This is a genomic window from Plantactinospora sp. B5E13, from assembly GCF_039871775.1.
Taxonomy (GTDB): domain Bacteria; phylum Actinomycetota; class Actinomycetes; order Mycobacteriales; family Micromonosporaceae; genus Plantactinospora.
The window spans coordinates 1-57,671 of sequence record NZ_JBDPLT010000027.1 but is presented as its reverse complement, the minus strand read 5'-3'; the positions used below and the strand labels follow the sequence as shown (position 1 = coordinate 57,671).

At 71.5% G+C, this 57,671-nt stretch carries 44 protein-coding genes and 1 pseudogene (1 of these 45 running past the window's edge); 25 read left to right on the top strand and 20 right to left on the bottom strand.

What is annotated here, in order from left to right:
• On the top strand, positions 1 to 2,069 hold the 3' portion of the coding sequence (locus ABGB05_RS23140; RefSeq protein WP_347655562.1) for an AAA family ATPase. 757 nt of this gene lie to the left of the window's left edge; the window shows 2,069 of its 2,826 coding nt (coding positions 758–2,826); its start codon lies beyond the left edge, outside the window; the stop codon is at positions 2,067 to 2,069.
• Between the two features lie 30 nt (positions 2,070 to 2,099).
• On the opposite strand, the gene ABGB05_RS23135 is transcribed toward ABGB05_RS23140, so the two are convergent.
• Positions 2,100 to 2,615 carry a cupin domain-containing protein gene (locus ABGB05_RS23135; protein ID WP_347655561.1) on the bottom strand — a complete coding sequence of 172 codons (516 nt, stop codon included), beginning with the start codon at positions 2,613 to 2,615 and terminating at the stop codon, positions 2,100 to 2,102.
• A 266-nt stretch (positions 2,616 to 2,881) separates the two neighbouring features.
• On the opposite strand from ABGB05_RS23135, the gene ABGB05_RS23130 reads away from it, so the two are divergent.
• The 4 genes from ABGB05_RS23130 (at position 2,882) to ABGB05_RS23115 (ending at position 7,370) form a co-directional block, all read left to right on the top strand.
• Positions 2,882 to 4,372: an MFS transporter gene (locus ABGB05_RS23130; protein ID WP_347655560.1), complete on the top strand. Its 1,491-nt coding sequence runs from the start codon at positions 2,882 to 2,884 to the stop codon at positions 4,370 to 4,372.
• Between the two features lie 57 nt (positions 4,373 to 4,429).
• A complete protein-coding gene (locus ABGB05_RS23125) occupies positions 4,430 to 5,032 on the top strand; it encodes a malonic semialdehyde reductase (RefSeq protein WP_347655559.1) in 603 nt (200 codons plus the stop codon).
• A gap of 372 nt (positions 5,033 to 5,404) precedes the next feature.
• Positions 5,405 to 6,169: a glucose 1-dehydrogenase gene (locus ABGB05_RS23120; RefSeq protein ID WP_347655558.1), complete on the top strand. Its 765-nt coding sequence runs from the start codon at positions 5,405 to 5,407 to the stop codon at positions 6,167 to 6,169.
• 55 nt (positions 6,170 to 6,224) lie between these two features.
• Positions 6,225 to 7,370 (top strand): methyltransferase, encoded by a 1,146-nt coding sequence (locus tag ABGB05_RS23115; protein ID WP_347655557.1) that lies wholly within the window; start codon positions 6,225 to 6,227, stop codon positions 7,368 to 7,370.
• 16 nt (positions 7,371 to 7,386) lie between these two features.
• On the opposite strand, the pseudogene ABGB05_RS23110 reads toward ABGB05_RS23115, so the two are convergent.
• The 4 genes and pseudogenes from ABGB05_RS23110 to ABGB05_RS23095 form a co-directional block, all read right to left on the bottom strand.
• Positions 7,387 to 7,827, bottom strand: a pseudogene (locus ABGB05_RS23110) (isochorismatase family protein); the annotation flags it as partial.
• Between the two features lie 124 nt (positions 7,828 to 7,951).
• On the bottom strand, positions 7,952 to 9,169 hold the full coding sequence (locus ABGB05_RS23105) for a 3-deoxy-7-phosphoheptulonate synthase (protein WP_347655556.1): 1,218 nt from the start codon (positions 9,167 to 9,169) through the stop codon (positions 7,952 to 7,954).
• A 127-nt stretch (positions 9,170 to 9,296) separates the two neighbouring features.
• Positions 9,297 to 11,255: an anthranilate synthase family protein gene (locus ABGB05_RS23100; RefSeq protein WP_347655555.1), complete on the bottom strand. Its 1,959-nt coding sequence runs from the start codon at positions 11,253 to 11,255 to the stop codon at positions 9,297 to 9,299.
• Between the two features lie 181 nt (positions 11,256 to 11,436).
• Positions 11,437 to 13,026, bottom strand: a complete 1,590-nt coding sequence (locus ABGB05_RS23095; protein WP_347655554.1) for an FAD-dependent monooxygenase — start codon at positions 13,024 to 13,026, stop codon at positions 11,437 to 11,439.
• Positions 13,027 to 13,203: 177 nt separating this feature from the next.
• Here ABGB05_RS23095 and ABGB05_RS23090 point away from each other — a divergent pair, with 177 nt between their 5' ends.
• Genes ABGB05_RS23090 through ABGB05_RS23060 form a run of 7 tightly spaced genes read left to right on the top strand, consistent with a single transcriptional unit; the run spans position 13,204 to position 20,510 of the window.
• Entirely contained in the window at positions 13,204 to 14,442 is a 1,239-nt protein-coding gene (locus ABGB05_RS23090; protein ID WP_347655553.1) for an aspartate kinase, read from the top strand.
• Between the two features lie 14 nt (positions 14,443 to 14,456).
• Entirely contained in the window at positions 14,457 to 15,284 is an 828-nt protein-coding gene (locus tag ABGB05_RS23085; protein WP_347655552.1) for a 2-amino-3,7-dideoxy-D-threo-hept-6-ulosonate synthase, read from the top strand.
• Positions 15,285 to 15,320: 36 nt separating this feature from the next.
• Entirely contained in the window at positions 15,321 to 16,424 is a 1,104-nt protein-coding gene (locus ABGB05_RS23080) for a 3-dehydroquinate synthase II (protein ID WP_347655551.1), read from the top strand.
• Positions 16,425 to 16,428: 4 nt separating this feature from the next.
• Entirely contained in the window at positions 16,429 to 17,202 is a 774-nt protein-coding gene (locus ABGB05_RS23075; protein ID WP_347655550.1) for an amidohydrolase family protein, read from the top strand.
• Positions 17,199 to 18,512: an AMP-binding protein gene (locus ABGB05_RS23070; RefSeq protein WP_347655549.1), complete on the top strand. Its 1,314-nt coding sequence runs from the start codon at positions 17,199 to 17,201 to the stop codon at positions 18,510 to 18,512. Before ABGB05_RS23075 ends, ABGB05_RS23070 begins: the two co-directional genes overlap by 4 nt.
• A gap of 11 nt (positions 18,513 to 18,523) precedes the next feature.
• Positions 18,524 to 19,705, top strand: coding sequence for an FAD-dependent monooxygenase (locus ABGB05_RS23065; protein WP_347655548.1), 1,182 nt, complete (start codon positions 18,524 to 18,526; stop codon positions 19,703 to 19,705).
• 28 nt (positions 19,706 to 19,733) lie between these two features.
• Positions 19,734 to 20,510: a 2,3-dihydro-2,3-dihydroxybenzoate dehydrogenase gene (locus tag ABGB05_RS23060; RefSeq protein WP_347655547.1), complete on the top strand. Its 777-nt coding sequence runs from the start codon at positions 19,734 to 19,736 to the stop codon at positions 20,508 to 20,510.
• A 174-nt stretch (positions 20,511 to 20,684) separates the two neighbouring features.
• Here ABGB05_RS23060 and ABGB05_RS23055 read toward each other — a convergent pair whose 3' ends face one another.
• On the bottom strand, positions 20,685 to 21,893 hold the full coding sequence (locus tag ABGB05_RS23055) for a LuxR C-terminal-related transcriptional regulator (protein WP_347655546.1): 1,209 nt from the start codon (positions 21,891 to 21,893) through the stop codon (positions 20,685 to 20,687).
• Positions 21,894 to 22,749: 856 nt separating this feature from the next.
• Between ABGB05_RS23055 and ABGB05_RS23050 the strand changes: the two genes are divergently transcribed.
• Positions 22,750 to 22,977 carry a TM2 domain-containing protein gene (locus ABGB05_RS23050; protein WP_347655545.1) on the top strand — a complete coding sequence of 76 codons (228 nt, stop codon included), beginning with the start codon at positions 22,750 to 22,752 and terminating at the stop codon, positions 22,975 to 22,977.
• Between the two features lie 72 nt (positions 22,978 to 23,049).
• On the opposite strand, the gene ABGB05_RS23045 is transcribed toward ABGB05_RS23050, so the two are convergent.
• Complete coding sequence (locus ABGB05_RS23045) at positions 23,050 to 25,020, bottom strand: penicillin-binding transpeptidase domain-containing protein (RefSeq protein WP_347655544.1); 1,971 nt, start codon at positions 25,018 to 25,020, stop codon at positions 23,050 to 23,052.
• 308 nt (positions 25,021 to 25,328) lie between these two features.
• On the opposite strand from ABGB05_RS23045, the gene ABGB05_RS23040 reads away from it, so the two are divergent.
• Entirely contained in the window at positions 25,329 to 30,401 is a 5,073-nt protein-coding gene (locus ABGB05_RS23040) for an NAD-glutamate dehydrogenase (protein WP_347655543.1), read from the top strand.
• Between the two features lie 90 nt (positions 30,402 to 30,491).
• Here the strand turns inward: ABGB05_RS23040 and ABGB05_RS23035 are convergent, their stop codons facing one another.
• The 4 genes from ABGB05_RS23035 to ABGB05_RS23020 form a co-directional block, all read right to left on the bottom strand.
• Complete coding sequence (locus ABGB05_RS23035; protein WP_347655542.1) at positions 30,492 to 31,298, bottom strand: class F sortase; 807 nt, start codon at positions 31,296 to 31,298, stop codon at positions 30,492 to 30,494.
• Positions 31,282 to 32,022: a hypothetical protein gene (locus ABGB05_RS23030; RefSeq protein ID WP_347655541.1), complete on the bottom strand. Its 741-nt coding sequence runs from the start codon at positions 32,020 to 32,022 to the stop codon at positions 31,282 to 31,284. Before ABGB05_RS23030 ends, ABGB05_RS23035 begins: the two co-directional genes overlap by 17 nt.
• 285 nt (positions 32,023 to 32,307) lie before the next feature.
• Entirely contained in the window at positions 32,308 to 33,021 is a 714-nt protein-coding gene (locus tag ABGB05_RS23025) for a class F sortase (protein WP_347655540.1), read from the bottom strand.
• Positions 33,022 to 33,025: 4 nt separating this feature from the next.
• Positions 33,026 to 34,228, bottom strand: coding sequence for a hypothetical protein (locus ABGB05_RS23020; protein ID WP_347655539.1), 1,203 nt, complete (start codon positions 34,226 to 34,228; stop codon positions 33,026 to 33,028).
• Between the two features lie 643 nt (positions 34,229 to 34,871).
• Between ABGB05_RS23020 and ABGB05_RS23015 the strand changes: the two genes are divergently transcribed.
• The gene (locus ABGB05_RS23015; RefSeq protein ID WP_347655538.1) at positions 34,872 to 36,629 is read left to right on the top strand and encodes a glycoside hydrolase family 6 protein; all 1,758 of its coding nucleotides are present in this window, start codon (positions 34,872 to 34,874) and stop codon (positions 36,627 to 36,629) included.
• A 120-nt stretch (positions 36,630 to 36,749) separates the two neighbouring features.
• Here the strand turns inward: ABGB05_RS23015 and ABGB05_RS23010 are convergent, their stop codons facing one another.
• The 4 genes from ABGB05_RS23010 to ABGB05_RS22995 form a co-directional block, all read right to left on the bottom strand.
• Positions 36,750 to 37,118 (bottom strand): hypothetical protein, encoded by a 369-nt coding sequence (locus ABGB05_RS23010; protein WP_347655537.1) that lies wholly within the window; start codon positions 37,116 to 37,118, stop codon positions 36,750 to 36,752.
• A gap of 269 nt (positions 37,119 to 37,387) precedes the next feature.
• Positions 37,388 to 37,789: a hypothetical protein gene (locus tag ABGB05_RS23005; RefSeq protein ID WP_347655536.1), complete on the bottom strand. Its 402-nt coding sequence runs from the start codon at positions 37,787 to 37,789 to the stop codon at positions 37,388 to 37,390.
• Between the two features lie 199 nt (positions 37,790 to 37,988).
• Positions 37,989 to 38,117: a hypothetical protein gene (locus ABGB05_RS23000; RefSeq protein WP_347655535.1), complete on the bottom strand. Its 129-nt coding sequence runs from the start codon at positions 38,115 to 38,117 to the stop codon at positions 37,989 to 37,991.
• Positions 38,118 to 38,128: 11 nt separating this feature from the next.
• Positions 38,129 to 38,824, bottom strand: coding sequence for a hypothetical protein (locus ABGB05_RS22995; protein ID WP_347655534.1), 696 nt, complete (start codon positions 38,822 to 38,824; stop codon positions 38,129 to 38,131).
• A gap of 282 nt (positions 38,825 to 39,106) precedes the next feature.
• On the opposite strand from ABGB05_RS22995, the gene ABGB05_RS22990 reads away from it, so the two are divergent.
• The 5 genes from ABGB05_RS22990 (at position 39,107) to ABGB05_RS22970 (ending at position 44,814) form a co-directional block, all read left to right on the top strand.
• Positions 39,107 to 40,414: an MFS transporter gene (locus ABGB05_RS22990; RefSeq protein WP_347655533.1), complete on the top strand. Its 1,308-nt coding sequence runs from the start codon at positions 39,107 to 39,109 to the stop codon at positions 40,412 to 40,414.
• A gap of 186 nt (positions 40,415 to 40,600) precedes the next feature.
• Positions 40,601 to 43,441 carry a nitrate- and nitrite sensing domain-containing protein gene (locus tag ABGB05_RS22985; protein ID WP_347655532.1) on the top strand — a complete coding sequence of 947 codons (2,841 nt, stop codon included), beginning with the start codon at positions 40,601 to 40,603 and terminating at the stop codon, positions 43,439 to 43,441.
• Positions 43,442 to 43,855 (top strand): roadblock/LC7 domain-containing protein, encoded by a 414-nt coding sequence (locus ABGB05_RS22980; protein WP_347655531.1) that lies wholly within the window; start codon positions 43,442 to 43,444, stop codon positions 43,853 to 43,855.
• Complete coding sequence (locus ABGB05_RS22975; protein ID WP_347655530.1) at positions 43,845 to 44,231, top strand: DUF742 domain-containing protein; 387 nt, start codon at positions 43,845 to 43,847, stop codon at positions 44,229 to 44,231. The genes ABGB05_RS22980 and ABGB05_RS22975 overlap by 11 nt, the downstream gene beginning before the upstream one ends.
• Positions 44,212 to 44,814: an ATP/GTP-binding protein gene (locus tag ABGB05_RS22970; protein ID WP_347655529.1), complete on the top strand. Its 603-nt coding sequence runs from the start codon at positions 44,212 to 44,214 to the stop codon at positions 44,812 to 44,814. The genes ABGB05_RS22975 and ABGB05_RS22970 overlap by 20 nt, the downstream gene beginning before the upstream one ends.
• 73 nt (positions 44,815 to 44,887) lie before the next feature.
• Here the strand turns inward: ABGB05_RS22970 and ABGB05_RS22965 are convergent, their stop codons facing one another.
• The 3 genes from ABGB05_RS22965 to ABGB05_RS22955 form a co-directional block, all read right to left on the bottom strand.
• On the bottom strand, positions 44,888 to 45,577 hold the full coding sequence (locus ABGB05_RS22965; RefSeq protein ID WP_347655528.1) for an LUD domain-containing protein: 690 nt from the start codon (positions 45,575 to 45,577) through the stop codon (positions 44,888 to 44,890).
• A complete protein-coding gene (locus ABGB05_RS22960) occupies positions 45,574 to 47,070 on the bottom strand; it encodes a LutB/LldF family L-lactate oxidation iron-sulfur protein (protein WP_347655594.1) in 1,497 nt (498 codons plus the stop codon). Before ABGB05_RS22960 ends, ABGB05_RS22965 begins: the two co-directional genes overlap by 4 nt.
• 86 nt (positions 47,071 to 47,156) lie before the next feature.
• Positions 47,157 to 47,906 carry a (Fe-S)-binding protein gene (locus tag ABGB05_RS22955; protein WP_347655527.1) on the bottom strand — a complete coding sequence of 250 codons (750 nt, stop codon included), beginning with the start codon at positions 47,904 to 47,906 and terminating at the stop codon, positions 47,157 to 47,159.
• Between the two features lie 180 nt (positions 47,907 to 48,086).
• Between ABGB05_RS22955 and ABGB05_RS22950 the strand changes: the two genes are divergently transcribed.
• The 3 genes from ABGB05_RS22950 to ABGB05_RS22940 all read left to right on the top strand — a co-directional run bounded on the left by ABGB05_RS22950 (position 48,087) and on the right by ABGB05_RS22940 (position 52,850).
• Positions 48,087 to 49,124, top strand: a complete 1,038-nt coding sequence (locus tag ABGB05_RS22950) for a lactonase family protein (RefSeq protein WP_347655526.1) — start codon at positions 48,087 to 48,089, stop codon at positions 49,122 to 49,124.
• A gap of 314 nt (positions 49,125 to 49,438) precedes the next feature.
• The gene (locus ABGB05_RS22945) at positions 49,439 to 51,160 is read left to right on the top strand and encodes a VWA domain-containing protein (RefSeq protein ID WP_347655525.1); all 1,722 of its coding nucleotides are present in this window, start codon (positions 49,439 to 49,441) and stop codon (positions 51,158 to 51,160) included.
• A 238-nt stretch (positions 51,161 to 51,398) separates the two neighbouring features.
• On the top strand, positions 51,399 to 52,850 hold the full coding sequence (locus ABGB05_RS22940) for a sugar transferase (protein WP_347655593.1): 1,452 nt from the start codon (positions 51,399 to 51,401) through the stop codon (positions 52,848 to 52,850).
• A gap of 58 nt (positions 52,851 to 52,908) precedes the next feature.
• Here the strand turns inward: ABGB05_RS22940 and ABGB05_RS22935 are convergent, their stop codons facing one another.
• Positions 52,909 to 54,036, bottom strand: a complete 1,128-nt coding sequence (locus tag ABGB05_RS22935) for a PP2C family protein-serine/threonine phosphatase (protein ID WP_347655524.1) — start codon at positions 54,034 to 54,036, stop codon at positions 52,909 to 52,911.
• Positions 54,037 to 54,155: 119 nt separating this feature from the next.
• On the opposite strand from ABGB05_RS22935, the gene ABGB05_RS22930 reads away from it, so the two are divergent.
• A complete protein-coding gene (locus ABGB05_RS22930; RefSeq protein WP_347655523.1) occupies positions 54,156 to 54,632 on the top strand; it encodes a MarR family winged helix-turn-helix transcriptional regulator in 477 nt (158 codons plus the stop codon).
• A gap of 358 nt (positions 54,633 to 54,990) precedes the next feature.
• Here ABGB05_RS22930 and ABGB05_RS22925 read toward each other — a convergent pair whose 3' ends face one another.
• Positions 54,991 to 56,220, bottom strand: coding sequence for an ROK family protein (locus ABGB05_RS22925; protein ID WP_347655522.1), 1,230 nt, complete (start codon positions 56,218 to 56,220; stop codon positions 54,991 to 54,993).
• A gap of 117 nt (positions 56,221 to 56,337) precedes the next feature.
• Between ABGB05_RS22925 and xylA the strand changes: the two genes are divergently transcribed.
• Positions 56,338 to 57,525 carry a xylose isomerase gene (xylA, locus tag ABGB05_RS22920; protein ID WP_347655521.1) on the top strand — a complete coding sequence of 396 codons (1,188 nt, stop codon included), beginning with the start codon at positions 56,338 to 56,340 and terminating at the stop codon, positions 57,523 to 57,525.
• Positions 57,526 to 57,671 lie beyond the last annotated feature (146 nt).

The window sequence follows — 57,671 nt, the reverse complement described above, 5'->3', positions numbered from 1 at the left end:
GCAACGAACTTCCCGTCGGCTTCCTCACCGCGGTCGACCAGCGCCTCGGCGACCTCCCGGACGGCGTACGGCGGTTGCTGGAGGCGGCGTCGGTGCTGGGCCGCCCGTTCACGCTGCACGAGGTCGCGGGCGTACTCGACGAACCGGCGGTCCGCCTGCTCGACCCGGCGAAGGAGGCGGTCGACGCCGGAATGCTGCTCGACGGCCCCACCGCCTTCACCTTCCGGCACGACCTGATCCGGGAGGCCATCTACGGTCGGCTCTCCGGCCCGGCCCGGCAGGCGCTGCACCGGGTGGCGGCAGGCGTGCTCCAGACGGAGGGACGCCCGGCGGGCGAGATCGCGCAGCACCTGATCAGGGGAGCGCTGCCCGACGACCCTCGGACCCTGGCCGTGGTGCGGGAAGCGGTCGCCCAGGTCGCTCCGACCGCCCCCGGCACCGCCGCCGACCTGATCCTCGGCGTGCTCGGGACGTTCACCGGCCGTGATCCGGAACGCGTCGGACTGGTCGCCGGGGCGGTACGACTGCTGGCGTCCGCCGGGCGTCTCGCCCAGGCCCGCGAACTCGGTGAGGTGTACCTCCGCCGGGGCCTCGCCGCGCCGACCGAGGCGGCCATCCTGCTCGGCCTCGCCGAAGCGCTCAAGCACGCCGGCCAGGACCGGGCGGCGATCGAGTACGCCGACCGCGCGCTCGCGCTGCCGGACGTGCCGACCGGGGAACGGGCCCACCTGCTCGCCATCCAGGCCCACGCGCTGCTGCAGATCGACGACATCGTGGCGGCGGACCGTTCCGCCCGGCTCGCCGCCGAGCTGGGCGGCCCGGTGGGAGAGCACTCCGCCGTCGTCTTCGCGCTCGAGGCGCGTTGCGTGGCGGCGTACGCACGAGGCGCCCTGACCACCGCCGCCGAGTACGCCGAAGCGGCGGTGCGACTGGCGGACGAGGTCGGCGGCGAGGCACGGCAACGCCATCCGGCGCTGTGGCGGGGCATGGTGCTGGCCGCGATGGACCAGCTCGACGAGGCCGCCGCCGCGTACGCCGCCGACAAGGTGGCGACGGACGAGCTCGGCACGGCCTGGTCCCGGCCGCTCTGGCACCACCTGCACGCCGACCTGTGCCTGGCCGCCGGCCGGCTCGACGACGCCGAGGCGGTGGCCGAGGCGGGACTGCGGGTCGCCGAACAGCTGGGGGCGAGCGCGGTGGTGCCGTCGCTGCTGGCGACGCTCGGGCAGATCGCCCTGCACCGCGACGACCTGCCGCGCGCGCTGGACTACCTGCGCCGAGCCCAGCACCACGTACACAGCGGCATCGGCGTCATCGCCGAGGAACTCGCCTGGGAGCAGGCGCTCTACGCGGACGCGACGGGCCGGCCGGAAGGCGTGCTCGACGCACTGGCCCGGCTGTACGACGCCCTTCCGGAGCGGCTGTACCTGATCGTGCACAACCCCTTCGCCGGACCGCACCTGGTCCGGATGGCGTTGAACGCCGGAGACCCGGAGCGGGCGGCGGCGGCGGTCCGCGCCACCCGCGCGGCGGCCGAACTGAACCCGGGCAGCGCCTCGCTGGCCGGGGCCAGCCGGCACGCGGAAGGGCTACTGCACGGCAACCTCGACGCCCTGCGGGACGCGGTGGTCGCGCTGGCGGACAGCCCGCGCCCGTACGGCCGTGCCTCGGCGACCGAGGACGCCGGTGTCGCCGAGTACGCGGCAGGCAACTCGAGCGCCGCGATCTCCCTGCTGAAGTCGGCGTTGAACGAGTACGCCGCGGCGGGTGCCAAGCGGGACGCCACCCGGATCCGGCACCGGCTACGCGCACTCGGGGTGCGCACCGCGCGGGCGCAGGGGGAGCGTCGCCCCCGTACCGGCTGGGGGAGCCTGACCGAGTCGGAGCTGCGGGTGGCGCGGTTGGTCGCCGACGGACACACCAACCGGCAGATCGCCGACCGTCTCTTCCTGTCGCCGCACACGGTCGACAGTCACATCCGGCACGCCTTCGCCAAGCTCGGTGTCTCGAGTCGGGTCGATCTGACCCGGCTGGTGCTCACCAACGACCAGCCGGGCCGGGAACCCTGACCGCTGAGGAGCGCCGTCCAGCCGAGCCGGTCAGGTGGCGGTGTCGCCGGGGCCGGGCAGGGGGCCGAAGTGGCGTCGGGAGACGGCTTCGGCACGTCGCACGTCGGAGTGGGTGAGCCGCTCGTCCTTCTCGCCAGGCCGGACCGGCCGGCCGATGTCCCGGAAGAACTGCTCCATGTCGCTGGGCGTGTAGAGCAGGAGCATCCGGCCGGCTCGCCCGGTCGTGTTACGCCAGCTGTGCATGGTCCCCCGGGGGATGAACGCGTAGTCGCCGGCGGCGATGACAAATTCCCGGTCGCCGGCGCGGACCTCGAACGTGCCCTCCAGGACAAAGAAGGACTCGTCGGAGCCGGCGTGCAGGTGCGGAGGCGGACCGTTGCCGGGCGGGACGGCGATGCTCACCCCGGTCAGCGCGCCGCCGGTCGTCTCGGCCGACGCCAACAACGTGTACCGGGACAGCAGCGGCCCCTCGCCCTCGGCGAACGGACCGGGCAACGCCTCCGGCACCCACAGCGGGACCCCGCCGTCGGCGGGTACGTGTGCCACCACGGGTCCGTTCCGTCCGTCAACCTCTGACAAGGCAGCCCCCTCCGCATCGTCACCGATCGCGTCAAGCGTGCCGCGCCGGAACCGCCGGGGGCATCACGGATCTTCGGGAGATGGCCGGACGGGCAGTCCGACCGACGTCGATCGCCAATGGCGTGAACACGTGATGCCTGGTCACGTCCGGGCAGGCGAGGCTTCGAGGCGAAGGGCACACGGGTGTTCCGCCGGGACCAGGTGCGCCGTACGTCGACTGCCGAGGAATCAGCATGAGCGGTACCAGCACACGTCGGCACAACCCGTGGGCGGCGTTCAGCATTCTCGCGGTCACCCAGTTCATGGTCGTGCTGGACGCCAGCATCGTGTACGTCGCGCTCCCCTCCATCCAGCGCGACCTCGGGTTCGCCGCCGCGGACCTGGCCTGGGTGATGGACGCCTACATCCTGACCTTCGGCGGGATCATGATGCTCGGCGGCCGGGCCGGCGACCTGCTCGGTCGGCGCCGGGTGCTCCTGCTCGGACTGATCTGGTTCGGCGTCGCCTCGTTGGCCTGCGGGCTCGCCACCGAGGCGTGGCACATCGTGGTCGCCCGGGGCGCGCAGGGGCTGGGGGCGGCGTTCATCGCCCCGGCCGCCCTGGCCCTGGTCACCGACACGTTCCCGGAGGGCCCGAGCCGGTTCCGGGCGCTCGGGATCTTCGCCAGCATCGGGGGTTTCGGCGGTGCCGCCGGCACCCTGCTCGGTGGACTGCTGACCGCCGTCGCCTGGCAGTGGGCCTTCCTGATCAACATTCCCATCGTCATCGTCGTGCTGGTCCTCGGCGTACGGCTGCTGGCGGCACAGCCGCCGGCCGGTACCGGCGGCGTGGACCTGATCGGCGTGCTGACCAGCACCGGCGGGCTCTGTCTGCTGCTGCTCGGACTCCTGCGTGGCGGGGTGCAGGGCTGGAGCGAACCGGCGGTCCTGCTCGCCTTCCTCGGCGCTGCGGTCCTGCTCGTCGCCTTTGTCCTCCGGCAGGCGACGGCCGCGCAGCCGCTGGTTCCGCGGTTGCTGTTCCGGATGCGGGGGGTGGTGCTGGGCAACGGTGCGAACATCGTGGCCGGCGCGATGCTCTTCGGCGTCTTCCTGGTACTGACCCTGCACCTGCAACTGGCCAGGGGTCACACCCCGCTGCAGGCCGCGCTCTGGACCATGCCGATCAGCGTCTGCCTCTTCCTCGGTTCGAACCTGGTCAGCCGGATGTTCGCCCGGATCGGTCCGATCAACGCGCTGGGTGGTGCGCTCGCCCTGCAGGCCGTGGCGCTCGCCTGGTGGTCGGTGGCGCTCAGCGCCGACGGTCCGATCCTGACCTCGTTCGTGCTGCCCGGCATGGTCTGGTCCCTCGGCTGCGGGGCCGCGATCGTCAGTGCCTTCGTGGTCTGCACGAACGGGGTGGACGGCCCGGTGATGGGCGCGGCCTCCGGCCTGGTCAGTACGACGTTGCAGGTCGGTGGGGCGTTGGGCGTGGCCGTGCTCAGCATGATCGCCCACCACGGTGCGACGACGGCCGGGGCACCGCTCGCCGAGTTGAGCGACGGCCAGTCGGCGGCCCTGCTCACCGCGGCGGTGGTGGCCGCGCTCGGCGTGCCGCTGATGCTCTGGCTCCGCGCCGGCGCCCGCGCCGTCGTGCCGCAGGGGGACACGCCGGCATTCGCCAACGCCGGATCGGCGGACGACCGGCCGACCCTCGCCAACCCGGACATCTCCCGTCCACGGCCCTGACGCTCGCGGCGCTGTCCGCGGCACCCCGGATCCTCGACGAAGGAAGGAGACGACCCGATGTCGTCTGACCACGTACTCATTGATCAAATTGCCCAGAACCTGCTGTTCCGTGACGCACGGACAGCGAACACCTTCTCCGACGAACCGGTCTCCGACGAGCAGATCGAGGCGTTGTACGACCTGGTGAAGTGGGCGCCGACCTCGTTCAACCAGCAGCCGCTGCGGGTGGCGTTGGTCCGCTCCGAGGCGGCGAAGAGCCGCCTCGTCCCGCTGATGTGGGACAGCAACCAGGGCAAGACGGCCGCGGCCCCGCTCAACGCCGTGCTCGCCGCCGACCTCGAATTCCACGAGAACCTGCCTGAGCAGTTCCCGGTCTTCCCGCAGGCGAAGGAGATCTTCTTCGCCGAGGAAGCGGCCCGGGTCGAGTCGGCGCTGCTCAATGCGACCCTCCAGGTCGCGTACTTCATCCTGGGGGTCCGGGCGATCGGGCTCGCCGCCGGGCCGATGACCGGTTTCGAGGCGGACAAGGTCAGCGAGGAGTTCTTCCCCGGTGGCCGGCACCGCGCCCTGGCCGTGGTGAACGTCGGCAGGCCGGGGCCGAACGCCTGGTACGACCGCCTGCCACGGCTCTCGTACGACCGGGTGTTCAGCAACCACTGAAACCACGGCGGGCTCTGATGACCCGCACCGAACAGTGCACCACCAACGGGGGCGCGTCCCGTCCCGTACCGGTCTCCACCCTGAGTGGACCGGGCCGGGCGGGGTGGCGAGTACAACAGGTTCCGTCCGGCCGGACCAGCAGGTCCGACCCGACGGCGATGCGATGACGGCGGGCGTGGTCGGCCGGCTCCGGGCCGGCGACCGCGTGGCCCACACGCGGATCACATCCCAGGCGGAAACGGCCCGGCGGACGTCGCCGTGCCGGTCCGGCCGGGCGATCGGCGACCGCATCGTGCCGCCTCGGCGGTCGCGTCCCTCCAGTTGCATCCGGGCGAGTGCGCCCGAAGTTTCGACCAGCCGATGGAGGGCGACGTGTTGGCCCAACGATTCACTGACAGGACGGTGCTCGTCACCGGGGGCGGCTCGGGCCTCGGCCGGGCGATAGCCCTGGCCTTCGCCGACGAGGGGGCCACCGTCGTGGTGGCCGGACGGAATCCGGATCCGCTGCGGGAAACCGTCAAACTCGTCGAGGAACGGGACGGCCGGGCGGACCACGTCGTCGCGGACGTGACCCGGGCCGCGGACGTGGCCCGACTGGTTACGACGACCGTACGCGAGCACGGCGGACTGCACGTGGCGGTCAACAACGCCGGCGTCCTCGCCGCCGCGGGACCGGTGGCCACGATCGACGAGTCGGAGTGGTCGCGGGTTCTCGCCACCAATCTGACCGGCACCTGGCTGTCGATGAAGTACGAACTCGAACACATGGCGGCCAACGGCGGCGGGACGATCGTCAACATGTCCTCGGCCGTGGGGCCGCACGTGACCGTGCCCGGCCTCGGGGCGTACGGCGCGACCAAGGCCGCGATCAGCGCGCTGACCCGTACTGCGGCCCGGGAGTACATCGGTCGCGGGGTCCGGGTCAACGCGGTCAGTCCCGGCCCGTGCGACACCGAGATGTCGTTCCTGCCCGGCGAGTCGGAAGCCGAGCGCGCCGCCCGGATGGGCGCGATCCTGCCCGTCGGCCGGGTCGGGACCCTGGCCGAGATCGCCGACGCCGTGCTCTGGCTCGCCTCGCCAGAGTCCGGGTTCACCGTCGGACTCGACCTCGTCGTCGACGGCGGAGCACGCGCCTGACCACAGTGTCGACCCACCACGATCCCGCTGTCCGCAATCCCGAAGGAGTGGAGCCATGTCGCTCACCCCGACCGATCCCCAGCTGACCCACATCGAACCGCTCCGCGAGCTGTTCTACGCGCACTACCGGTTCCAGTACCTCAGCGCCGCCTGCGAGTTCGGGCTCTTCGAACTGCTCAGCCGGGAACCGGGGCTCACCCGGGCCCAGGTCGCCGAGCGGCTGGGCATCGAGCAGCAACCGGCCCGGATCCTGCTGCTCGGTTGCGTCTCGGCCGGACTGCTGAGGAAGGAGGGCGACGGATACCACAACACCCCGGTCTCCGAGCCGCTCGCCGGCAAGCTCGACGACGTGCCGGCCGCCTTCGTCCCGTGGGAACAGCACGTCAACTACCGGCCGATGGCCTGGTTCTACGAGTCGCTCAAAGCGAACACCAACATCGGGTTGCAGCGTGAGATCCCGGGCGACTCGCCCACGTTGTACGGCCGGCTCGCGCTGGACCCGAAGCGTGAGACGACGTTCCACAACATGATGGGCTCGGTGAGCCGGCTCGTCGCCGAAGAACTCGTCCAGCAGCTCGACCTGTCGCCGTACACCCACCTGCTCGACGTGGGCGGCGGCACCGCGGTGAACGCCACCTACCTGGCACGCCGGTGGCCGAACCTGCGGGTCACCATCGTCGACCTGCCGACGATCGCGGAGACGGCGAACCAGAAGATCGCCTCCCTCGGCCTGCAGGACCGGGTACGGGCGGTGGGGCTCGACGCGTTCAACGACGAGTTCCCCAAGGGCTGTGACGCCGTGCTCTTCGGGCACTTCCTGGAGATCTGGTCGGTCGAGCGCAACAAGGACCTGATCGCCAAGGCCGCCCGGGCGGTCGAGCCGGGTGCCGGCATCTTCGTGGTGACCCCGGGGGCGGACGACGACGAGACCGGTCCCGACCTGGCCGCCGCGCTCTCGGCGTACTTCCTGACCGTCGCCTCCGGCGAGGGCATGGTCTACACGTGTGCCGAGTACGAGCAGTGGTTCGCGGAGGCCGGTTTCGAACCGGCGGGACGGCGTTCGTTCTCCGGACCGGCGGCTATCCGCGCCGGTCACCGGTCCTGGACCCGCGGGGGCGGGCCAGCACCGGCGCGGCCCCGGCGGCGGCGACCAGCTCGTCGGTGGTCGGCACGGCCGCGCAGCGCTCGGCGGCGTAGGTGAGCGCCATTCGGTGGTACTCCAGGGAGAAGTCGGCCACCGCGTCGGCGACCAGGAACGGCTGGATGTCGTTGGCGAACGCCTCGGCGGCGGTCATCAGACAGCCGACGTGGGCGTACACCCCGCAGATGATCAGCTGGTCGCGACCGGTACGGCGGAGGAACGGCACCAGCTCGGTACGGTGCAGGGCACTGTACCGCCACTTGGTGAGCATCAGGTCGCCCGGCGCCGGTTGCAGCGGGTCCACCACCTCACGATGCTCGGGAGCGGTCGTCATACCGGCGCCCCAGAAGTCCTTCAACAGTCCGCGCTCCTCGTCGGACATGCCGCCCGGTTGGGCGGTGTACGCCGTCGGCACCCCGAGCGCGGTGTAGTGCCGGCGCAGTCGCTCGATGTTGCGGACCAGGTCGACGAGGGGCTGCTCGCCGGTGGGGAAGAAGCGGACGAAGTACCGCTGCATGTCGTGGATCAACAGGACGGCCCGGGCCGGGTCGACCCGCCAGGCCACCCGGGTCTCGGGAACGTCGTCCCGGTCGGGCATCGGGTACGGGCTGATGCGCGGAATGCTCACTACGGTCTCCTCATCAGGTCCAGCTCGCCGCGACCCGCAGGGCCTGCTCCGGGTTGAGTCGGGGGTCGCAGAGCGACGTGTAACGGTCACCGACCCGGTCGAGGTGGTCGGCGTCCGGTACACACTCGGTGACGTCGTGCGGTGTCGTTTCCAGGTGCAGCCCGCCGGCGGTGCCGCCGGCCCCGGCGACCGCCCGCCGGAAGGCGCGCACCTCCTGAACGATCTGTTCGAGCAACCGGGTCTTGCGTCCGTCGCGGGCGGTGACGGTGTTGCCGTGCATCGGGTCGCAGAGCCAGATGACCGGGTGACCCGCGTCCCGGACCGCGGTCACCAGTTCGGGCAGGCGGCGGGCTGCCAGGTCCGCGCCGAGACGGGCGATGAGCGTGAGGCGCCCCGGCTCACGCCGCGGGTCGAGGCGGGCACAGAGCTCGCGTAGCTCCTCCCGGCCGGTGCCGGGCCCCACCTTGCAGGCCACCGGGTTGGCGACCGAGGAGAGCAACCGGACGTGCGCGCCGTCGAGTTGCCGGGTCCGGTCTCCGATCCACGGCCAGTGTGCCGAGGTGAGGAGCAGCCGCCCGTCCGGTAGCCGCCGGAGCTGGGGCAGCTCGTAGTCCAGGACCAGCGCCTCGTGGCTGGTCCAGACCGTCGTCGTCGGATCCGGCGCCCAGCTGGCGGTGTGCCACAGATAGTCCACCGCGAGGCCCGCCGCGCGGTGGCAGCTGAGCATCCGTAACGGGTCCGGCCGGCGGCTCACCGGATCCGGCTCCGGGCCGTTGATCAGCATGCCCCGGAAGACCGGCAGTTCGATGCCGTGCCGGATCTCCGTGGGCCGGGTACGGGGTTTGGCGAACTGGCCGGCGATCCGGCCGACCCGCAGCACGGGCTGGCCGGTCCGGGTCCGGAGTACGCCGGCCAGCGCGTCGAGCAGACCGACCTTGTACGACAGCTGCCCGGGCGTACACTCCGCCGGATCCTCGGCGCAGTCACCGGCCTGTATGACCAGCAGCCGGCCGGCGGCGACCTCGGCGAGAGCCCGACGCAGGCCACGCACCTCGTTCCAGCCCACCAGCGGCGGCATCCCGGCGAGGTCGGCCCGGACACGTTCGGCCAGCCACTCGTTCGTCCAGGCGGGCTGCTGCTCCGCCGGAAGGAGCCGAAGGTAGTCGAGTTCCCGCTCGTGTAGTTCGGTGGCGAATTCACCCGGACGGGTCAGCGTCTGTTCGCCGATCACCGGGACTCCTCTCGTGACGCGGTACGCCACCCGACCGGATCGGACGTCCGGTTCGGGTGGTCGATCTCGGATGCACCCGTCGACCCGGCGGTCGACCGGGTCGGCGGACCGGACGCACGGCCAAGGTTCAGGGCAGGAGAGCCGGTGCCGGGTCGTCCGCCCGGGGTGGTGCCGTCGGGACGCGCGTGGTACCGGCCAACAGCTCGGTGCTCACCCGGCTGATGAGCTCGACACCCCGGCGGGTCAGCACCGACTCCGCGTGGAACTGCATCGACCGGAAACGCTCGCCGCGCGTCGCGTGCACCACGCCGGTCTCCCGGTCACGGCAGATCTCGACCACCCCGCCCGGCACCGGTGCCGGCAGCAGATCCGCCGAGGCGTACGCGGCGAAGGTGTTGTAGAAGCCGCACTCCTCCTCGCGGCCGAAGACCTCGACCGTCCGCTGCGCCCCCTGGTTCGGGGTCGGTAGGCGGCGGACCGGCAGCCCGAGCAGCTGGGCGAGGACCTGGTGACCCAGGCAGACCGCCAGCAGCGGGCGGTTCTGCTCGAGGAGCTGCCGGATGACCCGCCGCATGGCGGCGATCTTGGGATGTCCGGCCGCCCGCGGATCGCCCGGTCCCGGCCCGACAACCGTCAGGTCGTACTCCTGCGGCCGGTGGTCGGCGTCGAAGCGGCGGATCGTCACGTCGAGCCCGAGCGCGGTCAGCTGGTGCCCGAGCATCGCGGTGAAGTTGTCCTCGCAGTCGATCACCAGTACACGCCGACCGAGCAGCGACGCCACCGGCTGGGACCGTGCCTCCGGCGACTGTAGCCAGAACCGCGCCAGACGCTCGTTGCGTCCGGCCAGCGCGCGCTCGAGGTCCGGGTCCCGCCAGAGTCCCGGGTCGCGCCAACCCGGGGCGACCGGTGGCGCGCTGCCGTCACCGAACGCGGCGAGCAGGGACTCCGCCTTCGCCCGGGTCTCCGCCGCCTCCGACCGGGGATCCGAGTGCCGGACCAGGGTCGCGCCGACGTCGATCCGGACCCGGCCGGTCGGGTCGATGTCCGCGGTACGGATCCCGATCGCCGAATCGAGTACCCGCTGCCCGGTCGGCTCCCGACCGATCAGCGCGAGCGCACCGGCGTAGTAGCCCCGTCCGCCCGGCTCGTACCGCGCGATGACCCGACAGGCGCTCTCCAGCGGGCTGCCGGTGACGGTCGGCGCGAAGAGCGTCTCGTGCAGGACCCGTCGTACGTCGAGTTCGGTGCGGCCCCGGATGAAGTACTCGGTGTGGGCGAGGCGGGCCATCGGCCGGATCCGTGGGCCGATCACCTCGCCACCGCCTCGACAGAGCCGGCCCATCATCTTGAGTTCCTCGTCGAGCACCATGTACAGCTCGTCGACCTCCTTGCCGTTGTCGAGGAAGTCACGGAGCGCGGCCAGGTCGGGCGGACCGGGCGGGTAGCGGAACGTCCCGCTGATCGGGTTCATGGTGGCCACGCCGTCGACCACGGTGACGTGACGCTCCGGGCTCGCCCCCACCAGCGAGCGGCCGCCGGTGTGGACGAGGAACGTCCAGTGCGCGCCGGTCTCCGCGGCCAGCAGCCGGCCGAACACCGCGAGCGCGTGCCGCCGCGGTTCCTCGGCGTATCCCACGATCTCTGCCGACAGCGAGCGTTTGATGACGAAGTTGGCGCCCTCGCCGGTGCCGATCTCGTCGTCGACGACCCGGCGTACGAGGTCGGCGTACCGCCGGTCGTCGAGGTCGAAGCCGACGTCACGCAGCGGCGCCGTGACCCTCGGCAGTCCGGCCAGGACCTCGTCCCGGTCGAGGGCACGCCACCGGTGCACCCGCAGGGCCGTCAACGGCGTGCCGTCGTCGACGCAGGCGAAGCCCCGCTCGGCGATCTGCCGGTAGGGCACCAGCGCGAGCACGTCGGGGCCGGCGACCTCCGGGCGACCGACCGGCACGGGAAGGTCGGCCAGCCTCGGTACGGTGCACGTCGTACCGGTGATCAGGAGGACGCGGTCGCCGTCGGAGTCCGGTCGGTGCAGCAGGGCGAACGCCGGGATATCCGGGTCGAGGACGTCGTGCAGCCAGGTCATCTCGCTCGCTTCCAGTGAAGGGACAGCGGATCGTCGGTGGCGGGCGTCCGAAGCCCGTGGGCCGGAGATCGGCGCGGTGTCGGGTCCGGTGACGGTTCGGTCAGCATCAGCAGCGGTAGGTGCCGGCCGTGGCTACCCGGGTCGAGCCGGACGGGTCATCCGGCGTGGACCGGGTCGGTGGTCAGTGGCCCAGCACCAGGTCGAGCAGCGCGGCCGGGTCCGCCGGTGCCTGATCGGCCCGCCAGGCCACGTGCTGGTCCGGTCGGACCAGCACCAGACCCCGCTCCAGCACCTGCCGTGCGTGCGGCTCGTCGACCACGACGTGGGCCAACGGCAGCCCACGGCCGGCCGCCTCGTCGACCAGCCCTTTGCCGGCGTGGCTGCCGGAGCAGTCCAGCAGGGTCAGCACCGGACCGAGCAGGTCGTACAGTTCGGTGCCGTCGGCGAGTCGTACGCTCGGCAGCCGGCCGCCCGGCCAGCTGGTGGGTGTGATGCGCCGCCAGTCCCAGGCCGGCTCGCTGCCCGACTCCCGCGGCACCACAGGTGAGTCGTGGTAACGCTGTCCGAAGTGGATGCCGATGTTGTCGATCTGGTGCCGCTCCTGGTCGAGGAAACCGGCGAGCTGGGCGCGGGAGGCGCCGGCGGCGGCGAGTGTCGGGTAGCGTCGCCACACGTCGAGCAGGTTCGCGCACATCTCCCGGTTGAAGAGCGCCACCGGCCGGCGTTCCGCCTGGTAGCTGTCGAGCAGACCGGGTCCGGCCCAGCCGTGCACCGTCGCGGCCAGCTTCCAGCCCAGGTCGACGGCGTCGCCGATGCCGGTGTTGGCGCCGTGTCCGCCCGTCGGGAAGAACTGGTGCGCGGCGTCACCGGCGACGAAGACCCGGCCGCGACGGTACGTGTCGGCCACGGCCAGCCGCCCCACCCAGTCGGCGACCACCAGCACCTCGTCGACCCGGACGTCGACGCCGAGCCGGCTGCGCAGCTCGGTCACCGGGTCGACGTCGCGCTGCTCCGGCTCGAAGAGCGGGAACGTACCGGTCCAGAGCTGGTCGCCGTCCCGGGAGACCAGGGTGAGCCCGCGCGCGGCGATGGTGAGGAAGAACCGGCCGTGCCGGTGCAGCACCGGATCGGTGCTCCGGAAGAAGACGTCGCGGTGCGTCACCTCCGGCTCGACCGAGCGGCTGTCGATGCCGGCCGCCTGACGTACCGTGCTGTTCGCGCCGTCACAGCCGACCAGGTAGCGGACCCGGACCGTCTCCCGCTCGCCGTCGGCGGTGGCGAGGGTCGCGTCCACCCCGTCGGCGTCCTGGCGGAAGCCCTCGAAGGCCCACCCTTCGCGGAGCCGTGTCAGCGGCGACCGGCGTAGCTGGCGCCGGCCCAGCTCCTCCAGTCGGGAACCGATGACGCGCTGGTACGGCTCGCGTGGCATGGTGCCGTCGTTGAGCTCTGCCATCCGCACCCGGACCTGGTCCACCGAGGGGTACTCCCAGACCGACACGGGTGGCCGGTCGAGCGTCTCGATCCACTGGAAGTTGAACAGGTGGTCGGCGGGGACACCCAGTGACCGGATCTCCTCGGCCAGCCCGAGTCGCCCGAAGTGCTCCATGCTCCGGCCGTTCAGGAAATCCATCTTGGGGTGACGCGAGGCGGTACGGGCCCGGTCGACGACCAGGCTCGGCACACCGTGCTGGGCCAGGACGGCGGCGAGCGTGGCACCGACCGGCCCGGCGCCGACGATGAGTACCGGCGGCTCTGAGGTGGCGGTTGGCATGTGGTCGAGCGTGCCGCATTCCGGCCGCCGGGACAGTACGTCAGGCCAGAAACAGCGCGAGCCAGTCAGCCGACTACTCGGGTAGGTAGTTCGCCGACCGCCGAGTGCTCACTAACGTTTTCGGTACCGGTCCGATTCGACCGCGGCGAATTCCTGTTCTTTTTCCCGGGGAGTCTCATGCGAATTGTGGTGCGCAAGTACGGCGGCACCTCGTTGGCCGACGCCGACCGGGTCCGTCGCGCGGTCGCCTCGGTCGCGGACCTGCACGCCACCGGCACGTCGGTCGTGCTGGTGGTGTCGGCGCAGGGCGACACCACCGACGAGCTGCTCGGCCGGGCCGCCACGCTCGGCGGCAGCGCGGCCGGCCGGGAGACGGACCAACTGCTGGCGACGGGCGAGATCGTCTCGGCCGCGCTGGCCGCCACCGCGCTGGCGGCGATCGGCGTGCCGGCGGTGTCGTTGACCGGCGCCCAGGCGGGCGTCGTCGCGGAGGGACCACCCGGTGCCGGTCGGATCGCCGACGTCGACACCACCCGCATCGCCCGGCACCTGGCCGAGCGGCGAGTGGTGGTCGTCGCCGGTTTCCAGGGCGTGGACGCCGCCGGCGACGTACTCACCCTGGGCCGGGGTGGCTCCGACACGACCGCGGTGGCACTGGCGGCGGCGTTGGACGCCGACGCCTGTGAGATCTACACCGATGTCGACGGCATCTACAGCGCGGCGCCCCGGGTGGTTCCCGGAGCCCGGGTACTGCCCGAGGTTCCGGCCGAGGTGGCGGTGGAGATGTCGTTCGCCGGTGCCAAGGTGCTGCACTCACGGGCGGCGGAGCTGGCCGCGGCGCGCGACATCGAGCTGCGGGTGCGCAACGCCCTGCGGGACAGCGCCGGCACCACGGTCCGTCGACGTGGCGCGGGACCGTCGCTGGAGGGCCCAGGGGTGCTCGCGGTGTGCCACGAGCTGGACGTGGTGCGGGTTCTGATCCGGTGCGACGGCCCGCGTCGGGACCTGGCCGGCGAGCTGCTGTCGGTACTCGCGGAGTACCACGCGCCGCTGGACCTGGTGGCCCGTTCGGGTCCTTTCGAGGACGAGTTCCGGATGGGGTTCACCATGCAGCGCGGCGATCTGGACAGGGTCGCACCGGAGTTGCGGCGCCGGCTGGCGGCGGTCGGGGCCACGCTGGTGCTCGACGAGCACGTGGCCAAGGTGTCCCTGGTGGGGGTGGGCCTGCTCAGCCGACCCGGGTACACCGCCGCGCTGCTCGCCGAGTTGACCGCCGCCGGCATTCCGACGTCCTGGCTCTTCACGTCGCAACTGCGCACCTCGGTCACGGTTCCGTTGGACCGGGCGTTGGACGCGGTCGCGCTGCTGCACCGGAAGCTCGTACTCGATCAAGACTGGTCGATGGCGTCCAGGTGAAACGGGGGTACACCATGGCAACCAACACCGCGTTCGGACGGCGCGTCCGGCTCGACCGGCTCTACCGACACGACAGCAGACGGCTGCTCGTCGTGCCGTTGGACCACTCGGTCACCGACGGCCCGGTGACCGGGGGTGCCGGAGTGGACCGGCTCATCGGTCAGCTGGCCGGCAACGGCGTCGACGCCGTGGTGCTGCACAAGGGCAGCCTCCGTTACGTCGACCACCGGTGGTTCAGCGAGCTGTCGCTGATCCTGCACCTGTCGGCCAGCACCGTGCGGGCCGAGGACCCGGACGCCAAGTACCTGGTCGCCACGGTGGAGGAGGCGCTGCGGCTGGGCGCCGACGCGGTCAGCGTGCACGTCAACCTGGGGTCGCGCGAGGAGGCGCGGCAGATCGCCGACCTCGCGATGGTCTCCGAGGCGTGTGACCGGTGGAACCTGCCGCTGCTGGCCATGATGTACCCGCGCGGCCCACAGGTGCACAACCCTCGTGATCCGGAGCTGGTCGCACACGCGGTCACGGTCGCCGCCGACCTCGGCGTGGACATTGTCAAGACACTCTATGTCGGCTCCGTCGACGAGATGGCCGACATCACCCGCAACGCCCCGGTTCCGGTCGTCGTCGCCGGTGGCCCACGCCGGACCGACCGGACCGAGGTGCTGGCGTACGTGGCCGAGGCGATGCGGGCCGGCGTGACCGGAGTGGCGATGGGACGCAACGTCTTCCAGGCGGACGCCCCGGCGCGGCTGACCAGGGAGATGTCGGCGTTGATCCACCGCGAGTCCGTGCCGCCCAGATCCACCCCGGAACCGGAGCGGTTCCCGGCGACCGTCCGCTGAGCGCGGACCGGCCACACCCGCATCGAGGAGGAAGTCGTGAAGCTCTGCTGGCTGGACGTACGTGAAGCGGGAGCAGCCCGCGCCGCGATCATCGAGGAGGGGGTGCACCAGCGGGTCGACGGCATCGTCGCGGCCGACCCGGAGACGCTGGCGGGACTGCCGCCGACCGTGACGAGGGTGCTGCTGCCGGGGGAGGGCGAACTTCCCGAGGACCTTGGTGGCGCGGACGTTGTCATCGTGGACGAGACGACGCACGGGCACCCGGCCGAGTTGGCCGCCCGGTACCCGGACGTCGAGTTCGGCCGGTACGTCGAGATCGTCGACGCGGCCTCGCTCGACCGGGCCTGCCAGGTGGCCCGGACCGACCCGTGGAGTCTGCTGCGGTTCCGCGACCCCACCAAGATCCCGCTGGAGATTGTCATCGCGGCGGCGTCCGGGGCCAAGGGCAGCATCATCACGGTGGCCGAGGACATCGAGGAAGCCGAGATCATCTTCGGTGTCCTGGAGCACGGCTCGGACGGCGTCATGGTCGCGCCGCAACGGGTCGGGGTGGCCACCGACCTCAAGGCGGCGGCCCAATACCGCCCGGACGACCTGACGCTCACCGAGCTGGAGGTCACCGGGGTCACCCACGTCGGCATGGGCGAACGCGCCTGCGTCGACACCTGCACCTACTTCAACGAGGACGAGGGAATCCTGGTCGGTTCGCACTCCAAGGGCATGATCCTCTGTGTCAGCGAGACCCACCCGCTGCCGTACATGCCGACCCGGCCGTTCCGGGTCAACGCCGGCGCGATCATGTCGTACACGCTCTCGACCAACAGCCGTACCAGCTACCTGAGCGAGCTGAGGGCGGGGGCCAAGGTACTGGCGGTCGACGTGAAGGGCCGTACCCGGGTGGTCACCGTCGGTCGGGTGAAGATCGAATCCCGACCCCTGCTCTCGATCGACGCGGTGGCGCCGAACGGCACCACCGTCAACCTGATCCTCCAGGACGACTGGCACGTACGGGTGCTGGGGCCCGGTGCGGCCGTACTCAACAGCACCGAACTGAAGCCCGGCGACCGGGTCCTCGGCTACCTGCCGGTGGAGGACCGGCATGTCGGTTACCCGATCAACGAGTTCTGCCGCGAGCAGTGAGCCGATGCCCGTCTTCGATTTCCACGTCCGGCTCGTGCCCCGTCCGGGCGAGTACGAGCGGCTGCTCACCGTACTCGACGAGTGTCAGATCGAGCGGGCCGCGGTCGCCGCCGGCGGCACGATCGACCTGCGCCGCCTCTCCCGGCAACTCGTGGAGGGCGGCCATGTCGAGACCGACGCCGACAACGAGGCGGTCCTTGCCGCCGGTACCGCCTCCGGCGGCCGACTCGTCCCCTTCTACTTCGCCAACCCGCACCGCCCCGTCGACGACTACGCCCGCCGCGGGGCGGAGTTCCACGGGCTGGAGATCTCGCCCGCGGTGCACGGTGTGCCCCTGACCGATCCTCGGACGGAGGCGTTCGTCGCCGAGGCGGGGCGCCTGGCCCACCCGGTCTACCTGGTCTGCCTCACCCGCCCGGGCTGCACCGTGGCCGACCTGACGTGGCTGGCCGGCCGACACCCTGAGGTGACCTTCGTCCTCGGGCACAGCGGTATCGGCAACATCGACTACCACGGTGTGGACCTCGTGGCGCCGGTGCCGAACATCCTGGTCGAGACATCGGGCGGATACAGCGGGGTCCTCCGTGCCGCGATCGACCGGTTGGGTGCCCGGCGGGTGCTCTTCGGCTCGGAGTTCCCTCTCCAACACCCCTCCGTCGAACTCGCGAAGTACCGGGCGGTCGGGCTCGAACCCGCGCAGTGGGCGCTTGTCGCCTGGGAGAACGCCATCCGCCTGCTCGACCGGACACATCCGGGGCCTGACGGGAGATTCGAATGACCATACTCGACCGGTCGCTGCCGCAGCTCGGGGACTGGAAAACCGAGGAAGATCTGCTGATCCTGCAGAACGCACAACTGGGGACCATGCTGGGCTGGGCGGAAGCCTCGCCGTTCTACCGGCGGCGGTTCGCCGACCGGCCGCCGACCGACCGGTCCGGGTTGTTGGCCCAGCCGTTCACCACGAAACAGGACCTGCGGGACCAGTACCCGTTCGGCCTGCTCGCGGTGGACCGGCGGGAGCTGGCCACGTACCACGAGTCGAGCGGGACCGCCGGCCGTCCGACCGCCTCGTACTACACCGACGCGGACTGGGTGGACCTGGCCGAGCGGTACGCCCGCAAGTGGATCGGCATCTCCGCCGAGGACACCTTTCTCGTACGTACCCCGTACGCGCTCATGATCACCGGACATCTGGCGCACGCGGCGGCCCGACTGCACGGCGCCACGGTCGTCCCGGGCGACAACCGTTCGCTGGCCATGCCGTACTCGCGGGTGATCCGGGTGCTGCACGACCTCGGGGTGACCCTCACCTGGTCGATGCCGACCGAGACGCTGCTCTGGGCCGCGGCGGCCCGCGCCGCCGGCCACCGTCCGGGTACGGACTTCCCCGCCCTGCGGGCCCTCTTCGTCGGGGGCGAGCCGCTCAGTGCCGCCCGGCGTGCGCGGATCAGCGAGTTGTGGGGGGTGCCGGTCATCGAGGAGTACGGGTCGACCGAGACCGGCAGCCTCGCCGGCGAGTGCCCGAACGGTCGTATGCACCTCTGGGCGGACCGGGCCGTCTTCGAGGTCTACGACCCGACGACAGGTGAGGTCGGTACCAGCGGGCGGGGCCAGCTCGTGGTCACGCCCCTGTACCGGCGGGCCATGCCGTTGCTGCGGTACAACCTCGAGGACGAGGTCGAGGTCTCCGACGCGCCGTGCGAGTGCGGCTGGGTGCTGCCGACCGTACGGGTCCTCGGCCGGTCCGCCTTCGGATATCCGGTCGGCGACGCCCGGGTCACCCAGCAGCGTGTCGAGGAACTGGTCTACGGGCTGCCGATCGAGTACGAGGTGTTGTTCTGGCGGGCCCGCGCCGAAACGGACCGGCTGCGGGTCGAGATCGAGGCGCCCGACGAGCACCGGTCAGCGGCGCGGTCGGCGCTGACCGCGGCCGCCGAGGCGGAGTACGGCGTGCCGGTGGAGGTGACGGCCGTGCCGCTCGGCACGCTCGTGCCGCAGCACGTACTCACCGGGGTGCACGACGTGGTCAAGCCGCGCGGTCTGTTCGGCGCGGACGAGGACTGGGACAAGGCCCTGCTCTACTACTGAGAGGATCTGCCGTGGGACAGCGCGATCCGCGGATTGCGGTGGTCGGTGCGGGAATCGCCGGTCTGACCGTCGCGGCCGGGCTGACCCGGCTCGGGCTGGCCAGCACGGTTTTCGAGCAGGCGCCGCAGCTCGGAGAGGTCGGGGCCGGCCTGCAACTCGCGCCGAACGCCGTACGGCTGCTGCGCCGGCTCGGGCTCGGCCGCGAACTCGACCGGGTGGCGGTACGTCCGGAGGCGATCGAGATGCGCCGTTGGCAGGACGGCGAGCTGATCATGGTGACGGAACTCGGTGACGCCTGTGAACAGCGGTACGGCGCCCCGTACTACACGGTTCACCGAGCCGACCTGCACCGCTGCCTTCGCGCGTTGCTGCCCGACGACCCGGTGCGGCTCGGCCGGCGCTGCCGCTCGGTCAGCGAGCGGCCGGACGGGGTGGAGTTGGGCTTCGACACCGGGGAGGGCCACCGGGCCGACCTTGTCGTCGGCGCGGACGGCATCCATTCGGTGGTCCGGGCGGCCCTGCTTCCGGACCGGCCCCGTTTCTCCGGCGAGACGATCTACCGGGGCCTGGTTCGGGCGGATCGGCTGCCGAGCCTGGCGGAGCGTCCCCGGGTGCGGCTCTGGCTCGGTCCGGGCCGGCACGTGGTCTGCTATCCGGTGTCGGGCGGAGACTGGATCAGTTTCGGGGCGACGGTGCCCGCCGACGACTGGCAGGTCGAGTCCTGGTCGGCCGAGGCGGATCCGGGCGAGCTGCGCAAGGCGTACCAGGGTTGGCACCCGGACGTGGTCAACCTGCTGGCCGAGGCCGACCCGGTCCGCCGGTGGGCGTTACACGATCGGGACGCCGTGGACCGGTGGAGCACCGACCGGCTGACGCTCGTCGGCGACGCGGCGCACCCGATGCTGCCGTTCTTCGCCCAGGGTGCCAACCAGGCCGTGGAGGACGCGTTCGCCCTCGCCGCGTGCCTGGCCAGGACGGACGGCGGGGTCGCCGGGGCGTTGCGACGTTACGAGGAGGTCCGGGCGCCCCGGGTCGCACAGGTGCACCAGCGGTCGCGGGGCAACGCGACGGCACTGCACCTGCCCGACGGCGTGGCGCAACGGGACCGCGACGCGGCACTGCGTCACCGGGCCGACCTGTCGCACCAGGACTGGCTGTACGGACACGACGCGGAACTGGTCGGCACGGGCTGACGGTCGACCGCAAACGGGGAGGACAGGCATGGACAACAGCGGGATCAAGGGAACGGTGGCCATCGTCACCGGGGCCGGGCAGGGCATCGGCCGGGCGGTCGCACGTGACCTGACCGAACGTGGCGCCTGGGTGGCGGCGGTCGACCGCGATGCGCACCTGCTCGCCCGGACCGTGGAGGAGATCGGTACGGGGTGCACCGCCTTCGCCACCGATGTGCGCGACCCGGCGGCGGTGAGCCGTAGCGTGGACCTGGTCGAGGAGCGGCTCGGACCGGTCGGCATCCTGGTCAACGTCGCCGGGGTGCTGCCGATGGGCCCGCTCATCGAACTCACCGACGAGCAGTGGGAGGCGGCCTTCGCCGTCAACACGCACGGGGTGTTCCAGTTCTCCCGGGCGGTGGCCCGGGGGATGGTGCGTCGCGGCGGCGGCGCGATCGTCACGGTCAGCTCCAACGCGGCCTACCTGCCGAGGGTACGGATGGGTGCGTACGCGGCGTCGAAGGCGGCGGCGACGGCGTTCACCAAGTGCCTGGGTCTCGAACTCGCCGAACACGGCATCCGGTGCAACGTCGTTTCACCCGGCTCGACCGACACGCCGATGCTCCGGGGTCTGTGGACTGACGAGAGCGGCCCCCGTGCCACGCTCTCCGGGTCGTTGGAGTCGTATCGCACGGGGATTCCGCTGCGCAAACTGGCCAGGCCGGAGGACGTGGCCGAGGCGGTCGCGTTCCTGCTCTCCGACCGCGCCGGGCACATCACCATGCACGATCTGTGTGTGGATGGTGGGGCCACGCTCGGGGTGTGATCCCGGCGGCGGACCGGGCCGGCAGGGCGGTGCGGGATCAGGACCGCCAGGGTGGGGCAGGGCGTCCGGCCTGGCGGCTCGGGCCCGCGCCGACGGCACGACAGACGACGGGCGTGAACAGGCGGTCCGTCGGCGGGGCCGGCGCCCGGGCGCCGGCCCCGCACCCCCCGTGGGTCAGATACCGGGCTTGACCGATGTGCGCGGGACCGGTTCGAAGTCAGCCACCATCTTGGCCAACTCGATCCGGGAGTTGACCTTGAGCTTCCGGAAGATGCGCCGGAGGTGGTAGTTGACGGTGTGTGGCGAGAGGTATACGCGGCGGGCGATCTGCTGGTTGGTGAGCCCCTCACCGGCGAGTCGCGCGATCAACTGCTCGTTCTCGGCGAGGCCCGTCCAGACCGTGTCGAGTGGCGGCCGCTCGTCCGGTCGATGTCTCGCCGTTTCCTGTAACGCCGCGTGCAGATAGGTTGGGGCGCTGTCCCGGATCGCCCGCCACAGCAGCGTGTTGCAGAACGCCAGACGCGGGCCGTCCCCGGTTCTTATCAGCCCGGCGTCGATCGCCTCCTCGAACAGTGGCAGCAGGCTCGTGACCGGCTCGGTCATGAAGCTGGCCATGGCGATCGGGCAGAACTTCTCGTCGAGTACCGCGGCCATCTGCAGCATCCGGCGGCAGCGCGGCGAGAGCGCGTTGAGTCGTCCGCGTACGAGTTGGGTCACCCGCTCGGGCATGGTCTCGCGCAGGAGTTGGATGCGTCCGTCGACCTGGTGCAGCGCGCCCTCCTCGGCGAGTCCGGTGAGCAGCGCGGTCATCATCCGTGGGTTTCCCCCGGCCTGGGCGAGAAACGTCGAGAGCGCGGCTGACGGTGGAGCGTCGAGCATTTCGGTGACCAGTCGGGCGACCGCGTCGTCAGGCAGGTCGGCAAGGGCCGCGTAGCTCACCTCGTCGACGGGGACGGCGGTGAGCCGGTGTGGCGGGCGGACGGTGACCAACCAGGTGACGCTGGCCCGGTGGTTCCGGTTGAGGTGACGGATCTCGCGGGTCAGTTGGTCGGGATCGGCCAGGTGCGCGTCGTCGACAGCAACGAACAACGGGACGTCGAGGCTGGTCACCGCCGGACCGGCGTGTTCGGTCCGCGGTGGCGGCGGAGACACCCCGTCGCAGCAACTCGGACAGTCGGTCAGATCACGTCCGTCGAGCGGGCCGAGCACCTGGAGCCCCTGTTCGCGCGCGAGCGCGACCCCCTCCCGAAGCAGGTGGCTCTTGCCGACGCCCTCACCGCCCTCGACGACGAGTGCCCGGGTCGTCGTCGGGCCGTCGGACCGGACGATCAGGTCTGTCAGCTTGTCGATGGTGCCACGTCTGTCGTGCGTGATTCGCCACATTCTTCCCCCGTTCTACATGTGGTCGCATGCGTGTCGCTGGTCTCCTCAGGCCGGGATATTCCTCTCGGTCGTCGGCTCGCGGGCGCCAGCGGAGATTACCCGGCGTGCCTGTGAACCACCTCTGAAATAGTCTTCCATGTCGTCAACCCCGATTTGGGTACGCCTATCTCTGTCTCGACCGTCCACTCTGCGGCAATCGGCCAAAATCGGATGTCGGGCCCGGCGCCGCGCTGCGCTGGGCGGATAGCGGTCGCCCTGGCAAGGTTTCGTTTCCCTGCTGGTCGACGGCCGGTAACCGGGTCGACTTGTGGCTGCGGCGGAACCGCTCATGCCGTTCGTCCCGCCCGATTGTTTCTCTGGATCACGTCACGGGCATCGGGTGTATGCGTGATTCTCGTGGTGACGTGGGTCATCCACGTCGACGATCGAGGTTTACCAAATGGCGTGAACACGGGATGGTGGTCCGGCGGATCGAGGTTCTCGGTACGGATGGTTCGTTCGGCGGTCGGCGTCGGGTCGTCCGCACCCGCGCGGTCTCACCGGGAGACCGGCAGTCTGGCGCCGTGACCCCGGACTCCTCGCTGGTGATCCGACCACGGGTACGGAGGCGGAAGTCCGACGCGGTCGGTTCGCCCGGACGGGTGGGCGGATTGTGCGCCGGAATCCACCCGCCGGACGTGCGCGGGTGAGACGTCCGGTCAGACGCCGTCGACCTACCGGCCAGCGGGGCAGCCTGAGGTGCCTGTCTGCGGTAATGTGCGCGTTCGTTGTGCCACCCGGACTGTCGTCCGGCGGCACCGTGGCGCCGAACCCCCTCGGCGTACCCCTCTGCTTGTGTGTCCTGAAAGGAATAATGATGTCCGCTACCGGTCAGGCGGCCGGCCAGAAGTCCTGGCTCGTCGCGGTGCTGCTCTGCTTCTTCCTCGGCGGGTTCGGCGTGCACCGGTTCTACGTCGGCAAGATCGGCACCGGCATTCTCATGATCGTCACCTTCGGTGGCCTCGGCCTCTGGGTGCTGATCGACTTCATCATGATCCTCATCGGCAAGTTCACCGACAAGCAGGGCCTCGAGCTGGCCCGCTGACCCCGGTCGGTTACGACAGCGGCCCCGAACCGTCCGGTTCGGGGCCGCTGTCGTGGCTGCCTACGGACGGACTCAGTTTCCGGCGAGGTCGCGCAGGAACCTCTCCGCGATCGGGACGGCCGTGGCCGAACTCGACCCACCCTTCTCGACGAAAACCGCGATCGCGACGTCCCCCTGCCAGCCAACGAACCAGGCGTGGGTGTGCGCCGGGTTGTCGTCGTACTCGGCGGTGCCGGTCTTGCCGTAGACCGGTTTACCCGGCACGTCCCGCAGTGCGGTCGCGGTGCCGCCGGTGACCACCTCGCGCATCATGGTCCGCAGTGGTTCGACCGAGCCGGCCTTCAGCTGCGGGCCGGGCGGCGCGGACTCACCGGGAGCCGGTTCCAGGACCAGTTTCGGCTGCTGCCACTGGCCTCGGGCCACCCCGGCGGTGGCCGCCGCCATGGCCAGCGGGCTGACCAGCGTGGTGCCCTGCCCGAACGCGGCGGCGGCCCGTTCGGGGGCCGGACCGCCGGTCGAGACCTTGCCACTGAACGCGTCGACACCGAGCTGCCAGGTCCCCTCCAGGCCGAGGCTGCGGCCGGCGGCGGCCAGCCCGTCCGGGCCCAGCTTCGGCGCGAGTGCGGCGAACGCGGTGTTGCACGACTTGGCGAAGTCGACCCGGAACGGCACCGTGCCGAGCGCGAAGTTGTCGGAGTTCTTGAACGACCGTCCCTCCACGGTGAACGTCTTCGGGCAGTCGACCGGAGTGTCGAGGGCGACCGCACCGGCGTCGAGCAGGCCGAGCGCGCTCACCATCTTGAAGGTGGAGCCGGGCGGCACCTGGGCGGTGAAGGCGAGGTTCTCGGCGGTGTTGCCGTTGGCGGCGGCGAGTACGGTGCCGTCGCTGATCCGTACCGCGACCAGGGCGCTGCGTTGTCGGACACCCTGTAGCGCGTTGTCGGCCGCGGTCTGGGTCGGTACGTCGAGGGTGGTCTTCACCGGGGCGCCCTGTTTCGGCTCCTGCCGGAACAGCTCGGTGCCGGTCGGGGTGACCGAACCGTCGGGCCGCCTGCTCGCGATGATCACACTGGTGCCGACCGTGCCGCGCAACTGCTTCTCGTACCGGCCCTGGAGACCACCGTGTCCGACCGTGTCGCCGAGTTCGTAAACCCCGGGGTCGGCCGTCATGTCGTCGGCCTGGACCGGATCGACCGAGCCGAGCAGGGCCCGGGCGAAGTCCCGGGTCGGGGCGAGTTCGCGTTGCTCGTCGCGGAACTTCGTGCCCGGCAGGTCGTAGATCCGGGGCTTGATCTGCAGGTACGCCTCCCGGCGCAGGCTCACCACGTCGACGAAGGCGTTCGGCTTCGCCTCCTTCAGCCGGTCCGGCAGGTCGGAGACATCGATCGGGGGCTCGATCCGGGGCCGGATCGCCCGGAACGCCGCGTCCAGCTTCTTCGCCAGGTCCGGTGCGTCGGTCACCTGGTCCGGCTGCACGCCGACCAGGACCACCGGCCGGGGGCGGACGATCTCCGCGCCGGCCGCGTCGGTGATCGGCGCCCGGGCTGCCGGTAGCCGACGTACCGCCAGCTGGTCTCCGCTGGTGAGCTGCGGCTGGACCACCTTCGGCTCCCAGATGATCTGCCAGTTGTCGTCGTCGCCACGCGTGAGACGCAGCTCGGACGGGTAGCTCCAGTGGGTGTCACCCGGCAACGTCCAGTCGACCCGTACCGTGGCGGTCGCGCGGTTCTCTGTGATCTTCGCCGCACCCTCCCGACGGAGCGCGGGTGGGGTCTTGGCCAGGTCGCCGGAGAGTTGTTTGATCTCCTCGGCCACGTCCGTGGCCGGGACCCGCTGCCCGGCGGGGTTGCGGAAGCCGACCGGGTTGAGGTCACCGCCGCGCCAGCCGGCGAGGAACGCGTCGACCGCCTGCTCCGGCCCGGGGGACTCGGAGCAGGCGGCGAGGGATCCGGTGCCGAGCAGTAGGCCGGCGAGGGCGAGGACCGGCAGTCGACGCCGTGCCCACCGGAGAGGAGGTCGATGGGGTGGATACCGCAAGCGCATGCCGTGTCGTCACCTTTCGGGTGTGCCCGCCGCCGTGACAGCCACCGGCGGCAGCATGACGGTAGTACGCCGCCGCCCGTCCATGCGCCCGCGTGCCGGACTTCCGGTGGCGGACCCGGTGCGGTGGGTGATGGCAGGGGCAGTGTGGGTAATCCGGGGCGGGCGTGCCCGCTATCCGCAACGGGTGACGGGACAACGTCCAGCTCCGGACGTCCGGCCGGCGGTCCGCTGACAGGCGGGTGGATCGGCAGGGCCTAGTCTGGGCGGAGAGTGACCCACGGCGTGGTGGGTCGAGGGGAGTGGCACCGATGAACCGGCGTCCGGCGATCACACCGGAACCCGCTCTTCGGCCGGCTTACGCTGGTCGGGACGACAGCTACGATTCGGCGGTCGACGACGACGGGGCGGGTTCTCGGCTCGCCTCGGGGGTCACCGGCGTGCCGGGGGCCAGCATCGACACCCTGTACGACCTGGGCTTACCCGCGGAGGCGCTGGCCGACGACGTCGAGGACGCGGATCTCGACGAGCCGGTGCCGAACGCCGAGCGGCTGGTCGCCCAGGCGGTGGCGCTGGCCGGCGACGACCACGACGTGGCGACCCTGGTCGACCGGTTCTGGCGGTTCGCCCCGGACGAGGAGCTGATCGGGTTCACCGCGGAGGAGATGCTGGCCGCCGCGCGGGAGCATCGGGAGTTGGCCCGGCAGCGGGTGCCGGGCGAGTTGAAGTTGCGGATTCACGAGCCGGCGCCGGAGCAGCAGCACACCGTCATTGAGATCGTTACAGACGATATGCCCTTTTTGGTGGATTCGGTCACCGCGCTGCTCACCGGCCACCACCTTGACGTCCACCTGTTGGTGCACCCGCTGGTCGTGGTCCGCCGGGAGCCGCTCGGCCGGTTGACCGAGGTCGCAGCCGACGTCGAGCCGGACGACGCGATCGACGGCGACATCGTGGAAAGTTGGATGCGGATCGAGGTGGATCCGATCCGCGGCGACCAGGACCGGGCCCGACTCCGGTCCGAGCTGCAGCGGGTACTGACCGATGTCCGGGAGGCGGTGGAGGACTGGCCGAAGATGCGCCAGCGGGCCCTCGCCCTCGCCGACGAGCTGGCCGCCGCCCGTACGGCGGAGAACCGCCCACCGGTGCCGGAAAAGGACATCACCGACTCGGTGGAGCTGCTCCGCTGGTTGGCCCACGAACACTTCACGTTCCTCGGCTACCGCGAGTACCGCCTCGTCGACACCGAGAACGGGAGCGCGTTGCAGGCGGTGCTCGGCACCGGCCTCGGCATCCTGCGCCAGGACTCCACCATCCCGCGCACGCTCTCCTCGATGACTCCGGAGGCGGCCGCCAAGGTGCGGGAGAAGCGTCTGCTGATCATCACCAAGGCGAACTCCCGGGCGACCGTGCACCGCTCGGCGTACCTGGACTACATCGGGTTCAAGATCTTCAACGAGGCCGGCGAGGTGGTCGGCGAGCGGCGGTTCCTCGGCCTGCTCGCCACCGCGGCGTACCGGACCAGCGTCCGGGAACTGCCGGTGGTCCGACGCAAGGTCGCCGAGGTGCTGGACCGCTCCGGGCTCAGCCCGCGCAGCCACTCCGGCAAGGACCTGCTGCAGATCCTGGAAACCTACCCCCGCGACGAGCTCTTCCAGATCAAGACCGACGACCTCTACCAGGCGGTCATCGGCGTGCTCCGGATGGCCGGCCGCCGCCAGTTGCGGGTCTTCCTGCGCCGCGACGGCTACGGCCGGTTCATCTCCTGCCTGATCTACCTGCCCCGGGACCGGTTCACCACCCAGAACCGGTTGCGCATGCAGGAGATCCTGCTCCGTGAGTTGAACGGGGTCGGCGTCGACTACACCACCCGGGTGACCGAGTCCATGCTCGCCCGGGTGCACTTCATCGTCCGGACCGACCCGGCCAACCCGCCCGGCGACCTCGACGCCGATCTGCTCGCCGAGGAACTGGCCGACGCCACCCGACTCTGGGACGACGACTACCGGCTGGTGTTGGAACGCAAGCTCGGTGACGAGCAGGCCAAACACCTCTTCACCCGGTACGCCGACGCCTTCCCCGAGGGGTACAAGGACGGGCACACCCCGTACGAGGCGATGAAGGACCTCGCCAAGCTGGAACTGCTCGAGGAGCCGGGCCAGCTCGAGATGCACATGTTCCGCAAGTTCGCCCCGCCCCGCCCGACCGCGGCGGTGGGCACGGAGGCGGAGGGTGGCAAGCCGGCCGCCGCCGAGGACGTCCGGTTCAAGGTTTACCGGTACGGCGAGCCGATGATGCTCTCCGCCGTCCTGCCCGTCCTGCACTCGCTCGGGGTACGGGTGGTCGACGAGCACCCGTACGAGGTGGAGCGGATCGACGGCCGGATCTACCTCTACGACTTCGGCCTCGAGTTGCCGGACGGTGCCCGCGACCTGACCGAGGTCCGGCCCCACGTGGAGAACGCCTTTTCCGCCACCTGGCGGGGCGAGGCCGAGGTCGACGGCTTCAACGAGCTGGTGCTGCGCGGCGGGCTGACCTGGCGGCAGGTGGTGGTGCTGCGGGCGTACGCGAAGTACCTGCGGCAGGCGGGAACCGTCTTCTCACAGGACTACATGGAGTCCACCTTCATTGCGTACCCGGAACTCGCCGGGTCGCTTGTCGACCTCTTCGAGACCCGGTTCTCGCCGCTGCTCGGGCTGACCGCCGAGGAGCGCACGCTGCGCAGCAAGGAACTGGTCACCTCGATCGGGCAGCAGCTCGACGAGGTGAGCAGCCTCGACCAGGACCGGATCCTGCGGTCGTACCTGACGCTGATCCAGGCCACCCTGCGGACGAGTTTCTACCAGCGGCGTACCGACGGGCGGCCGAAGCCGTACGTGGCGTTCAAGCTCGACCCGCAGGCGGTGCCGGACCTGCCGGCACCGCGCCCGAAGTACGAGATCTTCGTCTACTCGCCGCGTTTCGAGGGTGTGCACCTGCGGTTCGGCCCGGTGGCCCGGGGCGGTATCCGCTGGTCGGACCGGCGGGAGGACTTCCGGACCGAGGTGCTCGGCCTGGTCAAGGCGCAGATGGTGAAGAACGCGGTGATCGTGCCGGTCGGTGCCAAGGGCGGCTTCGTGTTGAAGCAGAAGCCGGGGGACCGGGACGAGGCGGTCGCCTGCTACCAGGAGTTCATCTCCGCCATGCTGGACGTGACCGACAACCTGGTCGGCGGGCGGATCGTGCCGCCGCAGGAGGTGGTCCGGCACGACGGCGACGACCCGTACCTGGTGGTGGCGGCGGACAAGGGAACGGCGACCTTCTCCGACATCGCCAACGAGATCTCGGTACGCAACGGGTTCTGGATGGCCGACGCGTTCGCCTCCGGCGGCTCGGCCGGCTACGACCACAAGAAGATGGGGATCACCGCCCGGGGTGCCTGGGAGTCGGTGAAGCGGCACTTCCGGGACATGGGGATCGACACCCAGAGCCAGGACTTCACCGTGGTCGGGGTCGGTGACATGTCCGGCGACGTCTTCGGCAACGGGATGTTGCTCTCCGAGCACATCCGGCTGGTGGCCGCCTTCGACCACCGGCACATCTTCCTGGACCCGAACCCGGACGCGGCCGTCTCGTACGCCGAGCGGCGGCGGCTGTTCGACGTCCCGCGGTCGTCGTGGGCGGACTACAACGCCGAGCTGATCTCGGCCGGTGGTGGCGTCTTCCCGCGTACCGCGAAGTCGATCACGATCACCCCGGAGGTCCGGGCGGCGCTCGACCTCGACTCCGGGACCGAGTCGATGTCGCCGCCGGAGCTGATGCGGGCGATCCTGACCGCGCCGGTCGACCTGTTCTGGAACGGCGGCATCGGCACCTACGTGAAGGCGTCGTCGGAGTCGAACGCCGAGGTCGGGGACAAGTCCAACGACCCGATCCGGGTGGACGGCAAGGACCTGCGCTGCCGGGTGGTCGGCGAGGGCGGCAACCTGGGCTTCACCCAGGTCGGCCGGATCGAGTACGCCGTCGCGGGCGGCCGGATCTTCACCGACTTCATCGACAACGCGGCCGGGGTGGACACCTCCGACCACGAGGTGAACATCAAGATCCTGCTCGGCGCGTCGGTCGCCGACGGCGAGCTGACCCGCGAGGATCGGGACACGTTGCTGGCCGAGATGACCGACGAGGTCACCGAACTGGTGCTGCGGGACAACTACGACCAGGCCCGGGCGATCGGCAACGCGCTGGCCCAGGCGCCGTCGCTGCTGCCGGTGCACCGCCGGATGATCAGCGACTTCGAGCGGGCCGGTCACCTCAACCGGGAGCTGGAGGCGCTGCCGCCGGACGAGGAGCTGGCGGTCCGGACCGACTCCGGACTCACCGCGCCGGAGTTCGCGGTGCTGCTGGCGTACGTCAAGATCGTGCTGGAGCGGGAGATCCTGGCCGACAGCCTGCCCGACGAGGAGTGGACCTCGGAGGTGCTCGCCGGCTACTTCCCGACCCCGCTGCGCGAGCGGTACGCCGACCGGATGGCGGAGCACCGGCTGCGCCGGGACATCGTCACCACGGTCCTGGTCAACGAGGCGGTCAACCGGGGCGGCATCTCGTTCATCTACCGGGTGGTGGAGGAGACCGGTGCCTCGGCGGCGGACGTGATCCGGGCGTACGTGGTGGTCCGGGAGGTGTTCCGGCTGGGCGAGGTCTGGGCCGACATCGAGGCGCTGGACAACCGGGTGCCGACCGAGGTGCAGACCGCGATCTACCTGGACACCCGTCGACTGCTCGACCGCGCGGTCCGCTGGCTGGTCACCAACCGGCGTTCGCCGATCGACGTACCGACCGAGATCGACCGGCTCAGCGACGGGGTGGCCCGGCTCCTGCCCGAGCTGGGAAACCTCTTCGTGGGTGGCGAGCGGGCGGCGCTGGAGGCGCACATCGAGTTCTCGGTGGAGCGGGGCCTGCCCCGGGACCTGGCGGAGCGGGCGACCCGGCTGATGTACAGCTTCGGCCTGCTCGACGTGGTGGAGACCGCCGCCGGCACCGGACGCGACGTCGGCGAGGTGGCTTCGGTCTACTTTGTCCTGTCGGACCGGTTCCGGGTCGACTCGCTGCTGTCGAAGATCTCCCTGCTGCCCCGGGAGGACCGTTGGCAGACGCTGGCCCGGATGGCGCTGCGTTACGACCTGTACGCGGCACTGGCCGCACTCACCGCCGAGGTGCTCGGCGCCACGTCGGCCGATCTGCCGCCGGAGGAGCGGGTGCAGGAGTGGGAGCGGTCGAACGCCATCTCGATCACCCGTACCCGTAAGGCGATCGGGGAGTTCGACGAGTCGCGGGCCGACCTGGCGGCGCTCTCGGTTCTGTTGCGGCAGATCCGCACCCTGGTGCGTACCTCGGCGGCGGGCTGACCGCCGTCGCGGGTGAATCGGTCACGACGTTGTCGCCGAGGTCCGATCGGACCTCGGCGACAACCCGGTGTGTGACGGTGCGGTTCCCGGTCAGCCGGTCCGGGTCGCCGACACCACGATGTTGTTGGGGTAGCTGCCCTTCTTCCGGTCGAAGACACCGCCGCAGGTGACCACCTGGAGTCGGGCGTCGTCGCTGCTCCCGTAGACGAGCTCGGCCGGGAACGCGGTCTTCGGGTACGACCTGACGGTGTCGACGGCGAACCGTACGACACTGCCGTCGGCGCGGGTCACCTGGATCCGGTCGCCGGGTTTGAGCGCGCCGAGCCGGAAGAAGACGGCCGGGCCCATCGCGGCCGAGTCGACGTGCCCGACCACCACGGCGTTGCCGATCTCCCCGGGGCTGACCCCGACCTTGTACCAGCCGGCGAGGTGCGCCTGCTTCAGCGACGGCACCTGGACCGTGCCGTCGGCGTTCAGCCCGACCGAGATGATCGTGGCGTTGACCTTGATCTTCGGGATGGTGATCTTCACGGGTTCGGACCGGGGCAGCGGTGCGGGTCCGGTCGGGGACGGCCGACCCGGGCCGGTGGGTGGGGTGGCCTGGCCCGGGGTCGGCCCGCTCTCGGTCCAGCCGGACGCCCAGTCGGGCTCGGGTTCCGGCCCGGGCTCCACGTCCACGCCGGACTCCTCGCCGAGCTCCGGGGTCGGATCGAGTGCGGCGCCGGTCACCACGTCGGCCGGCTGAGGCGGTTGGGCCGGTGCCGGATTGAGGCCCGCGGTGAGCGTCGCGGTGCCGCCGAGGGCGAGGAGGGCGACCAGAAGTACGCCGGCGGCACGCCACGGTCGCCCGTGCCGGCCGCCGGCGCTCCCGGTGTCCACCTCAGGCGAGCGAGCCATCGGTGCGACGTCGGCGCATCAGCAGGAAGCCGCCGACCGCGGCTGCCCCGAGCATTCCGGCCCCCGCCACGGCCCGGCTGCCGTCGGTGGTGGCGCCACCGTCACCGCCGGGAACGGCGCCCGCCGGCAGTACGACGATGGTTCCGATGCCGCAGGAGCCCTTGGCGGCGTAGTGGCCGGGCTTGGTCTTCCACGGCACCTTCGCCCAGGCCCAGTACCGGTAGGTGTGCCGGTGGCCGTCGGCCTGGCCGCCCTCTCCGCCGCTGCGGGCCTGCGGCTGGAGGTCGTCCGGCAGTCCGGGCTGCCCGTCGCCCGGCAGGCCCGGTTGCTCCCCGCCGCCGCTGGGCGGCTGCGGTTCGCCCCCTCCGGGCTGGCCCGGCTGACCCGGCTGGCCCGGCTGACCGGGGGGCGTCGGCTGGACAACCTCGTCGTCGTCACCGTTCGCCGGTGGCTCCTGCCCGTTGGGCGTCACCGGCTTGAGTCGGAGCTTGCCCGTGATCTTGGAGGAGGCCCAGGCGCGCTCTTCCGGGGAGAAGCAGGTCAAGGTGATCTTGAACTTGGCTCCCGGCTTCACGCCCTTCGGCTCGGTCTTGAGGTAGCCCCGGTACCCCGGGTCGTGGCGGGGTCCGTCGTCCGCCACGGCGGTTCCGGGTGCGCAGATCAATAACGACGCGGCGCCGAGACCCGCGCCCGCCATCACCTTTCCCAGCAACTTCCTACTCATGACGCGTAGTCACTCCTTCCCCGTTGGGTTGGCCCGACGAGAGCCGGGCTAGGACTGACGCTAGTTAGTTTGTGAGTCGATGTCGCGATTATGGCTGTTTCGGATATCCGATCGCCTTCGGGTGGTAGAGAGGCTTTTGCGTTTACTGCGCGGTTGCTGCCTCACTCCCCGGTCTGGGGGTTAGCTGCGCTCCTGACCGGTCTTCCGACCAGGGCGGGTACGACGCACTCGGGGGCGGCGCTTCAAGCGCCGCCCCCGAGCGTCGTGACCGTTCGCCGGCCGTGCCTAGTCGGCCAGCGTGGCGAACGCGATGATGTTGTCCGGATACGAACCGACCCGCTCGTCGAAGTCGCCCCCACAGGTCACCAGGCGAAGCCCTGGCCGCGACGCGGGGCCGTAGACGAGCTCGGTGGGAAAGTTCGTCTTCGGGTAGGACTTGACGCTGTCGACAACAAACGCGGCGGTGGAGCCGTCCTTCCGGACCACCTCGATCCGGTCACCCGGCAGCAGGGCGCCGAGTCGGAAGAAGACCGCCGGCCCGAGCTCCCTGGAGTCGACGTGACCGACGATCACGGAGTTGCCCGACTCGCCGGGAGCCGGACCGGGCTGGTACCAGCCGGCAAGGTGCGCCTTGCTCAGCGGAGGTACCTGGACCATGCCCTCGGGGGTGACCCCGACCGGCATGATCGCCGCGGCGACCCCGATTTTCGAGATGTTCACCAGTACCGGCTCGGACCGGGGCAGAGCCCTGGTACCCGGCGTGGGGTCGGGGGTCGGCGACACCGGATCGGGCAGCTCGGATCCGTCCGCCGGTCCGGTCGTCGACGGGTCGACGTTGCCCGGCGCCGCGGCAGGCTGCGGTTGCGGTGGGGTGACGGGATCCGGCGCGTTCCACGCGGCACCGATCAGGCCCGCCCCGACCAGGGCGAGCAGGGCGACGAAGCCGATGCCGGCGGCTCGCCACGGTTTCCCGGGACGGCCGCCGGCTCCGCTCGTCACCGCGTCAGGCGGGCGATTCATCGGTACGGCGCTGACGCATCAGCACCAGGCCACCGAGCGCGGCCATCCCGAGCATCCCCACCCCGCCGACCGCGAGGTTGTCGCCGCTGCTGGCGGTGTTACCGCCGTCGCCGCCGTCCACCCAACCCTTCGGCACGACGATCAGCTCGCCCTCACCGCACGAACCCTTGAGGTCGTACGTGCCAGGCTTGGCGTCCCACGGGATCTTGACGCTGGCCCAGTACTCGTACTTGGCCGCGTCCTTCTGCTCCCAGCCCCCGTTCTCCTTCTCGGCCTTGTAGTCGTCGGCCTTCTTGCCGTCCTGCCAGGCCTTGTACTCGTCGGCCTTCTTGCTGTCCTGCCAGGCCTTGTACTCGTCGGCCTTCTTGCTGTCCTGCCAGGCCTTGTACTCGTCGGCTTCCTTGCCGTCTTCCCAGGCCTTGTGGTCGTCGGCCTTCTTGCCGTCTTCCCAGGCCTTGTGGTCGTCGGCCTTCTTGCTGTCTTCCCAGGCCTTGTGGTCCTCGGCCTTCTTGCTGTCCTCCCAGCCGTTCGTGGCGGCGTCGTCCGCGAGCAGGCCGCCACCGATCCCGCCGGAACCGGCGTCCGGAGGCTGGTAGCCGTCGGCCGGCTGCTCCGCGCGCGAATCCTGGGAGGGTGCCGGCACCGCGCCTGCGGACGCGTCGGGCTTGGCTGCCTTCTCCTCGGTGGACGCCGACTTCTCCGGCGCCTTCTTCTCCTTGTACCGGCGGTACTCCTGGTACTCCTGGTGCTCCTTGTACTTCAGGAACTCCTGGTACTCGCGCTCCTGCCGGTAGTCCCCGCCCTCGTACTCCTTGGGTTCGGTGCTGTCCTTCCAGCTTTCGGCGCCCTTGTCGGACTTCTTGTCGTCCCAGCCGTTGCTGTGCTCGGACTTCTTCTTGTCGTCGTCCTGGTACGAGTGCTTCTTCGGGGTCAGGTCGACCTTCCCGGTGACCTTCGACCAGAGCCAGGCGTGTTTCTGCTCCTCGGAGCAGACCTCGATGAGCTTGACCTCGTGTCCGGGCTTCACCACGTGCGGTTTTGCGAAGACGCGGCCCAGGGCGTCCCTGTGGTGGCCGTCGGAGTAGGGAGCGCCATCGGCGAGGGCAGCCGAGGGGGCGAAGACGAGTAGGGACGCGCCGCCGAGGGCGGCTCCAGCGATCACCTTGCCGAGGAACTTCTTGGACATGACTGTCGTCATCCTTCCCTCTTGCTTCAGCTCGAGGAGACGAGCCATGACCGAGATTAACGAGCTTGTGAGCTTTCATCAGATTTTCCGGGCATTTACCCGAAAAAGCTTCTCATGGTGGTACGAGCGATATGCGCATGCTCGATCCGGTCACGCCGTCGCGGCCTTGCCGGGCGGGTCCCACCCCAGCTGGCCGGAACCCTGCCGGATCGCCCGGACCGTCGCCGTCCGGGTCGGGATCGCCCGTTCGATGACGCCCGGCCCGGCTGCCCGCGCAACACGTCGGGTGCCCGTTTCCGTCCTGCCTGACCCGGGGGTGGGAGGGGCCGGCGACCGCCGCCGAACTTGGGATATCGTCATCCGTAATAGTGATGGGTGTTGTGGTGGAAGCGCTCCCATGCAAGAATTCATCCACTGTGCTGGGGGAGCCACACCGCGCAGCAGACGCCGAGGGCATCCGGTCTCCGGACGGCGTCGCCAAGGCCGCCTGACCGCGGTCTGCACCACCACCACTTGCGCCCGTCCGGGTCGGGCACACCACAGTCCCCCCACGGCGCCAGCGGACAACCCACCGAACGACGTCCGCACGGCTGCCGCGCCGGCTCCGCCCCGTCGGACCGGCTGGCCCTAGGAGATCAGTGGCATGAATTTACGGAGTAGTTTGTCCATCCGCCAGAAAGCTGTGGCGGTGGCCGGTGCGAGTGCCCTGGTGGCCGCCGGTCTCGTCACCCTTCCGGCGTCGTCCGCGCTCGCCGCGCCCGGCTGCAGCGTGACCTACAGCGCCAACCAGTGGCAGGGTGGCTTCAGCGCCAGCATCACCATCCGGAACGTCGGTGACCCGATCAACGGTTGGACGCTGCGCTTCACCTTCCCGGACAGCGGCCAGCGGGTCAGCCAGGGCTGGTCGGCCACCTGGAGCCAGTCCGGCAGCCAGGTGACCGCGCAGAGCATGTCGTGGAACGGCAACCTGGCCACCGGTGCCTCCACAAGCATCGGCTTCAACGGCTCGTGGAGCGGCAGCAACCCGGCGCCGACCTCGTTCAGCGTCAACAACGTCGCCTGCAACGGGACCGCGCCGACCACCCCGCCGACCGGCGGCCCGACCACCCCGCCGACCACCCCGCCGACCACCCCTCCGGGGACCGGTGGGCCGAACCCTGGCCGGGTGGACAACCCGTACGCCGGGGCGACGGGTTACGTGAACCCGGAGTGGAAGGCCAAGGCGGAGAGCGTCTCCGGCGGTAACCGGGTGTCGAGCACCCCGACCGGTGTCTGGATCGACCGGATCGCCGCCATCGAGGGCACCCCGGACAGCAGCTCGAACGGTCCGATGGGCGTCAGGGACCACCTGGACGAGGCACTGGCGCAGGGCGTCGGCTACATCCAGTTCGTCATCTACAACCTGCCGGGCCGGGACTGCGCGGCGCTCGCCTCCAACGGTGAACTCGAGGCGGACGAGATCGACCAGTACAAGACGGCGTACATCGACCCGATCGCGGCGATCCAGGCCGACCCGGCGTACCGGAGCCTGCGGATCATCAACATCATCGAGATCGACTCGCTGCCGAACCTGGTCACCAACGTGTCGCCGCGGGAGACCGCGACCGCCAACTGCGACACGATGAAGGCCAACGGCAACTACGTCAAGGGCGTCGGCTACGCGCTGGCCAAGCTCGGTGCGCTCCCGAACACCTACAACTACATCGACGCCGGCCACCACGGCTGGATCGGTTGGGACGACAACTTCCGGGCGTCGGCCCAGATCTTCGCCGAGGCCGCCCGCGCCGAGGGCAGCACCACCGCCAACGTGCACGGCTTCATCGCCAACACCGCCAACTACTCGGCCACGGTCGAGCCGTACCTGAACGTGACCGAGCAGAACCGGCAGTCCACCTGGATCGACTGGAACCGGTACGTCGACGAGCAGCGCTTCGCCCAGGCCCTGCGTACCGAGCTCATCTCGCAGGGCTTCAGCAGCAACATCGGCATGCTGATCGACACCTCCCGCAACGGTTGGGGCGGCTCGGCCCGGCCGACCGGCCCGGTGACCTCCGGTGACATCAACCAGCAGGTCGACGGCTCCCGCATCGACCGCCGGATCCACCTCGGCAACTGGTGCAACCAGAGCGGGGCCGGCCTCGGCGAGCGGCCGCGGGCCAACCCGGCCACCGGCATCGACGCGTACGTCTGGATCAAGCCCCCGGGCGAGTCGGACGGCTCCAGCACCCTCATCGACAACGACGAGGGCAAGGGCTTCGACCGGATGTGCGACCCGACCTACGGTGGCAACCCGCGTAACAACAACAACATGAGCGGTGCGCTCTCCGGCGCCCCGATCTCGGGTGCCTGGTTCTCGGCCCAGTTCCAGCAGCTCATGCAGAACGCCTACCCGGCGCTCTGACCAGCGGCGACAACTGAACCGACAGCAGTCGGTACGTACCAACCGGGCGGTCCCCGTCCCCGGTCCGCGAGGGCCGGAGGCGGGGACCGCCGCTGTCGCAACGCCGGACCGGTCGCCGGCTCAGGGAACCGTCTTCTCCACCGCGGCCGGTCCCTCCTGCTCCAACTCCCGCCGGGCCCGCTCGACGTTGCCCGGGTCCGGGTCGCGGCCCTGGGCCGCCGCCAGGTCCTCGGGGTCCCACGGCTGCTCAGCACCGGTGCGGGCCCGTTCCGGGGCGCTGCCCGCGCCGGCACCGTACGGGTCACCGAGCAGGTCGTCGGTGGGCGGAAAGTCGGCTGCGACGTCGTCCGGGTCGACGAACTCCGGGTTCGCCAAGCCTGGTCCGCCGTCGGTGGCGAACTGTGGTACCGCGATGTCGTCGTCGATCGCGGCGGCCACCTCGGGAGTCTCCTCAAGCGGACGGTCCGGCCTCGGATCGCGGTCGGTCATCTCACTGCCCTCCTGTCCGAATCCGTGGCATCCGGGTGGAATGTCCTCTGCGTGGTCGTGTCTTCCCGGTGGCGTACCCGGGACGACCGGCGCCATACCTGAGCGGGCCCTGCCGGCCCGGAAGTGCGGAGGCCCGACTACCCGGGGCGAATCCGACTCACGCCTGCGGGTGCCCGCCCGTACCCTGCCCCGTCAGGCTCGACACGGCGACGGCTCCCCGACGCGCCGGACGGGCGCCGGGGAGCCGTGGTGAGCGGTACGGCCGGTGACTACCGGCCGAGGATCCGGTCCAGGAACTCGCGGTGGCGGCGTACCGCCGTCCGCAGCTGTTCGGTGTCGGTGGCGTCACCCGTCGCTCCGTCGCCCTGCCCGCGTCCGAGTTCCGCGCGCTGCTCGGCCAGTGCGGTGGTCAGCGCCTCCACCGACTCCTCCACCAGCCGCTGCGCGTCCGCCGCGGCGCCGGAGGGGTCGTCGACGAACCGCAGCTGCACCTCCCGCCAGCGGTCCCGGAACTTCTGTACGGTCTCCGGTTCCAGGAACGCCGCCGTCGTGCCGTCGTGCTCCTGTCCGACCGCCCGGCCGTCCCCGGACTGGTCGACCGTCGCCGGGTAACTGTCGGTGGTGGCCGGCCCCGGGGTGTCGCCGATGCCGTCGATCCGGTCCTCGGCCACCCCGTCACCGGACCGGGCCAGTTCCTCCTCGCGCGGGTCGCGGCGGTCGCCGGCCAGCGCGGACGCCGCGACGGCGCCGCCGACGCTGGGGGCGCCGAAGGCGGTGGGCAGCGGCGCCGGCTCGTGGAACTCCGGCCGTTCCGCTCCGTCTATTCGTCGGGCGCCGCCCTCCGCCGACGCGCCGTCCCGGTCGGTCCGGTCACCGGCGGGCGGGGCCGCCCCGGGCGGCCCGCCCGGCGGTCGCCGCGCTGTTGTCGTAGGAACCCCGCTCGTCCAGCGCGTCCTCGGGGCGCGGGTTCTCCTGGATCTGCTGGTGCTGCTGGCGCATGGCAGGTCTCCTTACCGACTCGAAACGTCCTGTGGGGTCTCCGGGCGGGGCTGTGCCGTGGGCGGGCGGGTGCCGGCCGTCGCCCCGTCGTGCCGTCCGTCGTGCTGCCCGTCGTGCCGTCCGTCGTGCCGTCCGTCGTGCTGGTGTGCGGCGTCCGGAGCGGGCTGCTGACGTACCGGGTCCTCGCCGAGCAGCTCGGCGAAGAGCGCCCGGTAGTGGACCACCGCCTGCCGCAGCTGTTCGGTGTCGGCCTCACCACGTGCGTTGCGCAGCTGGATGTCGTGCGCCTCGCGGTAGTGGTCCAGGGTCCGGGCGTGCTCGACGGAAAGGTGGGCGAGTCGCTCGTCGTACGCCCCGGTGGGGTAACCGCGCTCGGCGATCAACCGGGTGACCAGGTCGTCGGCCGCCCCGACCGCCTCGCCGGGCGAGTCGACGAACCGCGCCTGGATCTCCTCCCAGTCGGCGGCGTACCGCTCGCGGGACTCCGCGTCCAGCGGGGTCAGGGTCAGCGCCGCGTGGCGGCGTTCGCGCTCCCGCAGTTCACGTTCGGCGGCGGCGCGGCTCTCCTGCTCGGCGACCAGCCGCTCGTACTCCGGGCCGAACCTGCTGCGCAGCGCCCGGCGGCGGCTCGCCACCCAGATGACCGGTACGGCCGCCGCGACCACGAGGACAACAAGGACGATGAGGACGATTTCAGTGGGCGACATGGCTCCTCCTTCGTCCTCTGCTATTCCCGCCCGCCCCTGATCCGCAATCCACATCCGCCGTACTTTCACGAGGAGTGTGGGGAGCGGACGAAAGCCACGAAAGGAGTTAGGACAGGTGGATAGCCGGCATCGTGGCTGCGCGGCTGGGGACGGGTCGCCTAGAATCGCCGCCATGACGCGCCGACATTAATTCGCCCGCAGAGGCCGTCGCGGCCCGTGCTGCCGTGGCCCGCCGGGACCTTTCGTGACCCCGAGTCCGAATCGTCCCCACGGGAAGGCCTTATGTCCGCCACCTCTCCGCCGACCGCGCCCGACAGCCGCGCGCGGCGGCTCGCCGTCACCTACCACCTCTACGTCTTCCTCGACGAGTTCGTCCTGCTCTACCCGGTGTACGCGTTGCTCTTCACCGACACCGGACTCTCCGTCGCGGAGATCTCGTCGCTGTTCGTGCTCTGGTCGCTGAGCGGCATCGTGCTGGAGGTCCCGTCCGGCGTGCTCGCCGACGCGGTGTCCCGACGACTGCTGCTCGGCACCGCGCCGCTGTTCGGCGCGCTCGGGTTCGCGATCTGGACGGTGGCGCCGTCGTACGGCGCCTTCGCCCTCGGCTTCCTGCTCTGGGGCGTCCGGGGCGCCCTCCAGTCCGGCGCGGCCGAGGCGCTGCTCTACGACGAACTCGACCGGCTCGGCCTCGCCGGACGCTACGGACAGCTGATCGGCCGGGCCACCGCGACCGGGCTGGTCGCGGTCCTGCTGGCCACCGCGGTCGCGGCCCCGGTCTTCGCCGCCGGTGGTTACCCGGCGGTCGGGGCGGCGAGCGTGCTCGCCAGCCTGCTCTGCGCCGTGGCCGGGTTCGCGCTCCCCGAAAACCGGCCCACCGCCACCTCGACGGAGGCGGCTGCGGCCCGGGCTGTTCCCGTCGGGGTGGCGACGCGGGAGGATCCGCCGGACGGCGTCGGCGAGCCGTCCGGCTGGGTCGCCGTCTTGCGGGCCGGACTGACCGAGGCCAGGGCCAACCCGCCGGTACGGCGGGTTCTGCTGCTCCTCGCCGTGGTCGGCGGCATCTGGGGCGGGTTGGAGGAGTACACGTCACTGCTGGCCGGGGAGGTCGTCGTGGCGTCGGCCGTACCGCTGCTGGTGCTGCTCGTCTCGGCCGGCGTCATGGTCGGCGGGCTGCTCACCCCGGTCGGTCAGCGCCTCGGGCCGGGCTGGTTCGCCGCCACCGTGGCCCTCGCGGCAGCTGCCCTGGCGGTCGGGGCGCTCAGCGGCCGACCGGCGGGCTTCCTGCTGATCGGATTGGCGTACTGCGCCCTGCAGATGGTGGGTCTGGTCCTCGACGTACGGCTCCAGGAGAGCATCAGCGGGCCGAGCCGGGCCACGGTCACCTCCCTGGCCGGACTCGGCACCGAGTTGATCACAATCACCCTGTACGGCGGGTACGCGTTGGCCTCCGGGTTCGTCGGACACGGTGCGATCGTCGCGCTCTGCGCCGTGCCGTACCTGGTGGTGGCGACCGTGCTGGTGCGGGTGCCGGGAACGGTCCGGTCCGTACCCGTGCCCCGGGTCGCGTCAAGAGCCACCGGGATCGAATAAGAGCGATATCTGTCGATACAATCCACCCTCGGGCACTACCGGACGTACCCACGTCCGGTAGTGCGCCGGCCCGTGATTACGTATCCTGCCGAAGGCACGCGCGCCCGCGACCCTCGACTCTGGCCGGAGCCGCGGGCCGCCGGTCCGGGTGTCGGCCCCTGACGCATCCCTTCCGGCGAGGTCTGATTGGAAACCCAGAACTGGCCGATCCGCTCGAAGATAGTCGCGCTGGTCGCCGTGCCGATCGCCGCTCTGATGGCGCTCTGGATCTTCGCGACCACGCTGACCGTGGGGCCGGCGACGAGTCTGCTCGCCGCGCGGACACTTCTCGACGAGGTCGGTCGACCGGCCGAGGCGCTGGTCCTCGAACTGCAGCGGGAACGGCGCCTGTCGGTGATGCAGTTGGCCGACCCTGCCGTCGCGCCCGCCCTCACCGACCAGCGGGCCCGCACCGACCACGCGATCGACACGCTGCGGCGACACGCGTCCAACGAGGACGTCCGGGACACGACCAGCCAGGCGCTCGACGCCCGGCTCGACCAACTGCTCACCGCGCTCGGCACGCTGTCGTCGGGGCGTAGCTTCATCGACGGGCGGAGCGTCGACGCCACCGGAGCGCTGGGCCTCTACAGCGGCATCATCGACGCGGCGTTCCGTACCTTCACCGCCCTGCAGGCGCTGCCCGACGAGACGCTGAACCGGGAGGTCGCCGCCCTCACCGCCCTGGGGCGGGCCCGCGAGGTGCTCGCGCAGGCGGACGCCCTGCTCGCCGGGGTCTTCCGGGTCGGTCGGTTCGGGCCGGGGGAGCACAGCCAGCTCGTCCAGATCATCGGCACACAACGGTTCCTCTACGCCGCCGCGATCGCCGAACTGCCGGACGCCGACCGGACCGAGTACCAGCGCCTCACCGAGGCGGAGCCGTTCGCCCGGCTCCGCGCGTTGGAGGACGACCTGATCGGCCGGGGACGCGGCGGCGCGGCGCCGCCGGTCGACGCGCAGGCCTGGCAGAGCACCTACGAGACCGTGCAGCAACAGCTCCGGGAATTCGAACTGGACGGAGCCGAGGCGCTCACCGAGCGCAGTCGGCCGGTGGCGGTCAACATCCTGGTCCGGTTGGGACTCGCCGGCCTGCTCGGACTCGTGGCCGTGCTGGCCTCCGGCTTCATCGCGCTACGGATCGGCCGGTCCCTGGTCCGACGGCTGACCAGTCTGCGCGCGGCCGCCCTGACGATGGCCGACGAACGACTTCCCGACGTCGTCGGTCGGCTCCGGAAGGGTGAGGTCGTCGACGTCGCCGTCGAGGCACCACCGCTGGACTACGGGCGGGACGAGATCGGCCAGCTCGGCCAGGCGTTCAGCGAGGTGCAGCGGACCGCGATCAGTTCGGCGGTGGACGAGGCCGCGCTGCGGAAGAGCCTGCGGGACGTCTTCCTCAACATCGCCCGGCGGAGCCAGACGCTGCTGCACCGGCAGCTCGCCCTGTTGGACCGGATGGAGCGACGGGTCACCGAGCCGACCGAGTTGGCCGACCTCTTCCGGCTCGACCACATGGCGACCCGGATGCGGCGGCACGCCGAGGACCTGGTCATCCTCGCCGGGGCGCCGGCCGGCCGGGGATGGCGCAACCCGGTCACCATGGTCGACGTCATCCGGGGCGCGATCTCCGAGGTCGAGGACTACGCGCGGGTCGAGCTGGGCAAGGTCGCGCCGTCGGCGGTCACCGGGCCGGCGGTCGGTGACGTCATCCACCTGCTCGCCGAACTGATCGAGAACGCCACCTCCTTCTCCCCGCCGCACACCCGGGTCCGGGTCACCGGCCAGCCGGGGACCCGGGGCTACACGGTCGAGATCGAGGACCAGGGCCTGGGGATGAGCGCCGAGGCGATCGAGGACGCCAACCGGCGGCTCGCCGAACCGCCGGAGTTCGACCCGGCGAACAGTGCCCGACTCGGGCTGTTCGTCGTGGCCCGGCTCGGCGCCCGACACGGCGTACGGGTACGCCTCCAACCGTCCCCGTACGGCGGGATCACCGCTGTCGTCCTGGTGCCGAGTGACCTTGTCGTGTCGGAGAGCGCGGTACCGACGCCCCGTGACGGGCGTACCGGTGCACAGCCGGCCCCGGACGGCGTCGAGGTGGCGTCGCGACCCGGTGGCGACCAGCCGGGCGGCCCGGCGGCCGACCGGGCCCCGAAGTCCGGGCCGGCCTCGAAGTCCGGGCCGGCGCCGACGGCGGAGAGCCCCGCCGCGCCCGCGGTTGCGCCGGAACCGGATCCCCGGCCGGCTTCCGCTCTCGGACCCCGGCGGAAGGCGGGCGCGGCGCTCGACGCGCTGATCGCGTCCGCCCCCGCCGGCAGGTTCGGTGAGCTGCGGTCCGGCACCGACCAGGTGCCGGTCGGCGAGCAGGCCGACCCCGCGGTGCCGCCCCGCCCCACGGAGTCGTCCACCCCGTCCGCCGGTGGCACCACCGGTGCCGTGCGGGACGCCGGCTCCGGTCCCGCCCCGGCCGGCACCGCGTCCGCCGCCGTGAAGGAGGGCGGCACGACCGACCGCCAGCGGAGTCCGGACGGCGGGCCGGCCGGCGACGACGACACCGTGGTGATGCCGGCTCTCCGACAGCAGCGTCCGGCCGGCGGGCCGGCGGGCGACGACGACACCGTGGTGATGCCGGCCCTCCGGGCCGACGGACCGGTCCGGGCGCCGGTGGCGCCGGCCGGCGCGGACGGGCTGCCCCGTCGCATCCGGCAGACCAGCCTCGCGCCGCAGTTGCGGATCGGGGGCCCGGCGCCCGCCGGGGCTGGCCGGTCCCGGCCGGGCGGCGGTGTCGGCGGTACGACCGGAGCCGCCGACGGCTCGGACGAGCCGGCACCGCGATCGCCGGAGCAGGTCCGGGCGGTGATGGCAGCGTTGCAGTCCGGTACGGCACGAGGTCGTCGGGATTCCGGTGCGACACCGCCGTCGATCGGAAACCCCGACGTCACAGCCCGGGTCGCCGATCCGGGTGCCACCGATTCGGAAAGGGACGGGTGAGTGGTGCAGACAACGAGGCCGGGTGCGGATCTCAGCTGGCTGCTCGATGATCTCGTGGAGCGGGTGCCACCCGCGCAGCAGGCTGTGGTCCTCTCCGCGGACGGACTGCTGATGGCCGCCTCGGCGGGGTTGGACCGGGAGGCCGCCGAGCACATGGCGGCGATGGCGGCCGGCTTCCAGAGCCTGGCCAAGGGCGCGAGCCGGCACTTCCGGGCCGGGGCGGTACGGCAGACCGTGGTGGAGATGGAGGATGCCTTCCTCTTCGTGACCGCCGCCGGACAGGGCGCCTGCCTGGCGGTGTTGAGCGGTTCCGCCGCCGACATCGGGGTCATCGCGTACGAGATGGCCATGCTCGTCACCCGGGTGGGTCAGAACCTGAGTGCGCCGTCCCGGGCGCCGGCAGATGCGGACTGACCCGGCGGATCCGGACCACGAGTGGCTGGACGCCGAGGCCGGGCCGGTGGTCCGTCCGTACACGGTGACCGGTGGTCGGGTCGAGCCGGCGTCCGGCAGGTTCGACCTGATGGCCTTCGTGGTGGCCGATCCTCCGAGCGATGACGGTACGCAGCCCCCGCAGCCGGAACAGCGGGCCATCATCGCCATGGCGCAGCAGCCGGTGGCGGTCGCCGATCTCGCGGCCGACCTCGACCTGCCGGTGGGCGTGGTCCGTGTCCTGCTCGGCGACATGCTCACCAACGGGCTGATCTCGATGTACGAGCCGCCCGCATCGCGCCAGTTCCCAGACGACGACATTCTCAAGGCGGTGGTCAATGGACTCCGGGCTCTCTGACCGGACGGCGACGGGCCGGCGGATCCCGCTCGCGCTGAAGATTCTCATCGCGGGCGGTTTCGGGGTCGGCAAGACCACGCTGGTCGGCGCGGTGAGTGAGATCCGGCCGCTGCAGACCGAGGAGGTGCTGACCGATGCCGGGGTCGGCACCGACGACCTCTCCGGTGTGGAGGGTAAGCGGACCACCACGGTCGCGATGGATTTCGGTCGGATCACCATCAACGAGGAGCTCCAGGTCTACCTGTTCGGCACCCCGGGGCAGGACCGTTTCTGGTTCCTCTGGGACGAGCTGGCGTACGGGGCGCTGGGTGCGGTGGTCCTCGCCGACACCCGTCGACTCGCCGACTGCTTCCCGTCCGTGGACTACTTCGAACGTCGGGGCATTCCGTTCGTGGTCGGGGTGAACTGCTTCGACGGCGCCAAGCGGTACAGCGTCGAGGCGGTACGCAACGCGTTGGACCTGGATCCGGCGGTGCCGATCCTGCTCTGCGACGCCCGTAGCCGGCAGTCCGGGAAGACGGTGTTGATCGCCCTGGTGGAGCACGTCGCCCAGCGTCGCGGGGATCCGGTCCCGGCCGGCTGATCCGTGCACCGCCGCCCGCCACCGTGGTCGGGCGGCGGTGCCGACCCCGGCTCCGGGGCGGGCGGGTGCCGGATCAGCCGGTGACGACCAGGACGTCCAGTCGGCGGGGGCCGTGCACGCCCTCGACCCGGTCGAGTTCGATGTCGCTGGTGGCCGACGGCCCGGAGACCATGGTGAGTGGTCGGGTCGGGTCCGCGAGCCGGGCGAGCGCCGCCGGCAGCCCGTCGGCGACCTGGTCGGCCCGGACCACGCAGAGATGGTGGTCGGGGACCAGGCTCAGCAGCCGACGGCCCTGGTCCGGGCCCCCGTCCAGGACCAAGGTCCCGGTCTGCGCGATCGCCACCGCACAGCCGGTGACCACGGCCAACCCCGGTGTGTCCAGGTCGGCCACGGTGAGCGGCTCCGGCTCGCCGTCGCGCCGGACCCGTCCCGGGTACGCCGAGAGCCAGTTCTCCGGCACCCCCGCCGGTACGGCGACGGTGGGAACGGGGCCCAGCAGGTCGGCCAACGTCTCGGGGACCTCGTGCCGTCCGCAGAGTCGTACCGTGGCCCGGTAGTCGACGAGTCGGTCGACGAGCAGGTCGAGCAGCTTCCCGTCCGGCGTCGGGTCGTCCGGGGTGGCGGGCCGGTAGGCGCGGGGGACCAACACCGGTGTGGTCGGTCGGGCGGCCCGGATCCGGGCCAGCACCTCGTCGCGGGCCGAGCCGCCGTCGACGGGACGGGAGGCGGTCGCGCCGCCGCCGGTCACCTCGGGTGCCGTCACGGCTCTCCTCCCGGTTCCGCGCCGCTGTCCCGGCGATCCTGCCCGGCGTCCCGGGTGGTCCCGGCGGCCTGCCGGTCCCGACCGGCCCACCAGTCCCGGAAGGTCTCGGCGGCCGGCAGCGGCGCGTCCCGGCTCGCCGTCCAGGCCGACAGCGGCCACGGCAGTCGACGTACGCCCCGTCGGCCGGTCGCGAGTCGCAGCGGGGCCGAACCCCGCCGGGCGGTCCGCAGCGCCGCCGAGTACCGTCGCCGGTCCCGCATCACCCAGGACATCGCCCGCATCGCGGTCCGTTCCGCCGAGGGGCGGCCGCGCCGGGCGTCCACTCCCCGCTGACGCAGGTGGACCAGCACCTCGGGGATGTCGATCCGGACCGGGCAGGCGTCGAAGCAGGCGCCGCAGAGCGTCGAGGCGTACGGCAGGCTCCGGTTCGCGCCGGCGTCCGGGCCGGTCATCTGGGGGGAGAGGATGGCGCCGATCGGACCCGGGTAGACCGAGCCGTACGCGTGTCCGCCGACCCGCTCGTAGACCGGGCAGACGTTCAGGCAGGCCGAGCAGCGGATGCAGCGCAGTGCCTGTCGTCCGACCGGGTCGGCGAGGGTGGCGGTACGCCCGTTGTCGACCAGCACGATGTGCATGGTCTGCGGGCCGTCTCCCGGGGTGACCCCGGTCCACGTCGAGGTGTACGGGTTCATCCGCTCGCCGGTGGAGGAGCGCGGCAGCAACTGCAGGAAGACCTCCAGGTCCCGGAAGGTCGGCAGCAGTTTCTCCACCCCGACCACCGAGATCAGGGTCTCCGGGAGGGTGAGGCACATCCGGCCGTTGCCCTCGGACTCGACGACCACCAGGGTGCCGGTCTCGGCGATGGCGAAGTTGGCTCCGGAGACGGCGACCCGGGCGCTGAGGAACTTGGCCCGCAGGTGTCGGCGGGCCGCCTCGGCGAGCGCGGCCGGCTCGTCGGTGAGAGTGGCGAGGTCCACCCCGGGCATCCGCCGGGCGAAGATCTCCCGGATCTGCTGACGGTTGTAGTGGATCGCCGGTACCAGGATGTGTGACGGGGTGTCGTCGGCGAGCTGCACGATCAGTTCGGCGAGGTCGGTCTCCACCGCCGCGATCCCGGCGTCGGCGAGTGCCTCGTTGAGCCCGATCTCCTGGGTGGCCATCGATTTGATCTTGACGACCTCGGTGCTGCCGGTGGCCCGGACCAGGTCGGTGACCAGGGCATTGGCCTCCTCGGCGTCCCGCGCCCAGTGCACGGTCGCACCGGCGGCGGTGGCCGCCGCCTCGAACTGTTCCAGCAGTTCCGGCAGGCGGACCAGGACGTCGTCCTTGATGGCGGCGCCGGCCGCCCGCAGGTCGGCCCAGTCGGGAACCTCGCCGACCACCCGCAGCCGCTTGTCCCGGATGGTGTGGGTGGCCCGGCGCAGGTTGGCCCGTAGCTGGGTGTCGGCGAGTTCGCGTCGGGCCGCGGTCGGGAACGGCAGCGGCGCGACGATGTTTCCGGTACCGGTCGGGGTGCCGCTCCCGCTCCCGCTGTCGGGGACGGTGGGCGGACGGTTGCCGCCGGTCGGATCGCCGGCGCTCACCGCGGCACCTCCGGACCGGCCAGGATCTCCGCGTAGTGGATGGCCCGTACCGGTGTGCCGCCGTCCGCCGTCCGTTCCCGGCGGGACAGCCCACCGCCGATGTGCGCCAGGCACGAGTTGTCGGCGGCGGCGACGTACGCCGCGCCGGTGTCGCAGATCGCCCCGCACTTGTCGGCGAGCATCGCGGCCGAGACGTCGGCGTTCTTCATCGCGAAGGTGCCGCCGAAGCCGCAGCACTCCTCGGCGCCGGGGAGTTCGACCAGTTCCAGGTCGCGTACCGCGCGCAGCAGCCGTAGCGGGCGGTCGTCCAGCCGGAGCATCCGCAGCCCGTGGCAGGTCGGGTGGTAGGTGACCCGGTGCGGGAAGGAGGCGCCGAGGTCGGTCTCGCCGAGCACGTCGACCAGCAGTTCGGAGAGCTCGTGGACCCGTGGGGCGAGGTCGGCGACCGCCGCCGCCAGGGTCGGCTCCCCGGCCGCCAGTCGCGGGTACGACTCCCGGACCATCGCCACGCACGAGCCGGAGGGCGCGACGACCGCGTCGTACCCGGCGAAGGTATCGACGAAGCCGCGCACCAGGGGCAACGCCTCGGCGCGGTAGCCGCTGTTGGCGTGCATCTGCCCGCAGCAGCTCTGTGCGGTCGGGAACTCGACGGTGTGACCGAGCCGTTCCAGGATCCGTACGACGGCCCGACCGGTGGCCGGGAACATCAGGTCGTTGACGCAGGTGACGAAGAGGGCTATCCGCACCCGGAGCCCCCACGGGTGACGGCGGTGGTGGTCCTGAGCAGCCCGTTCATGATCAAAGATCCTATCGGCTCGCCGGATGGCGGCAAAGATTCGGACGCCCGGCCAACTGGCCGAACCTGGCCAACGCCTCTGGTTTGATCGTGCGGTGGAGCCCGACCGCGGGCCGGAAACGGAGCGAGGATGTCCGACGAGACGAGCGGAATCGTCCATATCGGCTGTTACACGGCGGAGAGCGGGGGGCAGGGTACCGGCATCGTCGCCGCCCGGCGGGACCCGGTGAGCGGTGCGCTCGACCTGCTCGGGGTGGTCGCGACCACACCCTCGCCGTCGTTCCTGGCCCGGCATCCCCGGCTGCCCGTGCTGTACGCGGTCAACGAGTTGACCGAGGGCACGGTGAGTGCGTGGACCGTCCACGACGACGGCTCGCTCAGCCCGCTCGGTGTCCGGTCCACGGGTGGGGACAGCCCCTGCCACCTGGCCACCGACGCGGCCGGCGAGTACCTGTACGTGGCGAACTACGGCAGCGGCAGTCTCTCGGTGCACCCGTTGGACGCGGCCGGCGCGCCGGGGGAGCGCACCGACCTGGTCCGGCACGCCGGCCACGGTGCCGTACCGGACCGGCAGGAGGGGCCGCACGCGCACATGGTCTCGCCCGATCCGAGCGGTACGTCGTTGTACGCGGTCGACCTCGGCACCGACTCGGTGTACCGCTACCGCCGGGACGACACCGGTCGGCTGCGCGAAACCGGTCGTACCGCGACCCGCCCCGGCACCGGACCCCGGCACCTGGCCCGGCATCCGGACGGCCGACGGTGTTACCTCGCCGGTGAACTGGACGCCTCGGTGACGGCGTACGACCGGCACGGCGCCGACGGCCTGACCGAGCGGGGTCGGGTCGCGGCCAGTGGTCGGTCCGGTCCGGTGCAGCCCTCGGAGATCAGGGTCGGGCCGGACGGTCGCTTCCTCTACCTGGCGAACCGGGGCGTCGGCACGGTTGCCGTGTTCGCCCTGGACGGTGACCTGCCGCGGTACGTCACGGAGGTGGAGACGACCGGGGACTGGCCTCGGCACATCACGGTGCTCGGTGGGCATCTCTACGTGTCGGAGGAACGGTCCGGGGCGGTGGTGGTCCTGCCGGTCGATCCGACCACCGGCGTACCGGGGCCGGCCATCAGCCGGGTGGCGGTGGCGAGTCCGACCTGCCTGCTCGGGAGTTGACCGGGGCGGGTACCCGAGGCCAACCGGCTCGGGTGACCGGTCCGGGCGGGGAGACAGCCTTAAATCTCGAATAAAAAATCCTGAGGTCAAATGGCTGGTGAAGGCCGGAAAGCGCCGCTGACGCCCTGCTTACTGGACAGTAAGAGATCGGTCAACTACCCAAAGTGAATTTTGTTGGCGGCGAGTTTGCCAGACGGCTAACAATCCGCCACCCGCCCCTGGCATGAACATCAAGAAATCCGCAAGATGGTCAGGTGCCTGGCCGCCATCGCAGACGTGGGATTATCAGTGGGTTCGGCGCCATCGCGGCAGCGATGGCGCTCGCCCTTGTTGTGGTCGGAGGATGGTTCGGTTATCAGCGGTTCACCGGACCGGACTGCGCGGGTGAGGTGAAGCTCGCGGTCGCCGCGGCACCCGAGATCGCGCCGGCCGTGCAGGCGACCGCCGCGGACTGGATGGCCGGCGGCGCGGCTGTCGGTGAGACCTGCGTGGTCGTCGAGGTCACCGCGAGCGAACCGGTCGACGTCGCGGCCGCCATCGCAGGCCAGCACGGCGTCTCGTTGAACGGCATCGGGCAGGCGAGCGGCAACGCCGTCCTGCCGACCGTCTGGGTGCCGGACTCCTCGACCTGGCTGCTGCGCCTGCGTCAGCAGGCCCCGGGTTTCGAGCCGGAGAACGGCGCCTCGCTGGCGCGCAGCCCGGTCGTCCTGGCGATGCCGGAGCCGGTCGCGTCCACCGTCGGCTGGCCGCAGAAGAAGCTCGGCTGGTCCGACCTGTTGAAGACGATCACCACCGGAACACGCCTGCGGACCGGCATCGTCGAGCCGAGCCGGGATGCGGCCGGCCTCTCCGGGCTGCTCTCGCTGGCCGCCGCCGCGCAGGCGGCGGGTGCCAAGGGCGGTACCGCGGAGGCGCAGCGGGTGACCACCGGAGCACTCCGGACCCTGGCCACCGGCCGGGCGACCGTCCAGCAGGAGCTGATCGCCCGGTTCCCCCGGTCCACCGACGCCGCCGCCGTCGCCTCCGGCCTCGGCGCCGCACCCCTCTCCGAACAGGACGTCATCGCCTACAACACCAGGAAGCCGCCGGTGCCGCTCGCCGCGCTCTACCTGGACCCCGCGCCGCTCTCGCTCGACTATCCGTACGCGGTGATGCCCGGCACCGAGCCGGCCAAGGTCGACGCCGCGACGCAGTTCTTCGCGGCCCTCGGTACCGGAACCTTCCGCGACCGCCTGGCCGACCAGGGACTGCGCGGCGCGGACGGCCTCTTCGGCGACGGGTTCGCGACCCCGCGCGGCGCGCCGAGCCCGGCGGGCACCGATCCCACCCCGACCCCCGGGGCGAACCCCGGCGGTACGGCGGCCGGGGGCTCGGCGGCGGTGATCGAGCGCACCCTGTCCAGTTGGTCGGTCGCCACCCAGTCGGGCCGGATGCTCGCCATCATCGACGTCTCCGGCTCGATGCTCAACGAGGTCCCCACCGCCGGCAACGCCAGCCGGATGAAGGTGACCCTGGAGGCGGCCCGGCGCGGACTGGGGCTGTTCGACGACTCCTGGGCACTCGGGCTCTGGAGCTTCTCCACCGAACTCTCCGGCGGTCGCGACTACCGGGAACTGGTGCCGATCGGGCCGCTCTCCAGCCAGCGGAGCAGGCTGGAACGTGAACTCGCCGGCCTGCGGCCCAAGCAGAACGGCAACACCGGCCTGTTCGACACGATGCTTGCCGCGTACAAGACCGTTCAGGAGGACTGGGAACCGGGCCGGGTCAACTCGGTGGTGATGCTCACCGACGGCAAGAACGAGGACGCCGACGGCATCAGCGAGTCGGCGCTGGTCAACCAGCTGAAGCGGATCGCCGACCCGGACCGGCCGGTGCAGGTCGTGATCATCGGTATCGGCAACGAGGTCAAGCGCTCCGAGCTGGAGTCGATCACGAAGACCACCGGTGGCGGGGTTTTCGTGACCGAGGACCCGGCGAAGATCGGCGACATCTTCCTCCAGGCGATCGCGCTGCGTCCGTCCGGCGCGCCCCGCTGAACCGGCGCCGGTGGGGCGGGCCCGGCCCGCCCCACCGGCCGGAGCCCTCCAACAGGTCACCGGCCGCCAGCGCAAACAAGTGACAGTAATTTGTCGGAAGCTCTCCGTAGTGCCCCCGGTACGCGAAGATGTCGAAGTGCCCCGGGCCGCTCGCTAGGAGAGCCAGCGGCCGATCGGGTTGCCCCCTGGGAGCGAGGGAGGGCCGGTGACGTCGGCGACACTGCTGAGCCCTGCCACGATGCCTCCGGAATCCACTCCGGGGGCATCCGCACGATCCCCCCGGGAGCGGCAACGAAGCTACCTCCGGGCCATCCTGGTCCTCGACACCGTCATCCTGGTCCTGGCCGTGCTCGGCGGCTACTTCGCCCGGTTCGGCGGCGACGAGGCGCGCGGCTCCGACATCCCGTACGTGATCGTCGGCCCCGGGCTGGTCCTCGCCTGGCTCGTCTCCCTCAGGGCACTGCGCTGCTACGACCACCGGGTGCTCGGCTACGGCGCCGACGAGTACCGCCGGGTCACCTCGGCCAGCCTCCGGCTCGCCGGCGGGATCGCGATCGCCGGCTACATCGCCGACGTCGGCGTGTCCCGGGGCTTCCTCGGCATCTCGTTCGCGGTCGGCACGGTCGCCCTGGTGGCGGCCCGGTTCGCGGCCCGCAAACACCTGCACCGGGCCAGGGCCCGGGGTGAGGGCTGGGCCCGCCGGGTCCTGGTCGTCGGCGACACCGCACACGTCCTGGAACTGGTCCACACGCTGCGGCGCGAACCGTACGCCGGCTACCAGGTGGTCGGAGCCTGCATCCCGGACGCGCTGCTCGCCCCGGTGCCGCAGCGGCTCGGCGACGTACCGGTGCTCGGGTCGTTCCGGGCGATCGTGGACGCGGCGACGACGATCAACGCCGACACGGTCGCGGTGACCGCCTGCACCGAACTGACCGCCACCCGGCTACGCCGGCTCGGCTGGCAACTGGAGGGCACCGGCATCGACCTGGTGCTGGCGCCGGCGCTTACCGACGTCGCCGGCCCCCGGATCCACACCCAGCCGGTCGCCGGCCTGCCGCTGATCCACGTCGAGGCGCCCGAGTTCCGGGGCGCCCGCAAACTCGTGAAGGGATTCGTCGACCGCGCCCTGGCGCTCACCGCGCTCTCCGTCGCGCTGCCGCTGCTCGCCCTCATCGCGCTCGCGATCAGGTTCGACAGCCGGGGGCCGGTGATCTTCCGGCAGGTCCGGGTGGGGCGGGGCGGCCGGGAGTTCGGCGTCTACAAGTTCCGGACCATGGTGGTGAACGCCGACGCGCTGCTCGCCGAACTGGCCGCGAAGAACGAGACCGACGGGCTGCTGTTCAAGATGCGCGACGATCCCCGGGTCACCCGGGTCGGTCGCCTGCTGCGCAAGTGGTCCTTCGACGAACTGCCCCAGCTCGCCAACGTGCTGCTCGGGCAGATGAGCCTGGTCGGGCCGCGTCCGCCGCTGCCCTCCGAGGTGGCCCGCTACGACGGCGACGTGGCCCGCCGGCTGCTGGTGAAGCCGGGCATGACCGGGCTCTGGCAGGTCAGCGGCCGGTCGGATCTGAGCTGGGAGGACGGTATCCGGCTGGACCTCTACTACGTGGAGAACTGGTCACTCGCCGCCGACCTCACCATCCTCTGGAAGACCTTCGGCGCGGTGGTCCGCAGCCGGGGCGCGTACTGAGCCGACGCCGGTCCGGACCCTCCGGGCCGGACTCAGGCCGGACCTGTTGGGCGGGTGGTCAGGCCGGACCCGTCCAGTCCAGGCAGACCGCCACCGCGTCGTCGACCAGGTCACTGCCGACGAACGCCCGCAGGTCGCCGAGGAGCGAGCGGACCGCCTCCAACGGAGCCAGCGACCGGGTCCGTCGCGCCGACCGGTGCAGCGCGGTCTCGCCGTACCGGGCGGAGCGGGACGTGGCGTTGAAGACCCCGTCGCTGACGATCAGGAGCCGGTCGCCGGGGAGCAGGTCGAACCGTTGCGACTGGTAGATGGTGCCGTCGAACATGCCGAGCGGGAACTGGTCGTCCAGCGGCTCGTCGTGTACCTCTTCGTCGCGGACCAGCAGCAGTCGGGGCGAGCCGGCGTCCACCGCCGTTACCTGACCGGTGGCGAGGTCCAGTTCCAGCAACAGCGCCGAAAGGTGCTGCACCCCCTGGTGGTAGGAGTAGATCGCCTGGTCGGCCAGGGCCGCCTGGTCGGCGAGTTCGAGACCGGCCCGGCGGGCGTTGCGCAGCGCGTTGGTGCCGAGACAGGTCAGCATCGCGGCGCCCACCCCCTCGCCCATGCCGTTGACCGTCGACAGCCACAGCCGTCGGGTGTCGTCCGCCCAGTCGAAGCTGTCGCCACGTACCGCGTACGCCGGTTCGAGTTGGCCGGCGAGACTGAACGAGGGACGGATCCGACTGCGCCCCGGCAGCAGTTCCCACTGCATCTCCGCGGCCAGGGTCAGCTGGCGGGCCCGGGCACCCGCCGCGTACCGGTCGGTTCCGGCCCGGACCGCGACCAGTTCGTGGGCCAGCGCACCGGCCGCCTCCGCCAGCTCCGCCCGGCGGTCCGGGTCCGCCGGACCCGGGCTCAGCCGGAGTACGCCGATCCGCTCTCCGCGTACCGTCACCGGCAGGTACAGCGTCCCGTCCTGCACCACCTCGGACTGGCGGTCGAAACACCGCCAGCCGGGGGTACCGGCGCCCCGTACCGGGTCGCCGCCGGTGAGCGGCAGCAGGGCGGAGAGCCGGTAGTCGACCTGGAGCAGGGTCGTCTCGACGACGGCGTACTCCTTGGCCAGTTCGTCGGCGAGATGCTCCACCACAAGATCGGCGGGGGCGTTGGCCAGGCAGCGCCGGATCCCGGTCAGCCGGTCGCTCATCGCAGTGCCGCCGATCGACCGGTCGCGGGGGGTCCGGACCCGCGTACCGGCCGGGTCGCGGCGGTGTCCGGGCGCACCCGTGCGGCGACCTGCGGGGCGGCGGTAGTGTCGGGGCCACCATGAATCATTCCGGTGGTCCGGACGGACCGGATCCGAGCTTCGTCACGGCGGTCGACACCGCCGCGTCGGCGCTGCTCTCGGTCTGGGACGCCGCCCGGGAGCAGACGACCGGGCGCCTCTCCACCTCGCAGCTGCGCGCGCTGATGGTGGTCGAGCAGTTCGACGGGCTCAACCTGCGCGGGTTGGCCGGCGAGCTGAACATGCTGCTCTCCTCGGCGAGCCGGCTCTGTGACCGGTTGGTCGCCGCCGGCCTGCTCGAACGGGAACCGGGCCGGGCCGACCGCCGGGAGATCTCGCTGCACCTGACCACCGTCGGTCAGCGTCTGCTCGACGAGGTGCGCGCCGACCGTCGGGCCAGGCTCGCCGCCACCCTCGCCGGGGTGAGCCCGGCCGGTCGGCAGGCCCTGCTGCGCGGACTCGTCGAGTTCGAGCGCGCTCTCCGGGCGGAGGCCGAGGAGACCGAGCGCTCGGCCTGAGTCGAGTTCGAGCGCGCTCTCCGGGCGGAGGCCGAGGAGACCGAGCGCTCGGCCTGAGCGACCGGCGGCCCGCCCCGGGACGCGCCCGGGCCGATGGTCGCGGCCGCTCCCCGTCACCCGTACGGCGGGTTGTCGAGCTGTGCGCATCGGCGCTGGCACTCCTGTCGACGACAATGGTTGCTTCCTGGGATAGTTGCCTGACGGCAACAATAGCGAGCCGGATTCCGGGCCGGTGACCGGGAACGGTCACCGGGCGGCGGCGCGTCGGCAACCGGGCGCGTCGTCGCCCTCGGACATAGGCTTCCCGCGCCCCGGGTCGCCGACACCTCCCGGCCGGCCGTCGAATCCCGGCAGCGGGTCACCGATCGGGTCGGGCCAGCCAGCGGGCCGGCTGCTCCAGCACCGCCCGGACCACCGAGCCGGCCGCCCCGAGCACGGCCGCCTCGCCGCCGAGCAGGGCCGCCCGTACCGTCACCGGTGACCAGGCGGCGGTGAGCACCCGGCGACGGATCGCCGCCTCGACCGGCGGGGCCAACCAGCGGGCGAGCGGGGCGTAGATGCCGCCGAGCACCACGGTGTCCACGTCGAGCAGATTGATCACTCCGGCGACCGCGACGCCGAGCGCGTCGGCGGCCCCGGCGAGGGCCTGACAGGCCGCCGGATCGGCCCGCTCGGCCGCCTCCACCAGCCGGGCGACGGGTGCCCCGGTCAGTTCGGCACCGCCCAGGATGGCCTCCTGGCCGGCGTACTGTTCGAGGCAACCGCGACCGCCGCAGCGGCACGGACGCCCCTGTGGATGTACGGGGACGTGGCCGAGTTCGCCGCTCCAGCCCCGGGCACCCCGGAACAGCGTGTTGTGCAGCACGATCCCGGCGCCGATGCCCACCTCGCCCGAGACGTAGATGAAGTTCCCGGAGTCGGCGGCGGACGAGGCGTGCAGTTCGCCGAGCGCGGCGAGGTTGGCCTCGTTGTCGACGGTCAGGCCCCGACCGGCGAGCACCGGATGCCCACCGAGCAGGGCCGGTACGTCCACGTCCCGCCAGCCGAGGTTCGGCGCGAGCCGGACCACCCCGGCCGCGGTGACCAGCCCCGGTACGGCGAGCGCCGTGCCGGCGAGCAGCAGGTCCTGCCGGTCCGCGGCGGCGGCCGCCTCGGTGACCAGGTCGGCGACCAGGGCCAGGGTCTCGGCGGGTGACACCGGTCGCAGGTCCGTCCGGCGGACCGCCCGGTGTCGTACCGCACCGGTCAGGTCGACCAGGCAGGCGGCGAGGTAGTCGACGTTGACCTCCAGTCCGAGGCCGGCCGGGCCGTGACCGGCCAGGGTCAGCCCGAGTGCGGGACGACCCGCGCCGGACCGGGGGGCCGGATCCACCTCGGTGAGCAGCCGACCGGTGATCAGATCGTCGACCAGGGTGGAGACGGTGGCCCGGGTCAGCCCGGTGGTGGCGGCGAGCGCGGCCCGGGACGGCGGGCTGGACGCGCTGGCGATGTGCCGGAGCACCAGCGCGAGATTGTGCTCGCGCAGGCTGGCCTGGCGGACGGCGGTGGCCGCCGCCGCGCCGACCGGCGTCGTGGTGGGTCGCGGCACGGTATTGACAATGCCATACCCCGGTAAAATAATTCAACCGATAAACAAATCGGCCGGGTTGCCGGCATGTCAACCCGGGATGTTCTCAGCGTCGAGTCCCTCTCCTGGAGGTCCCCCATGGCAGTCCGACCCACCCCTGCCGACAAGTTCTCCTTCGGCCTCTGGACCGTCGGCTGGACCGCGCGCGACCCGTTCGGTGAGGCCACCCGGGACGCCCTCGACCCCGTCGAGGCGGTCAACCGGCTTGCCGAGCTGGGTGCGTACGGGATCACCTTCCACGACGACGACCTGATCCCGTTCGGCTCCGACGACACCACCCGCGACCAGCACATCGCCCGGTTCCGCAAGGCGCTGGAGGAGACCGGTCTGGTCGTACCGATGGTCACCACCAACCTCTTCACCCACCCGGTCTTCAAGGACGGCGGCTTCACCAGCAACGACCGTGACGTCCGGCGGTACGCGCTGCGCAAGGTGCTCCGCAACATCGACCTGGCCGCCGAACTCGGCGCGCACACCTTCGTGATGTGGGGCGGCCGGGAAGGCGCCGAGTACGACGTCGCCAAGGACATCCGGGCCGCGCTCGACCGCTACCGCGAGGCGGTCAACCTGCTCGCCCAGTACGTCATCGACCGGGGCTACAACCTGAAGTTCGCCATCGAGCCGAAGCCGAACGAGCCCCGGGGCGACATCCTGCTGCCGACCGTCGGCCACGCGCTCGCGTTCATCAACGAGCTGGACCACCCCGAGCTGGTCGGCCTCAACCCGGAGGTCGGGCACGAGCAGATGGCCGGGCTCAACTACATGCACGGCATCGCCCAGGCCCTCTGGGCCGGCAAGCTGTTCCACCTCGACCTGAACGGCCAGCGCGGCATCAAGTACGACCAGGACCTCGTCTTCGGGCACGGTGACCTGCTCAACGCCTTCGCCCTGGTCGACCTGCTGGAGAACGGCGGTCCGCAGGGCGGTCCGGCGTACACCGGCCCCCGGCACTTCGACTACAAGCCGTCCCGGACCGAGGACTACACCGGTGTCTGGGCCTCGGCCGAGGCGAACATGCGGACGTACCTGCTGCTCAAGGAGCGGGCGGCGGCGTTCCGGGCCGACCCGGAGGTGCAGGAGGCGCTGGCCGCCAGCAAGGTCTCCGAGCTGTCGACCCCGACGCTCAACGAGGGCGAGACCTACACCGACCTGCTCGCCGACCGGAGCGCGTTCGAGGAGCTGGACGTGGACGCGGTGGCGGCGCGCGGCTTCGGCTTCGTCCGGCTGAACCAGCTGGCGGTGGAGCACCTGCTCGGCGCCCGCTGAGCGGGTCTGGGTGTGGTTGGGGGCCGGCTCAGGTATGGGGTCGGGGGCCGGATCGCCCACGACGGGATCAAGCCTGACCGCCCAGAGTGGGCGATCCGGCCCCCGACCCGTCCGCCCCAGACCCGGCCGCCCCTGACCCGGGCCCA

Bases quoted from the DNA above. Each gene is read 5' to 3' on its own strand.
- ABGB05_RS23055 (WP_347655546.1), bottom strand. From the start codon at position 21,893: ATGTGGCGAATCACGCACGACAGACGTGGCACCATCGACAAGCTGACA.
- ABGB05_RS23115 (WP_347655557.1), top strand. From the start codon at position 6,225: ATGTCGCTCACCCCGACCGATCCCCAGCTGACCCACATCGAACCGCTC.
- ABGB05_RS23020 (WP_347655539.1), bottom strand. From the start codon at position 34,228: ATGTCCAAGAAGTTCCTCGGCAAGGTGATCGCTGGAGCCGCCCTCGGC.
- ABGB05_RS22975 (WP_347655530.1), top strand. From the start codon at position 43,845: ATGCGGACTGACCCGGCGGATCCGGACCACGAGTGGCTGGACGCCGAG.
- ABGB05_RS23070 (WP_347655549.1), top strand. From the start codon at position 17,199: ATGACCATACTCGACCGGTCGCTGCCGCAGCTCGGGGACTGGAAAACC.
- ABGB05_RS23060 (WP_347655547.1), top strand. From the start codon at position 19,734: ATGGACAACAGCGGGATCAAGGGAACGGTGGCCATCGTCACCGGGGCC.
- ABGB05_RS23100 (WP_347655555.1), bottom strand. From the start codon at position 11,255: ATGACCTGGCTGCACGACGTCCTCGACCCGGATATCCCGGCGTTCGCC.
- ABGB05_RS22970 (WP_347655529.1), top strand. From the start codon at position 44,212: ATGGACTCCGGGCTCTCTGACCGGACGGCGACGGGCCGGCGGATCCCG.
- ABGB05_RS23015 (WP_347655538.1), top strand. From the start codon at position 34,872: ATGAATTTACGGAGTAGTTTGTCCATCCGCCAGAAAGCTGTGGCGGTG.
- ABGB05_RS23085 (WP_347655552.1), top strand. From the start codon at position 14,457: ATGGCAACCAACACCGCGTTCGGACGGCGCGTCCGGCTCGACCGGCTC.
- ABGB05_RS23035 (WP_347655542.1), bottom strand. From the start codon at position 31,298: ATGGCTCGCTCGCCTGAGGTGGACACCGGGAGCGCCGGCGGCCGGCAC.
- ABGB05_RS23075 (WP_347655550.1), top strand. From the start codon at position 16,429: ATGCCCGTCTTCGATTTCCACGTCCGGCTCGTGCCCCGTCCGGGCGAG.
- ABGB05_RS23050 (WP_347655545.1), top strand. From the start codon at position 22,750: ATGTCCGCTACCGGTCAGGCGGCCGGCCAGAAGTCCTGGCTCGTCGCG.
- ABGB05_RS23130 (WP_347655560.1), top strand. From the start codon at position 2,882: ATGAGCGGTACCAGCACACGTCGGCACAACCCGTGGGCGGCGTTCAGC.
- ABGB05_RS23040 (WP_347655543.1), top strand. From the start codon at position 25,329: ATGAACCGGCGTCCGGCGATCACACCGGAACCCGCTCTTCGGCCGGCT.
- ABGB05_RS23000 (WP_347655535.1), bottom strand. From the start codon at position 38,117: ATGCGCCAGCAGCACCAGCAGATCCAGGAGAACCCGCGCCCCGAGGAC.
- ABGB05_RS22995 (WP_347655534.1), bottom strand. From the start codon at position 38,824: ATGTCGCCCACTGAAATCGTCCTCATCGTCCTTGTTGTCCTCGTGGTC.
- ABGB05_RS22940 (WP_347655593.1), top strand. From the start codon at position 51,399: ATGCCTCCGGAATCCACTCCGGGGGCATCCGCACGATCCCCCCGGGAG.
- ABGB05_RS22935 (WP_347655524.1), bottom strand. From the start codon at position 54,036: ATGAGCGACCGGCTGACCGGGATCCGGCGCTGCCTGGCCAACGCCCCC.
- ABGB05_RS23125 (WP_347655559.1), top strand. From the start codon at position 4,430: ATGTCGTCTGACCACGTACTCATTGATCAAATTGCCCAGAACCTGCTG.
- ABGB05_RS23095 (WP_347655554.1), bottom strand. From the start codon at position 13,026: ATGCCAACCGCCACCTCAGAGCCGCCGGTACTCATCGTCGGCGCCGGG.
- ABGB05_RS22950 (WP_347655526.1), top strand. From the start codon at position 48,087: ATGTCCGACGAGACGAGCGGAATCGTCCATATCGGCTGTTACACGGCG.
- ABGB05_RS23010 (WP_347655537.1), bottom strand. From the start codon at position 37,118: ATGACCGACCGCGATCCGAGGCCGGACCGTCCGCTTGAGGAGACTCCC.
- ABGB05_RS22990 (WP_347655533.1), top strand. From the start codon at position 39,107: ATGTCCGCCACCTCTCCGCCGACCGCGCCCGACAGCCGCGCGCGGCGG.
- ABGB05_RS23030 (WP_347655541.1), bottom strand. From the start codon at position 32,022: ATGAGTAGGAAGTTGCTGGGAAAGGTGATGGCGGGCGCGGGTCTCGGC.
- ABGB05_RS22930 (WP_347655523.1), top strand. From the start codon at position 54,156: ATGAATCATTCCGGTGGTCCGGACGGACCGGATCCGAGCTTCGTCACG.
- ABGB05_RS23090 (WP_347655553.1), top strand. From the start codon at position 13,204: ATGCGAATTGTGGTGCGCAAGTACGGCGGCACCTCGTTGGCCGACGCC.
- xylA (WP_347655521.1), top strand. From the start codon at position 56,338: ATGGCAGTCCGACCCACCCCTGCCGACAAGTTCTCCTTCGGCCTCTGG.
- ABGB05_RS22945 (WP_347655525.1), top strand. From the start codon at position 49,439: ATGGCGCTCGCCCTTGTTGTGGTCGGAGGATGGTTCGGTTATCAGCGG.
- ABGB05_RS23045 (WP_347655544.1), bottom strand. From the start codon at position 25,020: ATGCGCTTGCGGTATCCACCCCATCGACCTCCTCTCCGGTGGGCACGG.